General features: G+C 65.4%; 45 protein-coding genes, 2 tRNA genes and 2 pseudogenes. 25 read left to right on the top strand and 24 right to left on the bottom strand.

Translation table 11 applies throughout. The features are described from left to right. Both GJ630_RS12030 and GJ630_RS12025 read left to right on the top strand, forming a co-directional pair. Positions 1 to 426: enoyl-CoA hydratase/isomerase family protein (locus GJ630_RS12030; RefSeq protein WP_197427649.1), on the top strand; the 426-nt coding region annotated here is incomplete at its 5' end. Between the two features lie 38 nt (positions 427 to 464). Then, a complete protein-coding gene (locus tag GJ630_RS12025; protein WP_191449955.1) occupies positions 465 to 1,235 on the top strand; it encodes a DUF3105 domain-containing protein in 771 nt (256 codons plus the stop codon). Between the two features lie 23 nt (positions 1,236 to 1,258). On the opposite strand, the gene GJ630_RS12020 is transcribed toward GJ630_RS12025, so the two are convergent. Beyond that, entirely contained in the window at positions 1,259 to 2,092 is an 834-nt protein-coding gene (locus GJ630_RS12020; RefSeq protein ID WP_191449954.1) for an NAD+ synthase, read from the bottom strand. Positions 2,093 to 2,366: 274 nt separating this feature from the next. On the opposite strand from GJ630_RS12020, the gene GJ630_RS12015 reads away from it, so the two are divergent. The 10 genes and pseudogenes from GJ630_RS12015 to GJ630_RS11975 all read left to right on the top strand — a co-directional run bounded on the left by GJ630_RS12015 (position 2,367) and on the right by GJ630_RS11975 (position 10,392). Next, positions 2,367 to 2,437: transfer RNA gene (locus tag GJ630_RS12015), tRNA-Gly, on the top strand. 625 nt (positions 2,438 to 3,062) lie between these two features. Beyond that, a complete protein-coding gene (locus tag GJ630_RS12010) occupies positions 3,063 to 4,070 on the top strand; it encodes an AAA family ATPase (RefSeq protein ID WP_191449953.1) in 1,008 nt (335 codons plus the stop codon). Between the two features lie 194 nt (positions 4,071 to 4,264). Then, the gene (locus tag GJ630_RS12005; RefSeq protein WP_004516108.1) at positions 4,265 to 4,573 is read left to right on the top strand and encodes a 30S ribosomal protein S24e; all 309 of its coding nucleotides are present in this window, start codon (positions 4,265 to 4,267) and stop codon (positions 4,571 to 4,573) included. Then, positions 4,574 to 4,708: a 30S ribosomal protein S27ae gene (locus GJ630_RS12000; RefSeq protein WP_004590578.1), complete on the top strand. Its 135-nt coding sequence runs from the start codon at positions 4,574 to 4,576 to the stop codon at positions 4,706 to 4,708. Positions 4,709 to 4,717: 9 nt separating this feature from the next. Further along, positions 4,718 to 6,378, top strand: a pseudogene (locus GJ630_RS11995) (bifunctional N(6)-L-threonylcarbamoyladenine synthase/serine/threonine protein kinase). Positions 6,379 to 6,645: 267 nt separating this feature from the next. Further along, positions 6,646 to 6,921 (top strand): DUF5808 domain-containing protein, encoded by a 276-nt coding sequence (locus GJ630_RS11990; protein WP_004590574.1) that lies wholly within the window; start codon positions 6,646 to 6,648, stop codon positions 6,919 to 6,921. Between the two features lie 65 nt (positions 6,922 to 6,986). Then, positions 6,987 to 7,658 carry a non-canonical purine NTP pyrophosphatase gene (locus tag GJ630_RS11985; protein ID WP_014041541.1) on the top strand — a complete coding sequence of 224 codons (672 nt, stop codon included), beginning with the start codon at positions 6,987 to 6,989 and terminating at the stop codon, positions 7,656 to 7,658. Continuing rightward, a complete protein-coding gene (locus tag GJ630_RS20350) occupies positions 7,648 to 7,770 on the top strand; it encodes a hypothetical protein (RefSeq protein WP_255355555.1) in 123 nt (40 codons plus the stop codon). Before GJ630_RS11985 ends, GJ630_RS20350 begins: the two co-directional genes overlap by 11 nt. Continuing rightward, on the top strand, positions 7,760 to 8,557 hold the full coding sequence (locus GJ630_RS11980; RefSeq protein ID WP_014041542.1) for an SDR family oxidoreductase: 798 nt from the start codon (positions 7,760 to 7,762) through the stop codon (positions 8,555 to 8,557). Before GJ630_RS20350 ends, GJ630_RS11980 begins: the two co-directional genes overlap by 11 nt. Positions 8,558 to 8,688: 131 nt before the next feature. After that, complete coding sequence (locus GJ630_RS11975; protein WP_044952059.1) at positions 8,689 to 10,392, top strand: HAMP domain-containing methyl-accepting chemotaxis protein; 1,704 nt, start codon at positions 8,689 to 8,691, stop codon at positions 10,390 to 10,392. Between the two features lie 16 nt (positions 10,393 to 10,408). Here the strand turns inward: GJ630_RS11975 and GJ630_RS11970 are convergent, their stop codons facing one another. The 3 genes from GJ630_RS11970 to GJ630_RS11960 form a co-directional block, all read right to left on the bottom strand. Next, positions 10,409 to 10,885 carry a hypothetical protein gene (locus tag GJ630_RS11970; protein ID WP_014041544.1) on the bottom strand — a complete coding sequence of 159 codons (477 nt, stop codon included), beginning with the start codon at positions 10,883 to 10,885 and terminating at the stop codon, positions 10,409 to 10,411. 381 nt (positions 10,886 to 11,266) lie between these two features. Continuing rightward, on the bottom strand, positions 11,267 to 11,932 hold the full coding sequence (locus tag GJ630_RS11965; RefSeq protein ID WP_050007497.1) for a TrkA family potassium uptake protein: 666 nt from the start codon (positions 11,930 to 11,932) through the stop codon (positions 11,267 to 11,269). Between the two features lie 57 nt (positions 11,933 to 11,989). Continuing rightward, positions 11,990 to 13,168 (bottom strand): hypothetical protein, encoded by a 1,179-nt coding sequence (locus GJ630_RS11960; RefSeq protein ID WP_191449952.1) that lies wholly within the window; start codon positions 13,166 to 13,168, stop codon positions 11,990 to 11,992. Between the two features lie 369 nt (positions 13,169 to 13,537). On the opposite strand from GJ630_RS11960, the gene rnz reads away from it, so the two are divergent. Together rnz and GJ630_RS11950 are read left to right on the top strand one after the other, a co-directional pair. Beyond that, positions 13,538 to 14,473, top strand: a complete 936-nt coding sequence (rnz, locus tag GJ630_RS11955) for a ribonuclease Z (RefSeq protein WP_191449951.1) — start codon at positions 13,538 to 13,540, stop codon at positions 14,471 to 14,473. A 42-nt stretch (positions 14,474 to 14,515) separates the two neighbouring features. After that, a complete protein-coding gene (locus GJ630_RS11950; RefSeq protein WP_064288609.1) occupies positions 14,516 to 15,589 on the top strand; it encodes a Gfo/Idh/MocA family protein in 1,074 nt (357 codons plus the stop codon). Between the two features lie 9 nt (positions 15,590 to 15,598). On the opposite strand, the gene GJ630_RS11945 is transcribed toward GJ630_RS11950, so the two are convergent. Then, positions 15,599 to 16,327, bottom strand: a complete 729-nt coding sequence (locus tag GJ630_RS11945; RefSeq protein ID WP_014041551.1) for a DJ-1/PfpI family protein — start codon at positions 16,325 to 16,327, stop codon at positions 15,599 to 15,601. Here GJ630_RS11945 and GJ630_RS11940 point away from each other — a divergent pair. After that, positions 16,319 to 17,197 carry a PhzF family phenazine biosynthesis protein gene (locus tag GJ630_RS11940; RefSeq protein WP_191449950.1) on the top strand — a complete coding sequence of 293 codons (879 nt, stop codon included), beginning with the start codon at positions 16,319 to 16,321 and terminating at the stop codon, positions 17,195 to 17,197. The genes GJ630_RS11945 and GJ630_RS11940 overlap by 9 nt on opposite strands. A gap of 59 nt (positions 17,198 to 17,256) precedes the next feature. Further along, complete coding sequence (locus GJ630_RS11935; protein ID WP_129755732.1) at positions 17,257 to 17,628, top strand: VOC family protein; 372 nt, start codon at positions 17,257 to 17,259, stop codon at positions 17,626 to 17,628. A gap of 30 nt (positions 17,629 to 17,658) precedes the next feature. Here GJ630_RS11935 and GJ630_RS11930 read toward each other — a convergent pair whose 3' ends face one another. From GJ630_RS11930 to ilvA, 4 genes are all read right to left on the bottom strand, one after another. Further along, positions 17,659 to 19,137 carry a transporter gene (locus tag GJ630_RS11930; RefSeq protein WP_191449949.1) on the bottom strand — a complete coding sequence of 493 codons (1,479 nt, stop codon included), beginning with the start codon at positions 19,135 to 19,137 and terminating at the stop codon, positions 17,659 to 17,661. 342 nt (positions 19,138 to 19,479) lie between these two features. Further along, positions 19,480 to 19,561 (bottom strand) — tRNA-Ser (locus GJ630_RS11925). A 29-nt stretch (positions 19,562 to 19,590) separates the two neighbouring features. Continuing rightward, positions 19,591 to 19,794 (bottom strand): hypothetical protein, encoded by a 204-nt coding sequence (locus tag GJ630_RS11920; protein ID WP_014041554.1) that lies wholly within the window; start codon positions 19,792 to 19,794, stop codon positions 19,591 to 19,593. A 151-nt stretch (positions 19,795 to 19,945) separates the two neighbouring features. Then, positions 19,946 to 21,157: a threonine ammonia-lyase gene (gene ilvA / locus GJ630_RS11915; protein WP_014041555.1), complete on the bottom strand. Its 1,212-nt coding sequence runs from the start codon at positions 21,155 to 21,157 to the stop codon at positions 19,946 to 19,948. Positions 21,158 to 21,442: 285 nt separating this feature from the next. Here ilvA and GJ630_RS11910 point away from each other — a divergent pair, with 285 nt between their 5' ends. Beyond that, positions 21,443 to 23,077 (top strand): TrkA family potassium uptake protein, encoded by a 1,635-nt coding sequence (locus tag GJ630_RS11910; protein WP_014041556.1) that lies wholly within the window; start codon positions 21,443 to 21,445, stop codon positions 23,075 to 23,077. A 367-nt stretch (positions 23,078 to 23,444) separates the two neighbouring features. Here GJ630_RS11910 and citZ read toward each other — a convergent pair whose 3' ends face one another. Then, positions 23,445 to 24,590 carry a citrate synthase gene (gene citZ / locus GJ630_RS11905; RefSeq protein WP_014041557.1) on the bottom strand — a complete coding sequence of 382 codons (1,146 nt, stop codon included), beginning with the start codon at positions 24,588 to 24,590 and terminating at the stop codon, positions 23,445 to 23,447. Between the two features lie 233 nt (positions 24,591 to 24,823). On the opposite strand from citZ, the gene GJ630_RS11900 reads away from it, so the two are divergent. Further along, positions 24,824 to 26,047 carry a potassium channel family protein gene (locus GJ630_RS11900; RefSeq protein ID WP_044952068.1) on the top strand — a complete coding sequence of 408 codons (1,224 nt, stop codon included), beginning with the start codon at positions 24,824 to 24,826 and terminating at the stop codon, positions 26,045 to 26,047. Positions 26,048 to 26,054: 7 nt separating this feature from the next. Here the strand turns inward: GJ630_RS11900 and GJ630_RS11895 are convergent, their stop codons facing one another. Further along, entirely contained in the window at positions 26,055 to 26,270 is a 216-nt protein-coding gene (locus GJ630_RS11895; protein WP_044952071.1) for a hypothetical protein, read from the bottom strand. A gap of 135 nt (positions 26,271 to 26,405) precedes the next feature. On the opposite strand from GJ630_RS11895, the gene GJ630_RS11890 reads away from it, so the two are divergent. Then, positions 26,406 to 27,362 carry a succinylglutamate desuccinylase/aspartoacylase family protein gene (locus GJ630_RS11890; protein WP_050037195.1) on the top strand — a complete coding sequence of 319 codons (957 nt, stop codon included), beginning with the start codon at positions 26,406 to 26,408 and terminating at the stop codon, positions 27,360 to 27,362. 281 nt (positions 27,363 to 27,643) lie between these two features. Then, the gene (locus tag GJ630_RS11885; protein ID WP_191449948.1) at positions 27,644 to 28,708 is read left to right on the top strand and encodes a pyridoxal-phosphate dependent enzyme; all 1,065 of its coding nucleotides are present in this window, start codon (positions 27,644 to 27,646) and stop codon (positions 28,706 to 28,708) included. Position 28,709: 1 nt separating this feature from the next. Here the strand turns inward: GJ630_RS11885 and GJ630_RS11880 are convergent, their stop codons facing one another. The 3 genes from GJ630_RS11880 to GJ630_RS11870 all read right to left on the bottom strand — a co-directional run bounded on the left by GJ630_RS11880 (position 28,710) and on the right by GJ630_RS11870 (position 30,701). Further along, positions 28,710 to 28,937 (bottom strand): hypothetical protein, encoded by a 228-nt coding sequence (locus GJ630_RS11880; RefSeq protein ID WP_023843450.1) that lies wholly within the window; start codon positions 28,935 to 28,937, stop codon positions 28,710 to 28,712. A gap of 32 nt (positions 28,938 to 28,969) precedes the next feature. Next, positions 28,970 to 29,176, bottom strand: coding sequence for a hypothetical protein (locus GJ630_RS11875; protein WP_014041563.1), 207 nt, complete (start codon positions 29,174 to 29,176; stop codon positions 28,970 to 28,972). A 259-nt stretch (positions 29,177 to 29,435) separates the two neighbouring features. Further along, entirely contained in the window at positions 29,436 to 30,701 is a 1,266-nt protein-coding gene (locus GJ630_RS11870) for a tRNA(Ile)(2)-agmatinylcytidine synthase (RefSeq protein WP_050037198.1), read from the bottom strand. A 128-nt stretch (positions 30,702 to 30,829) separates the two neighbouring features. Between GJ630_RS11870 and GJ630_RS11865 the strand changes: the two genes are divergently transcribed. After that, positions 30,830 to 31,798: a transcriptional regulator gene (locus GJ630_RS11865; RefSeq protein ID WP_014041565.1), complete on the top strand. Its 969-nt coding sequence runs from the start codon at positions 30,830 to 30,832 to the stop codon at positions 31,796 to 31,798. A gap of 58 nt (positions 31,799 to 31,856) precedes the next feature. Here the strand turns inward: GJ630_RS11865 and GJ630_RS11860 are convergent, their stop codons facing one another. Beyond that, entirely contained in the window at positions 31,857 to 32,105 is a 249-nt protein-coding gene (locus tag GJ630_RS11860) for a glutathione S-transferase N-terminal domain-containing protein (RefSeq protein ID WP_014041566.1), read from the bottom strand. An 86-nt stretch (positions 32,106 to 32,191) separates the two neighbouring features. Next, the gene (gene pyrE, locus GJ630_RS11855; RefSeq protein ID WP_014041567.1) at positions 32,192 to 32,743 is read right to left on the bottom strand and encodes an orotate phosphoribosyltransferase; all 552 of its coding nucleotides are present in this window, start codon (positions 32,741 to 32,743) and stop codon (positions 32,192 to 32,194) included. 86 nt (positions 32,744 to 32,829) lie between these two features. Between pyrE and glmM the strand changes: the two genes are divergently transcribed. Then, positions 32,830 to 34,209 (top strand): phosphoglucosamine mutase, encoded by a 1,380-nt coding sequence (gene glmM / locus GJ630_RS11850; protein WP_191449947.1) that lies wholly within the window; start codon positions 32,830 to 32,832, stop codon positions 34,207 to 34,209. On the opposite strand, the gene GJ630_RS11845 is transcribed toward glmM, so the two are convergent. From GJ630_RS11845 to GJ630_RS11820, 6 genes are all read right to left on the bottom strand, one after another. Next, entirely contained in the window at positions 34,194 to 35,345 is a 1,152-nt protein-coding gene (locus GJ630_RS11845; protein WP_191449946.1) for a hypothetical protein, read from the bottom strand. The genes glmM and GJ630_RS11845 overlap by 16 nt on opposite strands. Next, on the bottom strand, positions 35,345 to 35,707 hold the full coding sequence (gene hisI / locus GJ630_RS11840; RefSeq protein ID WP_008307361.1) for a phosphoribosyl-AMP cyclohydrolase: 363 nt from the start codon (positions 35,705 to 35,707) through the stop codon (positions 35,345 to 35,347). The genes GJ630_RS11845 and hisI overlap by 1 nt, the downstream gene beginning before the upstream one ends. A gap of 47 nt (positions 35,708 to 35,754) precedes the next feature. Beyond that, entirely contained in the window at positions 35,755 to 36,780 is a 1,026-nt protein-coding gene (locus tag GJ630_RS11835; RefSeq protein ID WP_371727461.1) for an A24 family peptidase C-terminal domain-containing protein, read from the bottom strand. A 102-nt stretch (positions 36,781 to 36,882) separates the two neighbouring features. Continuing rightward, complete coding sequence (gene fer1, locus GJ630_RS11830) at positions 36,883 to 37,272, bottom strand: ferredoxin Fer1 (protein WP_004590522.1); 390 nt, start codon at positions 37,270 to 37,272, stop codon at positions 36,883 to 36,885. Positions 37,273 to 37,397: 125 nt separating this feature from the next. Further along, complete coding sequence (locus GJ630_RS11825) at positions 37,398 to 38,606, bottom strand: inorganic phosphate transporter (protein WP_014041572.1); 1,209 nt, start codon at positions 38,604 to 38,606, stop codon at positions 37,398 to 37,400. Between the two features lie 69 nt (positions 38,607 to 38,675). Beyond that, complete coding sequence (locus tag GJ630_RS11820) at positions 38,676 to 39,596, bottom strand: hypothetical protein (RefSeq protein ID WP_191449944.1); 921 nt, start codon at positions 39,594 to 39,596, stop codon at positions 38,676 to 38,678. 110 nt (positions 39,597 to 39,706) lie between these two features. On the opposite strand from GJ630_RS11820, the gene hisA reads away from it, so the two are divergent. Further along, on the top strand, positions 39,707 to 40,441 hold the full coding sequence (gene hisA / locus GJ630_RS11815) for a 1-(5-phosphoribosyl)-5-[(5-phosphoribosylamino)methylideneamino]imidazole-4-carboxamide isomerase (protein ID WP_014041574.1): 735 nt from the start codon (positions 39,707 to 39,709) through the stop codon (positions 40,439 to 40,441). Here hisA and GJ630_RS11810 read toward each other — a convergent pair. After that, positions 40,438 to 44,148 carry a glycoside hydrolase family 97 catalytic domain-containing protein gene (locus tag GJ630_RS11810; protein WP_191449943.1) on the bottom strand — a complete coding sequence of 1,237 codons (3,711 nt, stop codon included), beginning with the start codon at positions 44,146 to 44,148 and terminating at the stop codon, positions 40,438 to 40,440. The two genes, hisA and GJ630_RS11810, sit on opposite strands and share 4 nt — an antisense overlap. Before the next feature lie 165 nt (positions 44,149 to 44,313). Between GJ630_RS11810 and GJ630_RS11805 the strand changes: the two genes are divergently transcribed. Continuing rightward, complete coding sequence (locus tag GJ630_RS11805; RefSeq protein WP_191449942.1) at positions 44,314 to 44,904, top strand: class I SAM-dependent methyltransferase; 591 nt, start codon at positions 44,314 to 44,316, stop codon at positions 44,902 to 44,904. A gap of 7 nt (positions 44,905 to 44,911) precedes the next feature. On the opposite strand, the gene GJ630_RS11800 is transcribed toward GJ630_RS11805, so the two are convergent. Further along, positions 44,912 to 45,304, bottom strand: coding sequence for a nuclear transport factor 2 family protein (locus tag GJ630_RS11800; RefSeq protein WP_014041577.1), 393 nt, complete (start codon positions 45,302 to 45,304; stop codon positions 44,912 to 44,914). A gap of 105 nt (positions 45,305 to 45,409) precedes the next feature. Between GJ630_RS11800 and GJ630_RS11795 the strand changes: the two are divergent. Continuing rightward, positions 45,410 to 46,549, top strand: a pseudogene (locus tag GJ630_RS11795) (DNA mismatch repair protein MutS); the annotation flags it as partial.

Genomic DNA, 46,549 nt, shown 5'->3' with positions numbered 1-46,549 from the left:
CTCGAATCCTACGACGGGGCCGTCGTCGCCGGTATCGACGGCGCGGCGCGGGGCGGCGGCGTCGAACTGGCGCTGGCCTGCGATATCCGGGTGGCGACGCCCGGCGCGACCTTCGCGGAAACGGGGGTCAAACTCGGCCTGTTCGGGGCCTGGGGCGGGACAGCGCGGCTCCCCGACATCGTCGGGACCGGCGATGCGCTCGACATCGCGCTCTCTGGCCGAACGCTTGACGCCGAGACGGCGCTGCAGATGGGGCTGGTCTCACGGGTGACTGCGGAGCCTCGGGCTGTCGCTGAAGAGATAGCAGCCGTCGACGCGGACGCGCTTCGAGTGCTGAAAGCACGGATGCGAGACGATGCAGACAGGGAAACACAGGAGCGCCGCGAGCAGCAGGCCTTCGCCGACCTCAACGCGAAGACTGAGTAGGAAAGGGTACAAGACGACGCCTCGCATACGGACCGCCAATGGTCGACTGTGAGTACTGCGGGGAATCGTTCGACGGCGACGACGCCTACCTTGACCATCTCGCCGACGCCCACGACGGCGAACTGGGCGCGATTGATCGACGGCGCGTCGAAGAGCATACCGGTGGCGAAGAGGGGAACGCCCTCCCGGTCGGGCCGATTGTTATCGGCGTCGTCGTCGTGCTCGCTATCGGACTCACAGTGTACGCGACCCAGCTGAGTGGTGGCGACGGCGGCAGCAACGCGGACCTCGTCGGGACGGCGGGCGCACAGCCGCTGTCGGCAGTCGAGGCCTCCGGGGTCGAAGCGTCGTCACTGGACGACACCGGCGACAGCGACCGACTGGCCGGCGTCAAGCAGTTCCCGGACAGAGGGACCACCCACGTCGAAGAAGGCAGTGCTATCGACTACCAGCGGGTCCCGCCACTCTCCGGGACGCACTACGCTTCGACAGTCGATGCAGGCTTCTACGAGGCGACGCCGCTGCTCGGTTCGCTCGTCCACACGCTCGAACACGGCGCGGTCATCGTCTACTACGACCCCGATTCAATTTCCCCAGAAGCCAGAGAGAGCCTTCGGGAGTTCTCCAGCACCCACACCGGCACCTGGCGGAGCGTGATCGCTGTTCCGAACCCCAACGACGACCCGCGGGCGACCTACGTCGTGACGGCGTGGCGGCACGAGCTAACGATGGACAGCTACGACGCCGAGACCGTCCACGCGTTCCTCTCGGAGTATCTGGGCCGCGGACCGGAGAACCCGGTCCGTTAACGACTAAGTCGAAGGAACAGGCCTCAGTACAGCGGGTCCGCACCCGGCGGCATCGCCCGCTTGTGGGCGCTCGATTCGTACATCTCGCGGACAGTCTCGACGACATCGAGCGGGACACCAAGCCGGTCGGCCGTCGCAGCCGCCGGGACGCCGCCGTCGATATGCAGGGCGAGGATAGAGTCGAGCGTGTCGTAGTCCATCCCCATTTCATCGGCGTCGGTCTGGCCGGCCCACATCTCGGCGCTGGCGGTCTTTTCGGCGAGGTCGTCCGGGACGCCGACGTGTTTCGCCAGCTGCCGGACCTGCTGTTTGTACAGCGCCGCGATAGGATGGCAGTCGACCGCGCCGTCGCCGTACTTCGTGTAGTAGCCGACCAGTGCTTCGCTCCGGTTCCCGGTGCCCAGGACCAGCGCCTGCTCGTGGTTACCGACGAGATAGTTCAGCACCGCCCGACAGCGAACCCGGAGATTGCCGACGGCGAGCTGGTCGCCCTCGGCGTCGGGATAGGCGTCGAGGAACGCGTCGACGAGCGGGTTGATTTCGATGACGTCGTACTCGATGCCGAGCAGGTCGTTGGCCACGCGCTCGGCGTCACTCATGTTGTCCGCGCGGTTGACCTCGCTGGGCATCACGAGGCCGTGGACAGCGTCGCGGCCGAGCGCCTCGACAGCCAGGTGTGAGACGAGTGTGCTGTCGATGCCGCCAGAGAGCCCCAGCACCACGGTGTCGACACCGGCAGCTTCGACCTGATCCTCGATGAACGACGTAATATGGTCGCGGTGGGCGTCCAGTTCAGCCTCGGAGAACGTCAGGTCGATCGGGTCGTTGGCCCGTACGACGGAGTCCGCTGTTGCCATATCTACTAGTTGGCCGGGCGGAACTAATACCCATCCATCGGCGCGATATTTTCGGACGACCGTCCAGTCGAAACGCTACGTTCAAGTGCGGTCGCTGTTGACAGTTCGATACGGGGTTCGCAGGTACAGCGGACCTGCAGTCTACCGAAGTGCGCCGGTGGTGAGCAAATCCGACGGATTTGCGAGCCTCGGCGCGCGAGTGACCGTAGTGAACGATGCGCGCCGGTGTAATGCGGTTCCAAGGGAACCGCAATGCTCGGCGCGAGTGCAACGAGCGCCGGTGGTCCAGTGGTAGGACATTGCCTTCCCAAGGCAATAGCCCGGGTTCAATTCCCGGCCGGCGCATTTTGCTGCGAGCAAGTCGCGAGCAGCAAATGCAGTCCACGGGAATTGAATCACGCGAGGCGAACAGAGTGAGTCTCGCCATCGGGTTCAATTCCCGGCCGGCGCACTCCCTGCGGTCGTTTGCCGCCCGATGTTCGCGAACGCGTCGCGTTCGCTCACTCCCGGCCGGCGGGTTTTGCTGCGAGCAATCCATGAACTCCAACCACAGCCGGAGATCGAGCCACGCAAAAAGCGTGCAGTTCGAACTCCGCAGGTAGTAGCGACACGATTCTAGGTACGTAGAATGAACGGTTATATGAGGATAATATGTAGTATGTTAACGTATGCCTCGACCAGCCACTCGGCCCCACAATCCCCTACTGGAATGTAAGAAATGCCACGAGCCGGTAATCAAAACAGCCGACGAGGAGTTCGAGTGCGTGGAATGCGGTTGGCGGCCAACTGCGGACAGTCTGCTCTCGTAAGCCAGATCGGGGGCGACCGGTGCTATTGGGCCAGTCACTGTTGTATTTCGGCCGAGAGAAGAGGCACCGACCGCGCCGTTACTCACTATTGGTACCAGCGGTAGTGTGAGCCCGCGGACCGCGAGATACTTGTCGGGGCCGGGCATACCCAGTGTCAACAGATGGACGCGCCGCTGTGGACGGAGACACACGCCCCGGAGTTGTCGGATATCCGCCAGCCGAAGGCCCGCGAACACCTGCAAGGAGCCATCGAGGAGCCGATGAACCTCCTAGTCCACGGGCCGAAAGGGAGCGGGAAGACGGCCGCTGTCCGAGCCTTTGCCCGGGAGGTCCACGAGAACCCCGACGCGGACTTCACGGAACTCAACATGGCGGACGTGTTCGACATGACGAAAAAGGAGGTCTCGAACGACCCGCGGTTCGCGTCGTTCATCGACAGCAAGCGCCGCCGCGAATCCTCGAAGGCCGACCTCATCAACCACGTCCTCAAGGAGTCCGCCAGCTACTCGCCGGTGTCGGGCAGCTACAAGACCATTCTGCTGGACAACGCCGAGGGGATGCGCGAAGACTTCCAGCAGGCGCTCCGTCGGGTGATGGAGCAGTACTACGAAGCGACGCAGTTCGTCATCGCGACGCGTCAGCCCTCGGCTGTTATCCCGCCGATCCGCTCGCGGTGTTTCCCGGTCGTGATGCGCGAACCGACTCACGAGGAGACGGCGTCCGTGCTGGAGGACATCGTCACCGCGGAGGACGTCGACCACGACGACGACGGCATCGAGTACGTCGCCGGCTACGCTGAGGGGGACCTCCGAACAGCAGTGCTGGCCGCCCAGACGACCGCCGAAGCCGAGGGCGAGGTGACGATGGACGCCGCCTTCGAGACGCTGAACGCCGTCGAAGCCGACGACCAGGTCGAGCAGATGATCGACGCGGCCGAAGACGGGCGCTTTACCGACGCGCGGTCGACGCTCGACGACCTGCTCGTCGACGAGGGGTATGGCGCGTCCGACATCCTCGACGACATACTGGCGGTGGCCCGGTCACGCTACTCCGGCGATCGACTGGCCGAAATTCACACCATGGCCGGGGAGACGGATATGGCGCTCGTCGACGCGGCCAACGAGCGAATTCATCTCTCACACCTCCTCGCACAGCTGGGCGAGCAGTAAGGGTCGGCGTCCAGCCGCTATCGCTTTATCAGGACTGTAACGGTCGGAGCGTGCCGCTACAGCGCGTTCCCGTTCCTCGCCGAATCACGGTACGGCTCGGTGACACGGAATCGCGGACGCTCAGCCGCCGAGGCGGCGTCAACCGCTTCGAAATCCTTTTACGCGCTTCGGCGGGTAGATACGGACAACGAACCATGGATATCGACATCATCGAAGAAGACGAGAATCCCATGTTGCACCGCACGGACGTCCGGTTCGAGGTCGTCCACGACGAAGCCACCCCCTCCCGTCTCTCTGTCCGCGACTCTCTTGCGGCCACGCTGAACAAGGATGCCGAAGAAGTCGTCATCCACAAGCTCGACACCAAGTTCGGCATGCGGAAGACGGTCGGCTACGCGAAGGTCTACGACAACCCCGAGTACGCTCGCGACGTCGAGCAGGACCACATGCTCGAACGCAACAAGATCGTCGCCGACGGCGAAGAGGAAGCGGAGGAAGCATAGATGCCACACAACGAGTACTACAGCGACGACGGCGAACTCGACCGCGAGACCTGTCCCCGGTGCGGTGACACCGTCCTCGCCGAGCACGAGGACCGCCAGCACTGCGGCAAGTGCGGCTACACCGAGTGGAAGTAAGGCCGCCCGATGCGTATTCTGGGTATCGAAGGTACCGCCTGGGCAGCCAGTGCTTCGGTGTTCGAGACGCCGGACCCAGCGCAGGTAACTGACGACGACCACGTTTTCATCGAGACGGACGCATACGCGCCAGACAGCGGCGGCATCCACCCGCGCGAGGCCGCCGAGCACATGGGCGAAGCATCCCGACCGTCGTCGAGACGGTCATCGGACATGCACACGAGCGGGCGGCCGCTGGCGGTACGAACGGGGACGGAGACGACAGCGCGCCGATTGACGCCGTCGCCTTCGCTCGTGGCCCGGGACTCGGCCCCTGTCTTCGCATCGTCGCCACAGCCGCTCGGGCGGTCGCCCAACGGTTCGACGTGCCGCTGGTGGGCGTGAACCACATGGTCGCTCACCTCGAAGTGGGTCGCCATCGCTCGGGCTTCGATTCGCCGGTGTGTCTGAACGCCTCCGGCGCGAACGCCCACATCCTGGGCTACCGCAACGGCCGGTACCGCGTGCTGGGCGAGACGATGGACACCGGCGTCGGCAACGCTATCGACAAGTTCACCCGCCACATCGGCTGGTCCCATCCCGGCGGACCGAAGGTCGAACAGCACGCCCGCGACGGCGAGTACCACGAACTGCCCTACGTCGTCAAGGGGATGGACTTCTCGTTCTCGGGCATCATGAGCGCCGCCAAGCAGGGCGTCGACGACGGCGTTCCGGTCGACGATGTCTGCCGCGGGATGGAGGAGACCATCTTCGCGATGCTAACCGAAGTCGCCGAGCGGGCGCTGTCGCTGACCGGCGCTGACGAGCTGGTGCTTGGCGGCGGCGTCGGCCAGAACGACCGTCTCCAGCGGATGCTCGGCGAGATGTGCGAGCAACGCGGCGCAACGTTTTACGCCCCCGAAAATCGCTTCCTGCGGGACAACGCGGGGATGATAGCCATACTCGGCGCGAAGATGTACGCGGCCGGCGACACCATCGCTATCGAAGACTCACAGATTGACTCGAACTTCCGGCCCGACGAGGTGACCGTCACCTGGCGCGGGACCGAAGAGTCGGTGGACAGCTATCGGGCGGCGGACGACGAAGTCCAGGGCGCGGAGGCGACCGTCCGCTTCGACGGTGATCGCGTCATCAAGGAGCGCGTGCCCCGCAGCTACCGCCATCCGACGCTCGACGAGCGCCTGCGAATCGAACGCACCAGACAGGAGGCCCGACTCACCAGCGAAGCCCGGCGCAACGGCGTCCCGACGCCGCTTGTCCGTGACGTGGACCCGCAGGAATCTCGTATCGTTTTCCAGCGCGTGGGCGATGCTGACCTGCGCGAGGGGCTGTCCGAGTCACGCGTTACAGACGTGGGCCGATGGCTCGCTCGCATCCACGACGCCGGCTTCGTCCACGGAGACCCGACGACGCGAAACGTCCGGGTCGGCAGCTGGGACGGACAGGGGGACCAGACGTTCCTGATCGACTTCGGCCTCGGCTACTACACGCAGGAGGCCGAGGACCACGCGATGGACCTCCACGTCCTCGCCCAGTCGCTCGCCGGGACCGCGGACGATCCCGAGACGCTGCTGTCGGCTGCCGAGGACGCCTACCGGACCGAGAGCGACCACGCCGACACGGTGTTCGCCAGCCTCGACGACATCGAGGGTCGGGGCCGGTATCAGTAGGATAGGAACCAAGGGCGGTGCTGAGTTGCGGTCGGCGGAGCAAGCATACCGCGGCCTTCGGCCGCGGTTTCACGCGAATCGCTCCGCGATTCGCGCCTTTTTCGCCCACGTTCACAAGAGCGAAGCTCTTGTGCAGCCCATCAGAAGTCTCCGACTTCTGAGGACGTTTTTGGACGGGGGTTGAGCGCTCGCCGGGAGCGAGCGCGATGCCCCCGTCGAAAAAGGTGGTGGACAAATGGTTTAACCTCGGCCCGAATAGGAATCGGTATGGCAGAAAAACCCCAGTCGGGAACGTTGTTCGGCGTGCCGTACAACTTCGAACGACCGAGCCTCAAGCGGTTGGTGTCGGCCTATTGGAAGCCGGGCGATGACATGCTGGTGGAGAAGCCGTTCGGCATCGGCTACACGCTGAACCTGGCGAACTGGCGCTCGTGGGTCGTGCTGGCGGTCGCCGGCGTGATGCTGTATCTCGAACGCGGCGGCAGCAGCGAGGAGTTCGAATCCGAGAGCGAGGACGAACCTGTCGAAGTCGTCGTCGACTGAGACGGATTGGTTGGGCGGTTGCGGAGTTTCGACGGCTCTTTTATCGCCGGTCGCTGTGTGCCGGTATGCTCAATTTTGTCACGACCAACCCCGGGAAGGTCCGGGAGGCGACCGAGTATCTCGACGACGAGGTCGAACAGTTCGACTTCGATTACCCGGAAGTCCAGGCAGACGACCTGAAAACGGTCGCGGCCGAGGGGGCGCGGGCGGCCTACCGAGCGGCTGACGGACCGGTCATCGTCGACGACGCAGGACTGTTCATCGACGCCTTCGACGGGTTCCCCGGGCCGTACTCCTCCTACGTCGAGGACACCGTCGGCGTAGAGCGCGTCTGGCGCATGACCGAGCCGGAGGACGACCGCGGCGCGGCGTTCAAGACGGTCATCGCCTACTGCGACGGCGAAGGGTTCGAGGCGACGCCTGATCCGGGCGGGATCGACCGCGAGGACCGGCGCGGACAGGACCTAGCGGCCGACGACCGCGGCGCGGCGACGACGGACGAACAGGTCCACGACGGGAGCGCGGGGAGGAGCAGCGAGACAGTCCCGGTAAAGCTGTTCGAGGGGCGCGTGAACGGTGAAATCGTCGCGCCGCGCGGCGAGGGCGGGTTCGGCTTCGACCCGATCTTCGAGCACGACGGAACGACGTTCGCGGAGATGAGCACCGAGCAGAAGAACGCGATCTCCCACCGCGGGCGGGCGTTGTCGAAGTTCGCGGAGTGGTACGGTGAGCGGTAGCGAACCGTCCGTCGAGGGATGGGGCCCATCCCTCGGAAGTTCCAGCGACGAGGGACCGACGGCGCTGGAACCCGAAGCGACACCGGTCGCGGAGTGGTACGGTGAGCGGTAGCGACGTGCCGGTCGTCGGGACCGGCGGCACCGCCCTGATAACCGGTGCGTCGGCGGGCATCGGCAAATCGCTGGCACAGGAGTTCGCCGCACGCGGGCACGACGTGGTGCTGGTCGCCCGGAGCGAGCGGAAACTGGAGCGGCTGGCCGCGGCCCTCGAAACGAGGGGCGTCACGGCGACACCGATTGTAATGGACCTCGACCACGCGGCGGCCGCCGAAGCCCTGTACGAGGAGGTGCTGGACCGCGAGCTGGACATCGGTGTCCTCGTCAACAACGTCGGCGTGGGGACCTACGGCCCGTTCGCGGAAAGCGATCTCGACGCCGAGCGGACGCAGTTGCGGCTGAACGTCATGCTCCCGGTCGAACTGACGCGGCTATTCCTCGACGAGTTCGACGACGGCGGCGCGGTTATCAACGTGGGTTCAGTCGCCGGGTTCCAGCCGGGACCGAATCTCGCTGGCTACTACGCGAGCAAAGCGTACATCAACAGCTTCAGCGAGGCGTTGGCCGAGGAACTCCGTGAGACTCCGGTCGATGTGACGGTCGTCTGTCCCGGCCCGGTCGACACAGAGTTTCAGGAACGAGCCGGGATGGCGGACTCGATGGTTGGGTCTGTCGCCTCGAATACGCCCGAAGCAGTCGCGACGGCGGCCTACGAAGGAGCCGCCGCTGGCGAGACTGTCGTCATTCCGCGGCGGTCGATGCGGCTTATCGACCGGCTGGTCAGGGTGACGCCGCGCTGTGTCGTCCGGCGCGTTGCAGCGCTGGTCAATCGAGGCCGGTAGAGAATCAAGTACGAGAACGCTATCGGCCCTGGGCTTGTGTCGCTTATTACCGGGCCTACGTCCACTGATTTCTTTTCAATATCCGAGAATTAGACTGGAACATTATTAAACACTGTAAGAAAAGGGTGCGTATGCTCACAGACCCCGTCGGACAGTACAAAGCGGTGATACGCGAATCACTGGACCTCTTCGGCGTCTCCGGCTCCGTCGAGCGGAAGGTGCTCGCGGCCGTCGGTCTACAGTTTGCCGCCTCGGTCGCGCTGGCAGTCGTCTCTCTCGTCGCCAGCGGGACCGTCCGGTTCGTCGTCACCGGTGTATTGCTCGCTGGCGCTATCGTCGCGTTCGCCAACACGGTGTTCATCACCCGCGAGGACTTCGTCGAGCCAATCACAGCCATGGCCGCGGGTGCGGACCACATCGCGTCCGGCGAGCTCGACGTGGAACTGCCCGAGAGCGAGCGGGACGACGAGGTCGCCGAACTGCTCTCGTCGTTTCGGTCGATGCAATCCTACCTTCTGACGGTGTCCCGACAGGCCGACGCGCTCTCCCGACAGGAGTTCGACGCCGACGTCCTCGACGAGGATGTCCCCGGAGCTTTCGGAGAGTCGTTGGAGAAGATGGCCGCCAGTATGGACGACTACACCACCGAACTCAAGACGATGACCAGCGACCTCGAACGGCGCTCCCAGGCGTTGAACGACCTCGTCGTCGCCTTCGGTGACGCCGCCGAACGGGCGAAAGACGGGGACCTGACGGCCACTATCGACGAGGACTTCGAGGCCGACGACGAGCAGTTCGACGCCGTTGTCCAGAACTACAACGACCTCGTGACGACGCTGGGGGAGACGGTTGCCACCGTCGCCGCGTTCGCAGAGGACGTCGACGAGACGAGCGATCACGTCACCCGGAGCGTCGAAGAGATCGACGATGCGAGCGACGAGATTTCCCGGTCGGTTCAGGAGATCTCGGCGGGAGCCAGTCAGCAGGCGTCGCGCCACGACGACGTCGCCTCGGAGATGAACAGGCTGTCTGCCACCGTCGAAGAGATCGCCGCGACCGCCGAAAGCGCCGCCGGGACCGCCGAGCAGGCGACACAGCGAGGCCGAGAGGGGCGCGCGGACGCCGAGCAAGCTATCGATGAACTCGACGAAATGGAGGCCCGTATCGACGACATCGCCGTTGCGGTCGAGAGTCTGGTCGACCAGATCAGCGAGATTGACGACATCGTCGAGGTCATCACGGACATCGCCGAGCAGACCAATATGCTCGCGCTGAACGCCTCCATCGAGGCGGCCCGCGCGGACGGAAGCGGTGACGGGTTCGCCGTCGTCGCCGACGAGGTGAAGACGCTCGCCGAAGAGACCCGTGACGCTGCAACGGACGTATCGGACCGCATCGAGGCGGTCCAGCACGAGGCCAGCGAAACCGTCAGCGACGTGGAAGCGACGAACCAGCAGGTGACCGACAGCGCCGCAACCATCGAGTCGGCGCTCCGGGACTTCGAGGACATCGTCGACGTGCTCGGCGAGGTCAACGATTCGATTCAGGAGATATCGGGAGCTACCTCCGAACAGGCAGAGACCACGCAGGAGGTCGTCGATATGGTCGACGAAGTCGCGACAGTGAGCGAGCAGACCAACGAGGAGTCCGAGGCTGTCGCCGCCGCGACCGAGGAACAGACCGCGACGATTACCGAAGTGACCACCGAGGTACAGGAGATGGCAGCCCAGACCGACGAGTTGCGTGAGGTGCTTGCAGAATTCGACGTTGCCGAGGACGCAGCCGGGCCGTCGGGAGCAGGCGCCACAACCACCGTAACGACGGCTGACGACTAAGCAGCGAGATTACCGGCTACGCGCGTGGGTCACGGTCCGGACCGGGATACTCGCCGTCCTCGACGACTGGGTATAGTGACTCCGGGTCGAACAGGCGCGCGAAGGCGTCCGGTGGTCTGACACTCAGGGACAGATGACGGTTGAGCGACGCGCTGGTCCGGGCGCTCCGCAGGTCGTCATCGTAGGAGAGGAGGTGCTGTGCGCCGCCCCGATAGGCCGATGCCAGCGCGGGCTGGTCGCCGACCGGGTGCTCGACGATGTCACAGTCGGGTTCGATCCGCGCCCGCCAATCGGCCGCCAGGTCGTCGTCGGCGAGGTCGGCGATAACGGCAGCGGCATCGTCTAGCAGGTGGTCACTCGCGACGAGCGTGACCCACGAGTGCCGGCGGATGTGGTCGATAGCGGCACGGGCATCGCTGTCTGGTCCACACAGCAGATCGGCGGCGAGGACGTCGGCGTCGGCGACGACACGCGCCGGCGACGGCTCACGCATCGTCGTCCTCCGCCCGGTGCTCGTCGAGGGCCACACGGACAGCGTCGACCGTGGTCTGGTGGTCCGCCGCACGTTCGAACAACGTCGCCCAGGTCATAGCAGGAAGCAGTAGCTGAACGGGCAAAAAGCCGTGCCGTCTGTCGTCCGTCGGCCGCCTGTCTGACGGGCATTTATGTCTACCGGTAGCATTCCACCCGGTACGGGCGCGCTTCCACGGCTCCAGTGGATGTCGGTGCCACTGTGTGCCATCCTATCCTCCCCAGGCGCGCCCGGACACCGCGATCCTCCCTTTCATATTCTACTCCCCCCGGCTTTCGCCGCAGACAGCAAGCGCTATCGTCCTGAAAAAGAGACGACAACGCGGGATGCGGTCCCGGAATCTCAGGCTGACGCGTCGCCCCGGAGCGTCGCCCGAATATCGTCCAGTCCACCGGGGTCGGCCATGATCGCGACACTGTCGCCGGGTTCGATTTCCGTCTGTGGGAGCGGAATCGTCATCGGTTCGTGGTCTTTGCCGTGTGCGTAGATGTGTGCGTCTCCTGGTAGTTCCACCTCGACGACCCGTTTCCCGACGAACGGCGAGTCGTCGGGAATGCGGATACTCGCGACCGAGAGCTGTTCGGTCAGGTCTGCGAGGACGTTGAAGTCACCGCCCAGCAGTGCCGTCTTCGCGCCGGCCGCGCCCAGCCGCTCGGGATAGATGATCTCGTCCACGTCGGCGGCGTACTTCTCGTATATCTCCTCGCGGTAGTCGGCGTCGATCCGCAGAACGGTCCGACAGCCGAACTCCTTGCCGATCATACAGGCGGTGAAGTTCGTGTTCAGGTCGCCCGTGAGGCCGCCGATAGCGTCCGCGGTTTCGATGCCGGCGTCGATGAGGACGCTCTCCTCGTTGCCGTCACCCTGGATAGTCTCGAACCCGGTCTCGATGGCCCGTTCGACCTTTACGGGGTCGTTGTCGACGATAACAACCTCGTGACCCTCGCTCTGCAGAATCCGTGCGGTCCGGATGCCGACGCGGCCATAGCCAACGATAACGAACTTCATGGACGACGGTACGACGGCCACCATTAAAAATGTGAACGGATGACAGGGTGGCGCGCGTTAGCCTTCTGTCGTCGCGGCTTCTTCGGTCGCGTTGTCCGTTTCGTCAGTCTCGTCGCTTTCGTCAGTCTCCTCGGTTCCGTCTTCGGTCTCGTCTGCTGGCGGCTCTTCAGTCTCGTCTACTGGCGGCTCCTCCGTTTCGCCTTCGGTCGGCTCCTCAGTCTCGTTCGCGGGCGGCTCTTCCGTTTCGCCTTCGGTCGGTTCTTCAGTTTCGTCCGCTGGTGGTTCTTCGGTTTCGTTCGCGGGCGGCTCCTCGGTTTCGTCCGCTGGTGGTTCTTCGGTTTCGTTCTCAGCCGGTTCTTCAGTTTCGTCCGCTGGTGGTTCTTCAGTTTCGTTCGCTGGCGGCTCTTCGGTTTCGTTCGCGGGCGGCTCCTCGGTTTCGTTCGCCGGCGGTTCTTCGGTCTCGTTTTCGGTCGGCTCCTCGGTCTCGTCCGCTGGCGGCTCCTCGGTCTCGTTTTCGGTCGGCTCTTCAGGCGCGTCGATAGCAGACTCGATGGTGATCTCGGCGAACGCACCGTCGTCGCGCGTGAAGACGCTGTGGGTGTACGTATCCGGCTCGATATCAGTTGTGTCGACGGTGAACGTCACGTCCGTAGATTCGTTCGCGTCGAGGGTCACGGACTCGGAGGCCAGCGGCTGGCCACCCAGTCGGAACTCGACGGCCTGTGTCGTGTTGAAGTCGTTCGGGTTGGCGACGGACGCGTCGACAGTGATGTTGTCACCGGCGGTAGCGTTCGTCGGTGCGTCGAGGCTCTCCAGGGTGAACGATTCAGAGACGGTAACTGGAGCGACCTGCCCGTCGTCGCTGGTGAAGACACCGTGGCGGTAGTCACCGGGCGCGACGCCGGTCGTGTCCGCTGAGAACTGGACTGTGGTGGTCTCGTTGGGCTCAAGCGTGACGAGCGTCCGGTCGACGACAGCCCCGTCGAACCGGAACGCCACGGATTCAGTCACTGTAGTGTTCTCGTTGTTCGTGACCGTCGCGGCCACGTCAGCAGTCGAGTTCGGTGCGACGCTCTCCGGGGCGGTCAGGGAATCGACTGCGACGCCTGTGTTCCCGGCTTGTTCTGACGGCGATTCCTGTTGCGCTGTCACGCCCGGTACAGCCCCGACCTGTGCGGTGAGGCCGCCGACGACGAGTAGCGCAGCGAAAACGGCGAGTGTGCGTGTGCGTATCATGATGCGGTTCTGCGGTGATCGGAAGGCAATGCGAACGATGCAACGGGTGAGGGACACATAAACTGGCGAGACAGTTCAATAGGACATAATAACCTGCTAAGCCGTCATCTGTTACTGCCGGCTCGGGAAAGTGAGACTGAGCGACACTTACTCAGTGTTAAATTGTTTTGCTGGTGGTTAAGGTCTCGACGGAGAAGCGCGCGAGACAGTGTGTGACGCCGGAAAGCAGCCGCTATTACCGGTCAGTAGAAACAGCCATGTCACATCCCGACACACAAACGAGCGGCGCAGTGACAAGATGAAGAGTGCTACCGCTCCTGTGACGACACCCTTTCGACACCGGTTTACCCGTCGACAGTAGAGGATTCGATGACTATGCGCGTGACGTTTCTCGGGACGAGTGGGGCCGTGCCGACGACCCAGCGCAACACGAGCAGCATCTTCGTCAATCGCGACGGCGACTACCTGCTCTTCGACTGCGGCGAGGGCACACAGCGGCAGATGATGCGCTACGGCACCGGCTTCGCTATCGACCACCTGTTCGTCACGCATCTCCACGGCGACCACGTCCTCGGGATTCCGGGGCTGCTCCAGACGTGGGATTTCAACGAACGGGAGCGCGCCATCGCCATCCACACGCCGGCGGGCACGCGCGGGAACATCAAACAGCTCATCCAGGCCAACGGGACGACACCCTCGTTTCCCGTCCGCATCAACGAGGTGTCGGCCGGAGACGTAGTCCTCGACCGGTCGGAGTACGAGATCCGCGCCATCGAAACCGAACACCGGTGTGCTAGCGTCGGCTACGTCCTCGATGAGGACGACCGGAAGGGGAAGTTCGACCGGGAGAAAGCCGAAGCGGAGTTCGGTATCCCGCCAGGGCCGAAGTACTCCAAGCTCCACCGCGGTGAGGCCGTCGAACACGAGGGTGAGACTATCCAGCCGGAGGCCGTCGTCGGTCCAGCCCGTCCCGGCCGGCGATTCGTCTACACCGGCGACACGCTGCCGACAGAGAGCGTCATCGAAGCGAGCGAGGACGCAGACCTCCTCGTCCACGACGCTACCTTCGCCGAGGACCGGAAAGAGCGAGCGAAGGCGACGGCGCACTCAACCGCCCGGGAAGCCGCCGACGTGGCGCGGCAGGCCGGCGCGTCGACGCTGGCACTGACCCATATTTCGACCCGCTACGCCGCGAGCGCCGACGAGCTAGTCGACGAAGCCCGGGACGCGTTCGACGGCGAGGTCGTGCTCGCCGAAGACGGGATGGAGCGCCGTGTCGAGTTCCCGGACGCAGACGAGTACTGATGAGATAGTGCAGCATTTATTCCTCGAAGCGATAACGAAGCCATGACACACAGATTAGTCCACGTCGGTCTGGGGGGCCAGGGGTCCACCTGGGCGACAGACGCGATTCCGCCAAACGTTCACGACGACCGAATCGAGGTCGTCGCCGCGGTCGACACCGACCCGGAACGACACGAGCTGGCAGAGCAAGAACTCGGACTGTCGCCCGAGGAGTGCTACACCGACCTCGAAACCGCGCTCTCGGAGCGGCCGGCCGACATCTGTTCTATCGTGACACCGCCGTCGACCCACGAGGCCGTGGTGGAGACGGCACTCGCCCACGACCTGCATATCATCTCGGAGAAGCCGATTGCCGACACACTGGAGGCGTCGGTCCGGGTGGCCGAGAAGGTGGAGAAGGCCGGCAAGAAGATGGGGATCACGATGAGCCACCGGTTCGACCGGGACAAGACGACGTTCCGCCGGGCCGTTGAGGAGGCCGGCGACATCGATTATCTGACGGCTCGGTACACGGGCAACGTCCGCGAGCGAGGTTTCTACGCCGACTACGTCTACGAAATGGAGAACATGCTCCTGCTCGACGGCGCAATCCACCACCTCGACATCCTCGCGTCGCTGGCCGATTCGCCCTGCGAGCGGGTGTACGCCGAGACGTGGACGCCCGAGGAGGCCGACTACGACGGTGACTGCAGCGGCCTCGTGACGCTGCATTTCGCCGATGGCACCCGCGCCCAGTACGAGGGCAGTTACGCCAACGCAACGACACTGAACGGCTGGGGCCACGAGCAGTTCCGCGCCGAGTGCTCGGACCAGACGGTCCTCCTCGACCGCCGCGATGTCGAGCGGTTCCACGCCGACGCGTACGACACCGGGAACTTCGAGAGCATCGGCAAGGGCGACGGCGAGACGGTGCCGCTGGCAGAGCGGCCCCACTGGAAAAACGCCTGGCTCATCGAGCAGTTCTGCGACTGGATCGACGGCGGCGATCCGATGCCGACGAATGTCGACAGCGTCCTCCAGTCGATGGCCATCGTCTTCGCCGCCATTGAGAGCAGTGAAACCGGCGAGGCCGTCGACGTGCAGGCGCTGCTCGACGACGCCCGCGCGAACGCCTGATTCCGCGTTTTACGCCGATTCGCCGCGGAAGACCTCGCCGCAGGGCTCGTATTCCATCTCCTCACAGACAGCGGCGGCCACGTCCGCGCCCCACTCGCGTTCGACGAGGTGGACGGCGAGGTCCAGCCCGGACGTGACGCCGCCACAGGTCAGAACGTCATCGTCGTCGACGACCCGGGCGTCGACAACCGTCGCGTCGGTCGCCCGCAGGTCCTCGATTGCGCCGCCATGTGTCACCGCTGGCCGGCCATCGAGCAGGCCGGCCCGAGAGAGCACCATCCCGCCGGTACAGACGCCGGCAACAGTCGCACCGCGGTCGTGTGCCGCCGCGACGGCGTCGGGCAGGTCGCCGCGTTCGGTCTCCGTCCAGACGCCGGCCTCGCTTCGGTCGTTCCACCCGCCGCCAGCGACGACGAGCAGGTCCGGGGTCACGTCGGCGAGCAATCCGTCCGGTTCGACTCGAAGCCCGTGGCTCGCAGTGACCGTGTCCGAGTCGCGCACCGAGCGAAGCGTCACGTCCCACGACGCGCCAGAGCGCGCCGCGTTCTCGAACACCTCGTAGGGCCCGATGGCGTCCAGTTCGTCGAACCCGTCGAAGCAGGCGATTGCAACAGTGTCCATGCCCTCGATACGGCTGACGGCGAGAAATAGCCCGGTGGCTTCAAGCGACTCGGTACCATCCGACAGGCATCCGGAGTGTTCTTTGGGAGCGACGCCGAGCGAACAGGTATGTCCCATCCGTTTCACATCGTCGACGTGTTCGCCCGGGAGCGATACGCCGGGAACCAACTCGCCGTCGTGACCGATGCCGGCGACCTCCACGAGGACGAAATGCAGGCCATCGCCGCCGAGATGAACTACTCCGAAACGACGTTTGTTACCGGCGAGCCGACCGACGGTGCGTGGCCGGTCCGCATCTTCACTCCGGCGGCCGAGATACCCTTCGCTGGCCACCCGACGCTTGGGACGGTCCAGGTCATCCGGGATCATCTGGCCGACGGAAATCCCGAAACGGTGACGCTGGACTTGCCTGTCGGCGAGGTCCCGGTCGAAGTGCGAGAGCGCGACGGCCGCGAGATCCTGTGGATGACACAGCAGGCCCCCGAGTTCGGCGAGCAGTTGACCCACGAGGACCTCGCCGCCGTTCTCGGCCTGCCGGCTGACCGACTGGACCACGACTGGCCGGTCGAAATCGTCTCCACGGGGCTGGCGACGATTGTCGTCCCGGTGGCCGACCGCGACGCGCTAGAAGCCATCGACCTGGACCGCGACGCCTACGACGCCGTGACCGGCGACCGGGACGCGAAGAACGTCCTGGCGGTCTGTCGAGAGCCGCGAAGCGCCGATAACGACCTCGCCGTCCGCGTGTTCGCGCCGTTCTACAACGTGCCGGAGGACCCCGCGACCGGCTCCTCGAACGGCTGCCTGGCCGCGTATCTCGCCCGCCACGAGATGCTCGGGAGCCCTGCCGTCGAGGCCCGTGTCGAGCAGGGCTACGAGATGGGGCGACCGTCGCTGTTGCATCTCTCAACTGACGGCAGCGGCGAGGACATCAGCGTCCGAGTCGGCGGCAGCGTCGTCGCCGTCGCTCGCGGCGACCTGCTCTAAGTGGCCGTGACAGCCGGGTTTCCGGCACACTCATTTCGCCCCGTCCACAACGCCGCGGCATGGACCTCGCACACACCGCTATCTGCGTCTCAGACCTCGACCGCACGATGGATTTCTACGAGGCGCTGGGCTTCGAGGAGACGAATCGGTTCACGCTAGACGGCGTGGAGAACGTCTATCTCGGCCGAGACGGCGACGGCGACCTGCAACTGCGCTACGATCCCGACCGCACCACCCCGGTCGCGCCGAACCGCGCCGACGTGGACCACATCGCGTTCACCGTCGACGATGTCGAGGGGACCTTCGAGACGGCCATCGACGCCGGCGCTGCGCCGGTGCTGGAACCGACTGAAGTCGACGCTGCAGAGGCCTTCGCCGCCTTCGTCGAGGACCCCGAAGGGTACACACTGGAGTTCTACCGCTGGCTCTGAGCGGCGACGTCCGCAGCGAACGAGCAGTGCTCACCCAAGCAGGGAGCGAACCCGACCGCGCCATAGCGCTGCCGTCCGGGTGGCGACGAGTCGAGCCGGTTCGGACACCGCAGCGAGGAAGCCGCCGAAGCCGACGAGGCACGTCACAGCGGCCGCGCTGGCAACGATTACCGGGGAGAGGCCAGCGCGCGTGAGGCCGGCGACCGCACCGGTCGTGAGTGCGAACGAGACTCCGAGGCCGACAGCGAGGTACGCCGCAACCCTGGAATCCAGCGGAATCCGGCCGAAGACAGCCCGAGAATAGTAGATGACGTACCCGAAGACGACCAGATTCATGACGCCGTACCCGGCGGCCCCGGCGACCGCCCCGAACTCCGCCCCGAAGATCGTGGGCACTGGAACGCTGAACGCCAGTCCGTAGAGCTTCGTGCGGAAGCTCACGCTCGGTTTCCCGATACCCTCCATGGCGTGTGACGTGAGCGTCCAGAAGCCACGGAGGATGTTCACGCCGCCGACGAGCAGGACGGTCGTCGAGAAGACACCCTCCGAGCCGGCGAAAGCGATCCGCGCAACCACGTCGTGTGCGGCCAACAGGTAGCCGAAAACGACGAAGGTGACGCCCGTCCCGCCGGTGACCGCCCCGTCGAGGTACGCGAGTTGCGTGTCACCGGCGGAGGAGTCCCCGCTGACCTTCGTGAGCAGCGGGGAGGAGAGCCGCCAGGAGATCGTCGCCCCGAAGTCGGCGAACCGGTCGGCGGCCTCGTAGATCCCGACAGCCGCCGGCGTCGCGACGACGCCCAGCACGTACACCGGCATATTGTACGACAGACGGTCCAGCACCTGGTCCGGGACGCTCCACCTGGCAAAGTTCCAGGCGCGCTCGACGGCGTGTCGGTCCGGCAGCGTCGGGACGACGCCCAGCGCGACGGTCACGGGAACGAGCACCGCCAGCCGAACCCCGGCCACGACGAGCAGCAGGTCGCCGGCGGTCGTCAGTGTCGGGGCCAGCGCCAGCAGGATGATGAGCTGGATAGCGCTCTGGACGCCGTTAAGCCACGTCTGCACGCTCGGGTAGCCGATGGCACCGACCAGACTCGTCGCGACCATCGACAGTGCAACCGCAAGGGCGTACAGACCGACAGGCGCGAGCAGTCCCGGAGACACCACGGTATTGCGGACGATGACGCCGGCCAGCGCGGCCACAGCCACACCGGCGACGAGGAGATAGCCGAGGGCGAATAGCACTGCCAGGCCGAAATACGGGCCGACAGCTTCGCCCCGTTCGCTGCCGACTTTCTGCAGCGTCTGGCTGATGCCCCGGATCGGACGAAGGACGAGCGAGACCGAGATACTGACGAAGAAATACGTCCCAGTCGCTCCAGGCGATGTGACGAACGCGTAGACGATACCGCTGAGAACGAACAGCGTCGTCGAGAACAGCGCCCCGCTGGTCGTCCGAATAGAGGAGTCCAGCAGGTCTATCTCGTCGCCGTCACGCTGTTCGACCATCGACCGAGTATCAGGGCTGTGGGCGGGAAAACGGTGCGGTGGTTGCACTGGCAGGCGGAACAGCAATGTGACAGGCGCTGTCGCTCCTCACTCGCAGTCAGTCACAGAAATCCCCGCTCACGGCTCACTTTGTTCGCCGTTCGCGTTTCTGGAGGTTCTCACTTCGTTCGAACCTCACTACGCCAGGACTGGATTTGAACCGATGGCGAGACGTTCCGGGGTGCTCGCTTCGCTGTGCTCCCGGGGCTGCGACTCGCGTGCTCAAATTCCAGTCAGTGTACGTTTCGTGACTGCTGGCTCGCTCGTCGCTGTCGCTCCTCACTCGCAGTCAGTCACAGAAAACGCCAGGACTGGGATTTGAACCCAGAATCCCGAAAGGGAACACGCTTTCCAGGCGTGCGCCTTACCGTTCGGCCATCCTGGCACGTATTTCGAGAGTGCGAGGGCGGGCGATTAAGGGCTTTCGTTTCCGAACAGCCGGGGCTGCATGCGGTAAGAGGCCAGCGTCGCCCCGATACCGACGGCTACGGCGACGCCGGCTTTGGCTGATATCGACACCGGCGTCCCGGCCAGCAGTTCGTAACCCTGAACGAGAACCAGAAACGCGAGGCCCCCGACGACGCCCCACAGGAGGCTGGCCTTCGTTCGCGGGTCCATCAGCGCCCTCCGTTCCGTGCTGTTGTATCGGCAGGTACTGTCCGTGCGAGCCGTCGCATACACGAAGCGGTGGCCGCCGCGGCTAAAACCCCGCCGAAATCAGTCGAGAACAGTTCTCTCGGCGCGCTCTGGCTCGGGGGGCGAGACCCAGTCAGACGAGCACGTCGACCTCGTACCCCTCGTCGGTGAGCGCGTCGATGAGTTCGTCAACGTGGTCGTGGCCGCGGGTCTCCAGATCCAGTTCGACCTCGGCCGAACTCATCGCCACGTCGCGACTGGTCCGGTCGTGCTCGATGCCATAGATGTTGACCTGCTCGCGCGAGAGGACCTCGACGAGTTCCTCTAGCGCGCCGGGGCGGTCCTGAAGGACAGTCCGGATCTTGAGATAGCGGCCGGTCTCGACGAGGCCGCGCATGATGACGTTAGTCAACATGTTCAGGTCGATGTTCCCGCCACACAGCGCGGGGACAATCGTCTCGTCGTCCTCGAAATCGAACTTCTCCTCCATGACGGCGGCCAGCGCGACGGCACCCGCGCCCTCGGCGAGTGTTTTTGAGCGCTCTAACAGCGTCGTCAGGGCGACAGCGATTTCGGAGTCCGACACCGTCACGACCTCGTCGACGCGTTCGCTGATGACCTCGAACGTCTTTTCGCCGGTGGTACGAGTGGCAATGCCGTCGGCAATGGTCTCGACGCTGTCACGTTCGATACGGTGCCCCTTCTCCAGGGATTCGGCCACGCTGGACGCTCCCTCGGCCTGGACGCCGATGACGCGGATGCTTTCGTCCTTACCTTTGAGCGCCGTGGCGATGCCGCTGATGAGCCCGCCGCCGCCGATTGGAACGACGACCGTGTCCACACCGGGGAGGTCCTCGTAGATTTCCAGTCCGATGGTCCCCTGCCCCGCCATCACTTTCTCGTCGTCGAAAGCGTGGACGTAGGTCCGGCCCTCCTCGCGCTCGAGTTCGTGGGCGTGTTCGGCGGCCGCGTCGTAGTCCCGGCCGTGGAGGACCACGTTGCCGCCGTAGCTCCGGGTCGCCTTCACCTTCGAGACTGGTGCTCGTTCCGGCATCACGATTTTCGAGTCGACGCCGATTCGCGTGGCGGCCAGTGCAACTCCCTGAGCGTGGTTGCCGGCGCTCGCCGTGACGACACCGGCTTCCCGTTCAGCGTCCGAGAGCGACGCGATGCGGTTGGTCGCACCCCGTATCTTGAACGACCCCGTGCGCTGGAACAGTTCGAGCTTGAGATGGATATCCGCGCCTGTCATCGCCGAAAACGTGTGCGAGTAATCGAGCGGTGTGTGCCTGGCCGTTTCAGAGACGGTGTCCTGTGCCGCGAGGACGTCCTCAAATGAGAGCATGGGAGTGGCTATTCACCGGACCATGTTATACTGTCGGCCGACCATGCGGCATCGACGGCCGCCATAGCCACGACTGCTCGGGTAGTGTCCTGAAACGGAAAGGGGGAGCGTGTGACTGCACGCGGGAGAAGGAACGCGATTAACTTAAATCCCGTCGTAGCGCGGTGAAAGTGAAAGTGCGGGACAACGGCCGGGTGAGAAACTCTCCCTGGCGCTCGTTTCCTGAGAGGGCCGTCGACTAGCCGGACAGAACTGTTTTACACTCGGTATCCCAGAACGTAGTAGATGGATACCTGGCAGCGACGAACAGCGCTGTACGTTCTCGGCCTCGTTGGCATCATCCTAGCCTATGCGCTGGCCTACGACTACGGGATGTCGGCCTTCGAGAACGAGCCGCGCACGTTCCTGAAATCGCTGCAAATCGTCGTAGAGACGTTTACTACGACTGGCTACGGCTCGGATGGGGACTGGCAGAGCACGGAGATGTTACTACTCATCATCGTGATGGACATCACCGGCGTCGTGCTCATCTTCCTCGCATTACCGGTGTTGCTGTTTCCGCTGTTCGAGGAGGCAATGGAGACGAAAGCCCCGAATACGGTCGAAAACGGACTCAGCGACCACGTCGTCATCTGTCAGTTCTCTCCCCGCGGTGAGACACTCGTCACCGAACTCGACACCTGGGACGTCGACTACGTCATCGTCGAGCCGGACCGGAACCGGGCCAACGACCTCTACGAAGACGGGTACTACGTCATCCACGCCGACCCGCAGTCCGTCGACGGGCTCGAGCGAGCCCATCTGTCGTCCGCCCGCGCGGTCGTGGCCGACGCGTCCGACCAGGTGAACACCAGTATCATCCTCACCGCCCGTGAAGTCGACGAGTCCGTCCAGACCGTCAGTGTCGTCAAGGAGCCCGACCGGGCGAAGTACCACGACCTCGCCGGCGCCGACGCCGTCCTGTCGCCGCGTGGACTGCTCGGTGAGAGCCTCGCGAGCAAGGTCACGACCGGCGTCTCGACGACGCTCGGGGACTCAATAGAAATCGGTGAGGACTTCGACATCGCCGAACTGCCGATCCACCGTGGGAGCGACCTCGTCGGAACGACGCTGGCCGACAGCGGCATCCGCGAGGAGACCGGCGTCAACGTCATCGGCGCGTGGTTCCGTGGCCAGTTCGTGAGTCCGCCCGACCCCGACGCCGAACTCGACGGCAGTACTGTCCTGCTGGTCTCGGGGACCGAACGTCAGCTGGAACAGCTCAAGGAGATGACGCTTTCTAGCGTACACGGCTTCCGCCGCGGGGAGACTGTCATCATCGGTGCCGGCGAGGTCGGCCAGACGATCACGGCGGCGCTCACGAACGCCGGGGTGCCGCACACAGTGCTCGATCAGACCGACGAGCCCGGCGTCGATGTCGTCGGCGACGCCACGGAGCCAGACGACCTGCGACACGCTGGCGTCGGCGCAGCCAGAACGGTTATTCTCGCCCTATCGGAGGACACCGACACCGAGTTCGCGACGCTGGTCATCCGTGACCTCAACCCGGACGTCGAAATCATTGCCCGCGCCGAGGAAAGCGAGAACGTCCAGAAGATGTACCGGGCGGGCGCTGACTACGTCCTCGCGCTGTCGACGGTCAGCGGCCGGATGCTCGCCTCCACGATCCTCGAAGACGAGGACGTCATCTCGATGGACCAGCAAGTCGAGGTCATCCGCGTCGCCGCTAACGGTCTCGGGAATACGACGATCGGCGAGGCCGATGTCCGCTCACGGACGGGCTGTACGGTCGTCGCCATCGAACGCGACGGTGCAGTCATCACTGACCTCGGTCCTGGCGTGACTATCGAACCGACTGACAAGCTCGTCATCGCCGGCACCGACGACGGCGTGACGCGGTTCAAATCGACGTTTGGCTAACCACCTTTTTCCGCCTCGGGTGCGCTTCACGCACCGCTCGGCGCAAAAACGTGGTCTTGCTGAGCGGAGCAAAGCAAGGCTCGAAAGACGAGCCTCGCGAGTCTTTCGGTGGCGAAAAAGGCCGAACGCTCGCTATGCTCGCGTTCGGTGAACCGCTCACTTCGTTCGCGGACAGTCGCTACGCGTCCGTTACCGCAGAGTTCGATATTGGAGAGACTCGACAGGAGATGCATCTTGGGCCGATTCCGAGAACCGGCGGCGTCGCCGCTGGACGCTGGCCGCCCTGCCCTTCCCCGGTTCGCGCGATGAAACGCGCTCACGGCCACGCGGTAGTGACAGGCTACGGACGACTGACAGCGGGAGCGCCTTACCGCTCGTCCAGCGGCACGAACTCCGTCTCGTCGGGGTTCTTGCCGACGTAGCGGGCACGCGGTCGGATCAGACGGTTATCCTCGATGTACTCGAAGACGTGGGCGACCCAGCCGCCGACGCGGGACATCGCGAAGATGGGGGTGTAGATGTCGATGGGGATGCCCATCTGGTAGTACGTCGACGCCGAGTAGAAGTCGACGTTCGGGGCCAGCCCCTTCTCTTCCATGAGGTAGTCCTCGATAGTGGTGGACATCTCGTACCACTTGAGCGTCCCGGCGGCCTCGCCGAGTTCCTTCGAGCGCTCGCCGAGAATCTTCGCGCGCGGGTCCTTGACGTTGTAGACGCGGTGGCCGAAGCCGGAGACGCGGCGGCCCTCGTCGAGGGCGTTCTTGACCCAGTCCAGCGGGTCGGATTCGGCGTCGTCGACCTCCTTTAGCATCTCCATAACGTCCTGATTGGCCCCACCGTGGAGCGGCCCCTTCAGGGTCCCGATGGCGGAAGTGACCGCGCTGTGAACGTCCGACAGCGTCGACGCCGTCGTGATAGCCGAGAACGTCGAGGCGTTGAGGCCGTGGTCGGCGTGGAGGACGAGCGCCTGGTCGAACACGTCGGCGAGCACGTCGTCGGGCTCCTCGCCGTTGAGCATGTACAGGAAGTTCGCGGCGTGGTCGAGGTCGTCGCGAGGTGCGACGGGTTCCTTGCCGTCGCGGATACGGGTGAACGCCGCGATGATGGTCGGGATCTTGGCCGTGATTCGCCGTCCAGTTTCAAGATTGACCGTCTCGTCGGTCGGTTCGGCGTCCTCGGGCGCAGGGTCGAACGCCGAGAGCATCGACACCGCAGTCCGGAGCGCTGCCATCGGGTTCTCGTCCGCTTCGGCGAGTTGTCGCACGGTCGAGATGACGTCGTCGTCCACGCCGCGCGCGTCCACCATCGCCTGCTTGAACTCGGAGAGTTCGTCCCGGTTCGGCAGGTGGCCGTGCCAGAGCAGGTACAGCACCTCTTCGTAGCTGGCACCCTTCGCAAGGTCCTCGATGGTGTACCCCCGATACACGAGTTTGCCAGCGTCGCCGTCGATAACGCTGAGTTCGGACTCGGCGACGATGACACCCTCGAGTCCCTTCTTGAGGTCGTCGGACATACGCAATCAGTTCCCTACCTTCCGGGAAAAACATTTTCTTTCCGAGCGTGTGTGGCACAATGTCAGGAACAGTTATTGGACGACTGTCCATCTGATTACCGGTCTATTTGGGTCGATACCCCAACGTAGCACCCACACTGGTATGCAAACGGCCAGTCGTGGCTGACAGCGGGGCGCGCTATCTCTCCACACAGTGAGGAACGTTTTTGCTCGGGGCCATCGAATCGACGGCCATGGACCCGACAGGGACGGTCGAGTACGAACCGGTCAGCGTCAAGCAGGTGCTGGCCGAGATGAAAGACACCGCCGAGTTGCTCATCGACCTCTCGTACTCGGCTGTCCTGCTGGGTAGCGACGACGTGGCCGCGGAGGTGCTGGAGTTAGAGGAAAAGATGGACGTGCTCCAGTTGCGCGCACGCATGAGCCTCCTGATGGCCTGCCGGTCGACGGCGGACGCGGAGTCGCTGGCCCCCGTCCTGGGGATGGTCGGGGCCGCCGAGAAGATCAGCGACGCGGCCGGCGACATCGCCAAAATAGTGCTAGAGGATATCGGCCTGCCAGACACGATGCGGGCGGCCCTGCCCGAAGCCGTCGAGACGCTCGTGCGGGCGACAATCGGTTCGGACTCTCGGCTAGCCAATGAGACGCTGGGGAGCCTGAACCTCGAAACCGAGACCGGCGTCCGCGCGCTGGCGATCCGCCGGCAGGGGAACTGGCTGCTCAACCCCGACCGGGAGACGCGCCTCGAAGCGGACGACGTGGTGCTGTTCCGGGGGCCAGAGGCCGGCATCGCCGAGGTGTATCAGGACGCGACCGGCGACGTGTACGAGCCGCCGGAACCGCCGGAGGGAGGCGTCCGGGACCTCGAACGCGCCGTCGACTCCATCGTCCTGATGAAAGACATGGGCGAGCTGGCCGTCGATCTGGCCTACGGCGCGGTGCTGTTCGACAGTACGGAAGTCGCCGAGGAAGTCGTCGAACTCGAAGCCGAGGTCGACGCGCTGCAGTCCCGGTTCGAGGCCTGGACGCTCCGGGCCGCCGCCGACATCGACGACCCCGTGTCGCTGCGAGGCCTCGTCCACCTGGCCCGTTCGACGGAGGTTATCTCCGACGCCGCGCTGGAGATGAGCGAGGGGGTTCTGCGGGGACTGTCGACCCATCCGGTCGTCGCCGAGGCCGTGCAGGAGTCCGACGAGGTCATCGTCCGGACGGCGGTGTACCCCGACAGCGACCTCGCTGGGACGACCATCGGCGACGCGGCGGTCAAGACGGCGACGGGTATGCGGATCATCGCGATACGTCGCGGGGCCGGGGAGAGTGAACGGACCGGGCGCGAGGGCGGCGACTGGGTCGTTTCGCCGGGCCCGGAAACGCAGATTCAGACGGGCGACGTGCTCATCGCGAAGGGGACTCGAACCGGCGGCGGTCGGCTTACAGAACTGGCCGAGGGAAAATAGCGTTCTGCTACTGTCTTGCGAGTCGCACAGCAGACACGGCCGTAAACAGCGCCGTCAGCAGACCGCCCAGCGACGTCGCGAGAACGAACCCCAGCGCCACGTAGAACCCCATCGGGCGCTGGGTCCCCGGCAGGACGAACAGGGCGAACAGCCCCGCCGTGAACAGGCCGGCGAGTACGAAGCCGATTTTCGCGTTCCGTGGCACGTTCAGCGCCGCGACCATCGCCGCTTTCCCGCTCTGTGGCTCGGACTGGGACACACCTGTCGATAGGGGTGGCGGCCCCAAGATGCCGTCGGTCCGGCGCAACTGCTGGCGAAATCCGAACCAGTAAAGGCTCCCAAGGCAAACGTGGGAACAATGGTTACTTTCGGTACGGCGACCGCCGCCCCCGGTGAGAAAGACACGGGGCGGCTGGAGGTCGGTGAGACCCGCGACGGGTCGACGTTCGGGCTACCGGTCGCCGTCGTCAACGGTGTCGACGACGGGCGGACCCTCTACATACAGGCGGCCAGCGACGGCGACGAGTTGAACGGCGTCGGCGTCATCCAGCGAACACTCCCGCAGCTCGACCCAGCAGAGCTGTCCGGAACGATTCTAGTCTGTGGCGTCGTCAACTACCACGCGTTCCAGGTCGCCGAGCACCGCAACCCGATCGACGACACGAAGATGAATCGGGCGTATCCGGGCGACAAAACGGGGACGTCGAGCGAGCGCATCGCCGCGGCGACGTTCAACGCCGCCATCAGCGCCGACTACGTGCTCGACCTACACCAGGGGTCGACCTCGCGGATGATCGACGAGGTACGGGTCCGGTGTGGCACCCGCCACCGCCTCCACGAGGAGTGTCTCGAACTCGCGAAAGTGTTCGGCTGTGGCTACATCCTCGACCAGAAAGGCCCCGACGGGCAGTTGGCTCGCGCCGCCCCCGACGAGGGCGTGCCGACAATCGACCCCGAACTCGGCGGCTGTGTCGGCTGGGATGAACAGTCCATCCAGCGGGGCGTCGACGGTGTCTTCAACGTCCTGCACTACTACGGCTTCCTCGATGGCCACCATGACACGCGCCCCCAGACCCGCGCCTCCGGATTCGAACAGTACGGCTCCCCCGTCGGCGGCCTGATCGACCTCAAGCCCGACCTCGGCGACCGCGTCGCCCGCGGCGAGACGCTGTTCGAGGTGACCGACGTGTTCGGCGAGCCGAAGGCCGAAATCACCGCCGACTCCAGCGGCGTGTTCTGGCGCGCCCGCCGGCTCCCGCAGGTCGCGACCGGCGAGTACGTCTGCTCGGTCGGGACGAACGTCGACACCTACTGACAACCACTTTTTACTTCGGAGAGTGTCCTCGGCCGCGGTGCGGCCTGTGGGCACCCCCTCGCAAAACGTGGGAAAAAACGCGGGACCTCGCTACGCTCGGTCCCGTGAAACGCGGCGCTTCGCGCCGCGTATGCTCGCTTGCTGACCTGCCTTTCCCCGGGGCGGCCGACGGAGCGGCCGCCCGGCCATCGCTCCGTGCGCTCCGCCAGCCCAGCCACAGGCACCGACTACCGCGCCACAGACGCCGCCAGCTTTTGGACCGTCCGCATCCGAGTGGGACCATGCGCACCTGTAGCGTCTGCGACCGGGAGTACCCCCGTGAGGAACCCTGGCGGTGTTCCTGCGGGGCTCCGCTTGATTACGCCAGCCAGCCCCTGCCCGACAGCCGACCGGCGCAGTTCTCGCGAACCAGCGGCGTCTGGGACTTCGCTGACTTCCTCCCCATGGACGAACGGGTCAGTTTAGGCGAGGGCTGGACGCCGCTGGTCGACGCGCCCGGGTGGGACGCCACGTTCAAACTGGAGTATCTCCACCCGACGGGGAGTTTCAAGGACCGCGGCGCGGCGACGGTCATCGCCGAAGCGCTCGGAGTCGGAGCCGACCGCGTGCTCGAAGACTCCTCGGGCAACGCCGGGCTGGCAGTCGCGTCCTACGCGGCACGGGCGGGCCTGGACGCGGAGATATACGTCCCGGCGAGCGCGAAGGAAGCGAAGGTTCGCCGCATCGAACGGACCGGAGCCGACGTGGTCCCGGTCGAGGGGAGTAGAGAGTCCGTAACCGCGGCCTGTATCGACGCCGTCGAGAGTGGGGCGGGCTGGTACGCCAGTCACGCCTGGAACCCCGCGTTCTTCGCCGGGACGGCGACGGCCGCCTACGAAATCGCCGCCCAGAGAAACTGGAGCGTGCCGGACGCCGTCGTCACACCGCTCGGTCACGGGACGCTGTTTCTCGGCCTCTACCGCGGGTTCCGGGCACTGGAGCAAGCTGGATGGACGGACGCTATCCCGCGTATACTGGGGACGCAAGCAGTCGGGTACAGTCCCATCGCCGACGAGGAGGGCAGTACACCGGACGACGCTGCTGCCAACGACCTCGCTGACGGGATCCACATCCGCGACCCGCCGCGTGCCCAGCAAGTACGACACGCCATCGACGAAACCGGCGGTGCCGCCGTCGCCGTCTCCGCGGCGGCAACCGAGCGAGAGCGCGACCGACTCAGTGGGGCAGGGTTTCACGTCGAGCCGACGTGTGCGACGGCGACGGCTGCGCTCCTTCAGTTCAGAGAGCGGGGAGAACTCCAGGACGGTGACGACGTGGTTGTTGCGTTGACCGGACGGAACGACTAACCTACCGCATCAGCAGTGTCGAGACCGGAAAGTCGGCATCGACGGAGAGCCACTGGTCCTCTACGTCTGTCGTGTCGACATCCGGCGCGTAGCAGATGAGTCGCTCACTGCCGTCGGGACGGGAGCGTACCACGGCAGGTAGCGTTCCCTCGTCAACGTCAGCCGCTGCCGTCACCGCACTCGTCGACCGGGTATCGGAGTCCATGTCTCGATTCACGACAGGTATCATTATTGTTACCTGTCGGTTATCGGGCGTAAGGGCTACTGAACGTCGTCAAGCGGAACGAGAAGGTCCGACGAAACGGCCAGCCAGTTCGCTTCCAGTTCGGAGGGCGTGCTGCCGGGCGGATACAGGATTGAGCGCTGGCCGCCGCCCGCAGCCGGCTCGTGTTCGACAGTCAATAGCTTCTCGGCGGCCTCGCCGTCCGTCGTATTTCGCCGGTGGGTGTCTGCCCCTTCGGTGCTCATGGCCGCACATAACGGTATATCAATATTGTTATCCGTAGTCTAAATCGAGGTATATCCCCGTATTACCGGAATATTCGTGGTGCTTACTCGACGGTAGCCGGTTCGAACCAGATAGAAGACAGGACCAGGGCCACGATTGATTGTCGGGTGGGATGTTTACGCGACGATGTCACACCGCATTCGAATTGTCGGATCTGATTTCCGGATAATGTCGTCCCCGAGGTCGAGAGAGACCGGTACACCGCGACGCTAATCGGTCTCAGCGGGACGGGTGAGTGGGCGCGTCGAACCCGCCACGGACCAGCGGCTTCGCGATGTGGCGGCGTGCAACCGGCGGCACTTCGTACCAGCCGCGTTCCAGTCCCCGCTCGATTGACTGCTCGACCTTGCCGTCGGCGCTGGTCCCGCAGTCCCGACACCGATAGCCCTGGTTCCGGCCGGCGGATTTCATCGACCGCCCACAGTCCGGGCAGTCCGGCGTGACGGGTTCCGTCCGAACGAGTTCCCGGACCGCGAACTTCTCCAGTTTGAGCGTGCCGTCAGTCACTTCGCCACAGGCGGTGATTCGGTCGCCCACCCTGAGCGAGCGGACCCGGTCGCGAAAGCCCTTTGTCGGCTCGAAGGCCGCACAGTCGAGGGTCGTATCGTCGCCCTCGAGCGTAACGAACACATGCCCGCCCTCCCGCGTTTCGGGGGCGTCGACCACGTCGCCGGTGACGCGGTAGGCGCTGTCAGCCGTGACCGCGTCGACAGCGGCGTCCTGTAGATGGACGTCCGTCCCCTGGTTCGTCACGAACGTCGCTCGCCGGGCGATGGGTTCGCTGTCGATCGCGTCGGCAACGGCGCGGCAGGCGTCGGGGTCGTCGCCGCGGATCCCGTAGAGAATCGGACACGGCGTCCGGGGAACGCAGACAGGATAGCCCGATGCACGGTCGACAGTGTCCCACACGTCGGGGTAGTACTCGGCCGCTACGTCGCGGACGCTCTCGCCGTCGACCGCCCGCTCAGTTCCCCACCGGTCTCGCTCCCGGTAGGCGATGTGTTCGTAGGTCCAGTCCGACAGCGCGGCCCAGGCCCCGACCGCCGCGAGCGCGCCGACGAGCCCGCGGCCGTTGCCCCGCTGACAGCGGGCGAACCCGACCACGTCAGCTAGCGTCGTCGCGGCCATCGGGTCCTGTATCGACTGGATTGTCTCGCAGGCGAACGTTGCGACCTGCGGTGGGACGTCTTCGGGGTCGCAGTCCGCGACGATAGCGCCGGGGTTGGTCCGGGGGTCGTCGGTCTCGGCCATGTCGAGCACGTCCCCGGCCAGTTCAAGCGCCGTGTCGGCGTCGAGGTCCGTATGCACTGCCAGCGCCGCGTTCCCGCGGGTCTTGTGCTCAACGGCGGGGTTCAGTCGGACGAGGAGCAGTCGCTCGACGGTCCCCCCGGCGTCGTGTATCGACTCCGCGAGGCTGGCGGCGGCGTAGGTCGTACACATCCCCCGCTCGCGCGAGTCCGTATCATCGAGGCCGACGACAGTCACAAGCGCCTGTAGCCCCGAAACGGTCAAACCCCTTTCGTCACGCTGTCGGTAGGAGCCTGAGAGGTCAACGAACGGCGCAATGCATATAATGGGTGAGCGGGCTAGACTCAGTAGAGGTACAGAGTACTATGTCACGGTCGGCGCTGGTGGAAAACGTCATGGCGATGCTCGAAGACGCTGGCTTCCTCGTCAGCGACCGCTGTGCGATTCGTCCGAAGAGTTTCGACATCGCTGCCCGTCGCGGTGAGGACGTGTTGCTCCTGAAGATACTGGGCAACATCGACGCCTTCGACGCACAGACCGGGGGCGAGATGCGGCGACTGGGCACGTACCTGAATGCTACACCGATCGTAGTCGGACTCCGGACCCGTGACGAGGAACTGAAACCCGGCGTCGTCTACTTCCGGCACGGCGTCCCCGTGCTGTCGCCCGACACCGCGATGGACCTGTTCGTCGAGGAGGTCCCACCGCTCATCTACGCCGCGCCGGGCGGACTCTACGTCAACATCGACTCCGAGATTCTCGCTGACGTGCGCGAGAACCGCGACTGGTCGCTCGGCCGACTGGCAAAGGAACTTGGCGTCTCCCGACGGACGGTCTCGAAATACGAGGACGGAATGGACGCTTCCGTCGAGGTGGCCGCCGAACTGGAGGACCTGTTCGACGCGCCGCTGACCTCGCCGGTGAGCGTCCTCGACGGCGCCGAGGAAGTCCGTGACGACGAGCCGACACCGGACGACCCCGCCGTCGCACCGGAAGACGAGCCGATTGTGACGGTATTCACTCGTATCGGCTTCGAGGTCCACCCGACGGACCGCGCGCCGTTCAAGAGCGTCAACGAGAGCGACGACGAGCACGGGCAAGTCCTTGCCGGTCACTCGGCGTTCACCGAGACGGCCGAGAAGCGAGCCCGCATCATGTCCTCGGTCGGCGAGGTAACCCGGACTCGGTCGGTGTACGTCGTCGACGAACTCCGACGGGAGTCCGTCGAGGGGACCGCGCTCATCGAGAAAGAGGAGATGGAAAACATCGAGGACGCCATCGACCTGCGCGACCTCATTATGGAGCGCGGCGAGGAACCCGAGGAAGTGGCCTGAGCGGGCGCTCTCAGTCTTCGCTGTCACGTAAAAACGAGAACTACCGTAAGCGCCGAGTCTACTGCCCGTACGTTTCTTCGAGGTACTCGACGATGTCGTCGGATTCAGGCATCCCGTCGACGCCGTTGTCCTCGTCGACGAGGACGGGAACGCCCGTCTGGCCCGAAACCTCCTTCACTTCGGTCCGATCGCCGTGGGACCGCGGGACCATGTGGGATTCGTAGTCGAGGCCCAGCTCGTCGAGTTTCTTGATTACCTTCGCACAGTACGGACAGCCTTCGAGTTCGTAGAGTTCGAGATTAGCCATTTGCACTCGTGGGTAGGCGAGCCAGCGTCAAGAACACATCGGTGGTGTGCTCGTCTCGTGCAGGGCCGAGAGCGTTCCGACCAGCGCTATACGTCGATATCGTCGGGTGCGTCGGCGAGCAGGTCAGAGGCAGTCACGAGCGAGGACAGTTCGAGGTCGTGGTCGGCGAGGTTCTCGCTGGCCCCCTCCTCGCGGTCGACGACGACGAGCACGCGGTTGACGATAGCGCCGGCCTCGCGGAGCGCCTCGGCGGCGTCGACCGCACTCTGGCCGGTCGTCGCGATGTCTTCGAGGATGATGACCTCCTCGCCGTCGGCCAGATCCCCTTCGATTCGGTTGCCCGTGCCGTACTCCTTTGCCTGCTTGCGGGCGATGACGTAGGGAATGCCCGTCTCGACACTGGTGACCGCGACCAGCGGGACTGCGCCGAGGGCGACGCCGGCGAGCGTGGCGTCCGTGTCCCACTCGGCGATGCGCTCGGCGAAGGCCTCGGCGATGCGGTCCAGACAGTCGGGGTTGGTCTCGAAGACGTACTTGTCGACGTAGTAGTTCGACGTGCCGCCGTGGGAGAGCTCGAACTCCCCGAACTTGACGGCGTCGGCGTCCCGCAGCGCCGCGATGAGGTCGTCGTTTGCCATACGCTCACTGCACGGTCACGGGGCTAATGACTGTTGAATTCGGACAGCGACATTCCTAAGCCCCTCCGCATCAGACACTCGCTCGAATGCAAGTGTTCGGGTCGAGTGGCGTCCGAGGTGTCGCGGGCGATGAGCTGACACCGCGGTACGTCCTTCGGGTTGCACAGGCCGCCGGGGACGTCTGGCGTGACGACCACGACCGCGTCGCGATCGCCCGGGATACGCGGACGACCGGGCGGACGTTTATCAACGCCGCGACAAGCGGGCTGACGGCCGTCGGGTTCGACGTCGACCGCCTCGGCGTCGTGCCGACACCGGGGTTGCAGGCCTACTGCGAGCGTGAGTCGGTCCCGGGCGTGATGATTACCGCGAGTCACAATCCGGCCGCGTACAACGGCGTGAAGCTCATCGGCGCGGACGGCGTCGAACTGACGCGGGAGACGCTCGACCACGTCGAGCAGTCCCTCCGGGACGACACCCCGACCTACGCGGACTGGGAGACAGTCGGGTCCGACACCGCCATCGACAGTGCTCGCCGCCGCTACCGCGAGCAGGTGCTGTCTGCCGTCGACCGCGACCGCATCGCCGACGCCGACCTCACTGTCGTCGTCGACCCCGGCCACGGCGCTGGCTCGCTGACGAGCCCCGACCTGTTCCGCGAACTCGGCTGTGAGGTCCACACTGTCAACACCCAGCCCGACGGCCACTTCCCCGGCCGCGACCCCGAACCCGTCGCCGAGAACCTCGGAGACCTCCGGGCGTTCGTCCGCGCGACCGACGCCGACCTCGGATTCGCCCACGACGGCGACGCCGACCGCGGGATGTTCGTCGACGAGACCGGAACCCATATCGAAGGTGACGCCGCACTGGCCGCGCTCGCGGCGGCGAAAATCGAGTCGGGCGACGGCGTCGTCTCGGCGGTCAACGCCTCCCAGCGGCTGGTCGACGTCGTCGAGGACGCCGGCGCGACCCTCTCGCTCACCCCCATCGGCTCGACGTACATCGTCAGCCGCATCCGCAAACTGCAGGACGAGGGGACCCACGTCGCGATTGCCGGCGAAGGCAACGGCGGCATCCTCTTCCCCGACTACCGCATCGCCAGAGACGGGGCGTTCACCGCCGCGAAGTTCCTCGAACTCGTCGCCGAGCGGCCCGCGAGCGAGGTGGCCGCGGACTACGACGACTACTACAACGTCCGGCGAAACCTCGAATACGAGACCGAAGACGAGCGCGAAGCGATGCTCGAAGGCATCGAGGCCCACGCGAACGACGCGACGGCCGACCTCGACACGACGGACGGCTATCGCCTCGACTACGGCGACGGTTGGGTGCTCGCCCGACCGTCCGGCACGGAGCCCGTCGTCCGGGTCTACGCCGAAGCGCGCACGCTCGACCGCGCCGAAGAGCTGGCCGAAACGATGGTGAGGCGAGCAACCCAGCAGGCTGACACTTACAGCGGCCGATAAATCTCCAGCGCGTCGTCGATAGCTGCCCTGGCCTCGCGGGCGGTCGATAGTTCCTGCTCGACAGCACCGCTTGCCAGCCGTTCACGCTCGGATTCTGTGAGGTCTGCCCGAGCGACAGCGCTCTCGCGAAGCCGCTCGTAGTCATCCCGCTCCGCGAGTCCACGTACCTCCCGTAGCGCCGCGACGACTGACTCGTCGGCGAACCGGGCGACGACCGAGCGGTACTCTCGGCAATACCACGGCAGGGCGTCGGCCGACGGCGGCGGCCAGTCGATCCGCACCGGCTCGGCGTCGAGTCGCCGGAGATACGTCTGCCGGGTGGCGACGGCGCTCCGTAGCGCCGCGGCGTCGTCGACGTAGTGGTCCAGCTTCGAGGCGGAGTAGTCGGCGTACTCCAGTAGTTTCGGAATCGGCTCCCGGCCGGCGTCGTGCTCGCGGACGTAGGTCAGCAGTTCCGCGGGTGGGGACCGGAACTCGACCAGCGGGTACGCGTCCGACCGATCGATAACTGCCAGCGCGTCCTTAGCCGGCGTATTGCGGCGAAACTCGGTGAACGCCTCTGAGACGGCGTCGTTGTAGCGCTCGATGGGGTCACGGAGATGCTCGACCGGGGCATCGAGATCGGCGTCGCCGAGACGCTGGAGGCGTTCCAGGTCGTCGATGCGGTCGCTCAGTTCGTCGCGTCGACGGTTCGCCTCGGTCCGGGCTTTCTTGTACTGCTCGCGTGCGTCGTCGAGTTCGTCGAGTCGCCCGACGAGGTCGCCGATGGGCGACAGCATCTCGCGGGCCTGCTCGAAATCGCCCTCGGTGAGTCGCCGCTGCTGGAGGAAATCGTCGATTTCTTCGAAGGTATCGCGCTCGGGCAGATCCTCGGGGAGATCGTCGGTCAGCGTCCCGACCCGGCCCTGAAACTCCATGAACGCCTCGAAGTCGCCGCCGCCGGTCGCCCGGCCGTCGTAGCTGTCTAGCAGGTTCCACAGCTCGCTGTAGATGTCACGGCAGTCACGCAACGCGTCGGCACCGACCTCCTCGACACACGTCTGCGCTCGGTCGTGCGCATCGGCGGCCTGTTCGAGGTTCTCGACGGCGTCGGGGGTTCCTGCACTGCTTTCGATCTCAGTATCGGATCGCGCCATCAGTAGACGTCGTCCGGGTCAAACACTTGCTCACCGACCGTCTCGCCGTCGACAGTCCGGTGGAAACAGGACTCGTAGCCGGTGTGGCACGCCCCGCCGGTCTGGTCGACGACGTACAGCAGCGCGTCCCCGTCGCAGTCGACCCGCACCTCTTCGACGGCCTGCGTGTGGCCACTCGTCCCGCCCTTGTGCCAGAGTTCGTCCCGGCTCCGCGAGTAGTAGTGGGCCTCCCCCGTCTCTCGGGTCTTCCGCAGCGCTTCTTCGGTGACGTAGGCGAGCATGAGTACCTCGCCGGTGTCGGCGTCCTGTGCGACAGCGGGGATGTACTCCTGCTCGTCGAACGCGAGGTCGACCTCGGTCATACTCGGGCGGAGGCGTGTCCGAAAAATAGGTCTTCTGCTACCGGGGGTCACGCGAGCCCAACAGCCTGCAACAGCGAGAACAGCACGTCGCCGTAGGTGAGCGAGACGACAAGCCCGGCGAACATCGGGACGAGGAACGGAATCCCGGGCGAAATCCACACCTCGTCCTGTTCGGCGAGCACGTCCAGTCCGTCACGGAGCTGGGCCGGCGACGTGCCGTAGGCGGAGTGGTCGATGTCGTCTAAGAACTGCTCTGCACCCCACGGATCGTCGATGTGGTCGGGACGGTCGGTCTCATCGGCCCCGGCGTCACGGTTTGCCGGCTCGTCAACGTCGTCGGCCACCGGGTCGCCGCCGTCGGTCGCCAGGGAACCGTCGCCGGGGTCGTTCGGAACCGCCGGGAGGGAAGTCGGACGCCGATGGTGGTCGGGGTCTGCGCGGATGTCGGCAAGTGAGCAGTCGCGCCAGCGCAGGTACATCCGGAGGGCGTCGAGGTCAAGGCCGCCGCGGTCGAAGCCGTCGGGGGATTCGAGCAGGCGGCCGTACTCCTCGGTGACGTTGGCGGCGGCGACGGGCCGCCCGATGAACATCGCCAGCGAAAAACGACCACGGGCGAGGTTCCCGGCAGCGACGGCAAGCGGGTAGACGATGCCAGCAAGCACGGTGTTCGAGAGGATCGTCAGCGAGAACACGCCGATAGCGCTCTGCTGGAGCGGGAGCGCGACGCTTGGCATTGGCAGGTAGTACACCGGATAGACGGGAAAGAGGACGGCGACGAGCATGAACGCCTTCGCGTCGGCCCCGCCGAACCCGCCGATGAGCCAGAAACCGTACGACAGCGGAACGACGAAGCCGAGACTGATCGCGACTCTGATGAAGAACAGCCGCTGGCCGACCGCTGTCGGGCCGGCCCAGACGGTGTAGGCGTCCCACAGCAGGAGCACGACCGCCAGCACGGCAAGCGGGGTCCAGGTCCGGTTGGGCACCCGGCGGGTTTTCACGTCGCGGTAGGCCGCCCACCCGAACACCGGGACGGCGACCAGCCGAAGCAGGTCCGGTATCGACCCGAGCACGGCTATACGCAATACAGGGGTGCCCCTAATGGTTCCGATACGACGGCTGTCGAAGGCAGTCGCTGCTGGAAGAAGAAAGTGTAGTGCGCTGCAGGAGCCGCGTTAGATGACGCGGTTCTGCAGGTAGTCGAGGTGCTTGGCGTTGTAGACGATCTTGACCTCGTCGGCGTCCGGGCTGCCGATACAGGTCAGGCGAACGTTTTTGTCTTCGACTTCCTCGTCGCTGAGGATCTGCTGCATGTCCATGTCGATGTCGCCTTCGAGAACGATGGCGGCACAGTTCGCACAGGCACCGGCGCGACACGAGAAGGGCCAGTCGTAGCCCTGCGCCTCGGCGGCTTCCAGGATGTACTCGCCTTCGTTCACCTCGAGGGACCCGTAGTCCTCACCGTCGAGGTCCATATCTGACGCCTCTGCGAAGACGTCGTCGTCGTACATGTCCCAGCCGTTATCGTCCACTACTTCGTAGTTAAGGTACTCTACCGTGGGCATCACCTGATTGGTTCGAACCCCGCCCTGTTAGACTTTGCCCTTCGGTTTTAGGCCGTGCAAAATAATGAGGGACAACGCGGGGATTCGTCGGAAACCGACGACAGCTGTTCGGGACCGATCACCGCTCAGGCAATCGGCAAAAACTTGAATACCAGATACGCCGCGAGCGTCGCGATCGAGGGGACGATGTTCTGAAGGAAAATCACTCTGGCGGTGGTCCCGGGTTCGAACAGGTCCGACGCCGACGGGATGTCCTCCCGCGATTCCTCGCCGATGGGTTCGGTCTCGGCCGGCTTCGGCGTCCCCTTTTTCCCGCCGACAGTCGGCGCATCCGCGGCTTCCGCGTCGGTGGTCAGCGCACCGACAGACGCGACGGGCGTCTCGCCCTGCACAGTGTCGGAGAGGCTCGTCGTTCGCGTTGCACGGCCCCAGCCGAGCCCGACGATGCTCATCGTGGCGATGATGACGAAACTCGCCGGAATACCCAGCGCGGAGAGGAAGGTGACGATGGTGGAGGCAACTGCCGCAACCACGATGGCGGCGACCAGCGGGAGGTCGGTCAGGTCGTTGCCGACCGTGTCCATCGTTCGACGGGCGATGGTAAAGGCACCGAGGCCGATAGCGCCACCGCCGAGCAGGATAGCCGGGTACATATCTAGCGAGCCGTTCCCCACGAGGGGGGCGACGGCGTTGGCGACGTTCGACGCGCCCGCCGAGAAGGCCATGTAACAGCCGATACCGATGACGACGACGGTCCCGACGAACTCACGCGGTGTCGTGTTCTCCCCAAGTGACGGCCGTGGAATCGAACCGGACCGGTCGAAATCCAGTAGCGACCCCTCGCTCTGGGAGACAGCGAACCACTCGACGAGGCGCGGGTAGAAGTACCGGCCGATGACCCCGCTGACCCAGAAGGCGATGATCGGGGAGACGAGCCACCACGAGACGATTTCGAGCATCAGGGCGGCGTTTAGCGTCCCGCGAGCGAGGCCGAGACCGGCGATAGCGCCGACAGCCGTCATCGAGGTCGACGCCGGGACGCCGACCACGTTCGAGAGAAACAGCGCGACACCGATGAAAAACAGCACGACGATGCTGATGAGCGGGGAGAAGGCGGTCTCGACGAGGTCACTCCCGAGGCTTTCGACGACTTCCGGGCCGACGATGAGTCCCCCAGCCAGCGCGAAGATGGTCATCAGGGCCGCCGCGGACAGTTTCGAAAGCGTATCTGACCCGACTGCAGGCCCGAACGCGACACCCGTCGAAGAGCCCCCGATATTGAACCCGACGAAGATAGCCACCAGAACACCGAGGGCAAAGAGAACTTCGACCATACAGGTGCCAGTCCCTCACTGGGTTAAAACGTACCGAACGGGTAATGTGCCAAGCGACGGCGACCGCCGCTACGACGACCGCTCGTCCGAGCCACCGTCGTCGGTGTCAGACTTGCCACCCTCGTCAGCGAGGTGCTCGTCGTCGGCCGGCATCGTCTCCTCGACCTCCGCCGCGGTCTCCTCGACTTCGTTCGCCGTTTCCTTGGCCGCTTCGACCTCGTCGGTGACCGATTCGGCGGTCTGCTTCGCATCGCTGGTCTTGTCTTTGACCTCCGTGGCCTTGTCTTTCACTTCGGTCGTCCTGTCTTTCGCTTCCGTCGCCTTGTCCTTGACTTGGGTCGTCTTGTCTTTCACTTCGGTCGTCTTGTCCTTGACTTGGGTCGTCTTGTCCTTGACCTCGGTCACCTTCTCGGCGGCGTCCTCGTCGCCGGTCTCGGTCGCAGTCTGTTCGACTTCGTCGGCCGTCCGCTCGACTTCGTCCGCGGTCTCCTCGACCTCGTCGACGGTCTCCTCCACTTCGTCCGCTGTCTGCTCGACCTCGCCGGCCGTCTGCTCGACTTCGTCCGCGGTCTGTTCGACATCTTCGGCGGCCTCGTCGACAGTCTCGGCCGCGTTTTCGACCTCGTCGGCGGTCGTCTCCAGTTCCTCGGCTGTCGTTTCCAGTTGCTCGGCGGCCTCTTCGAGTTCAGCGGCCTTCGTGGCGACGTCCTCGTTCGTCCGTTCGAGGACGTTCGCGAGGACGAGGAACTGTAGCAAGCCGACGACGACGAACGCCGAGATGGCGACACTGGCGGCGGTCGCAAGCACCGACACCGTGCCGGCACCGAGCGGGAGAACACCGAACGCGGCCAGCCCCCAGGCCAGCGCCAGGCCGACGGCGACGACCATCACGGCCTGTTCGAAGAGCTGGTACTCGCGTTCGTACGGCCCGAACATGATCGCTTCGAGCCGACGGGCGAGCGGTGTGAGGACGAGTGTAGCAGTAACCATGTCGGACCTTTCCCATCACGGCGTAAAAGGATGGGGGTGGATTTGTGCAGACAGCCGTCCGTACACGGTGGACCGACACGCTTTCGACGGCCGCCGCCGGACCACCGGCCATGTACCCCGAATTCGAGGTCGTCCCCGCGGTCGACATGCAGGACGGACAGGTGGTCCAGCTGGTCGGCGGCGAACGCGGCACCGAAAAAACCTACGGCGATCCGGTCGAGGCCGCACAGCGGTGGGTCGACGCCGGCGCGCGGACGCTCCATCTCGTCGACCTCGACGGCGCGTTCGAGGGCGAGCGACGGAACGCGGCGGCCATCGACGCCGTCCTCGACGCGGTGGGAGCCGACGTGGACGTGCAACTCGGCGGCGGCATCCGAACCGCCGAGGACGCCGTCTCGCTGCTCGACCGCGGGCTTGACCGCGTCATCCTCGGCACGGCGGCCGTCGAAACGCCGGAGATCGTCCGCGAAATCAGCGACGAACACCCCGGTAGTGTGCTCGTGAGCCTCGACGCGAAGGACGGCGAGGTGGTCGTCTCCGGATGGACCGAAGGCACTGGTCTGGACCCCGCCGACGCCGCCGAGCGGTACGCCGACCTCGGGGCCGGCGGCATCCTCTTCACCGACGTGGATGTCGAGGGGCAGCTCGAGGGGGTTCGGACCGACCCGGTTCGCCGACTGGTCGACAGCGTCGACATCCCCGTCGTCGCCAGCGGCGGCGTGGCAACCATCGACGACGTGCTCGCGCTTCGGTCGGCCGGGGCCGCCGCCGTCGTCGTCGGGAGCGCGCTCTACGAGGGGCAGTTCACGCTCGACGCGGCGATTGACGCGCTCGCCGAGGATTAATCGAGCGGGACGAACGGCAGCGTCGCCCGCGAGTCGGCACTGTAGGCCAGCGCGTCGGCCTGACTGACGCTCTCCGGTGTCGTCAGGTCCATAATTCGCGGTGCGTTCTCGACTGCACCGGGCTTGGCACCGCCGAAGACGTAGCCCCCGGCTTCTTCGGCGACTGGCCGGAGCGACCCGCGGTCCTCCGACTGCACCATCGCGACGACTTCGAGGTCCGCCGCGTCCGCGCCGCCGACGGCCTCGCGGTCGAGGCTGAGCGTGACTGTCCCCGCGTCCACGTCGACGGTCTCGCCGAGGGAGACCGCGTCCCCGTCGGCGTCGGTCAGCGTCGCACCGCTGGCGTCGACCGCGCTCTTTGAGAAGCCGCTGATTTCGATGCGGTACTGCCACGGGGCCTCGAAGTCGACGGTCGCGCCGAGGTCGTCGAGGCTGGTCGTCGACCCGCTGTCAGCGCTCGGGTCGCGCAGCCAGAGGACGAACCACTGCGGCGAGAAGCCGCGGCTACTGCCGAAAGCGTTGTAGAGAGTCGCCACCTTGAAGGTGAAGCGATGGAGGCTCGGTGTCTGTTCGACCGTCAGCGACTCCAGGTCGAACGCGCCGTCCTCGAAGTCACCGCTGGTCGGATACGTGTACGCACCTGGGCCGGTGTCGTCGCCGGACGGGTCGGCGAGTTCGGCCACCGTCGCCGGCGGCTTGACCGTCACCGTTCCGCTGGCGAGCGTCGTGCCGTCCGGGAGCGCGACTGACACGTCGTAGTCGCCGGCCGCGTCGATGCTGTAGCCGAACTCGTAGGTGGCGTCGCTTGTGTTGGGCGGGAAGCGGACGTTCTCCGTCCCGACGGCCTCGCCGTCGACGCGGAGCGTCACCGTGGTCCCGCCGATGAACGCCCCGTCGTTGCGCCCAGTGGCCCGGATGAACGGTTCTTGGATGAACACCTCGTCGCCGATGGTGACGTCGAAGTCCTGTGCTGGCCGCTCGTACGCCGGCAGGTCGTTGATATCCTGACCTGTTGCGCACCGGAAGCGGACAGCCGTCCCGCCGCTGCCGACCATCGACGCGAGCAGGGTCGTCCCCGGTGTGACGACGGCCTCGTCGACGCGAACGTCGGTCAGGTTCTCGTCGTAGGCCGCGTCGATGCCGTCGGAATAGATTTCGGCGACGTACTTCGGGCCGTTAGGGCCGGTACCGTTGCCGCTGGCTTCGTTCGTCCCGTTCTTCTCGCCGTTGTCGTTCCCCGGCCCCTGTCCGTTGCTATCCGAAGCGGGCGAGAGGAACGACAGGGGTACGTCGATGGCGCGGCCGCCCCCGTCAGTCATCGCGCCGAGATACCATTCCTCGCCTTTCTGCCGTGCCGTGACCATGTAATCGCCGATCTCGGCGTCGATGACGCGCGTGTCGTCCCAGCCCGCGGCGGGCACGTCCTCGATAAACTGGAACGCCTCGACGGTCTCGCCGCGGATGGGAGCTGTCTCGGGGTCGGGCATCGGCGCGCCGGTGTCGGTGACGGCGACGGCGTCGAGGTTGAGGCCCCCGGTGTCCTCGGCGGTCAGCGAGAGGGCGATTTCGTCCTCGTCGCCGGACAGCGAGACGGTCGTCGAGACGCTCTCCCAGACGTCCCAGTACTCCGTGGGCGGGAACGTGACCTGGCCGGCCGCGGAGCCGTTGACAAGCACCGACGCAGTCCGGTCGGTGTCCGCGCCGATGGCGTTCTCCTCGGCGTCGCTGGCGTACCGGAAGTGAACGTCGTACTCGCCCTCGTCGGCGTCCTCGACGGTCCAGGAGACGGTCGCACCGGGCGCGGCGCTGTTGGGGTCGATGGCGACGTACTGCTCGCCCTGAGCGTTGGCCCAGCGGGCGGCCGTCGAGAAGCCCTCGATGTCGCCCCACTCGGCCTGGGCGACTTCGCCGACGGCGGCCGTCGGCGGCTGGTCGGCCAGATAGGAACTGGGTAGGTCGGCGGCCATCTGGAGGCCGCTGAAGTATGTCGGGTACATCGCCAGTTGCTTGGCGCGCGTGGTCTCGATGCCGCCCGACCCCGAGTCCATGTCGAAGATGCCCGGCGTGTACTCGACCGGCCCGCCCAGCATCCGCGTAAAGGGGAACGTGACGTGGTGTTCGGGGCTCACGTCGCCGAAGGAATCGTACTCCTGACCTTTGACCCCCTCGCGGGTCATCAGGTTCGGGTAGGTCCGCCGGCGGCCGGTCGGGTGAATCGGCTCGTGTATATCGAGCATCTGTCGATTGGCCGCCGCCGTCTCGGCGACCAGCGTGTGGTGGTTGACCAGTATCTGGTTGTGGTGGCTGTAACGCTCGCCCGCAAGGTCACCGCTGTCGGAGACGTAGCCGTTCTTGATGGTCCGGATTCCGAGGTCATCGTACAACGAAAATGCCTCGTCGAGCTGTGATTCGTAGTTCCGGAAGTCCCCGGCCGTCTCGTTGTGCATCGTCATCTGGGTCGGCGGGTCGAGGCTCGCGCCGTAGTCGGTCACTTCCGCCAGATCGAAGTCCGGATACGGTGTGGAGAAATCGAAACTGCTGCCATCGCCCGGATAGCTCGACCAGCCCTCGTTCCAGCCCTCGACGAGGACGCCAGGGATGTCGTGCTCGCTGGCGAAGTCCATGTACTGCGTGGCGCGGCCGGTCTGTGCGCCGTGGTTGCCGGAGGTCTCCCCGGTGTACTCCCAGTCGGCGCGGCCGGTTATCATCAGCCACCAGACGCCGATGAACTTCTGGGGCTCTATCCAGTCGACGCCCTGCGTGAACACCTCCTCATCGTAGTCTTCGTTGAGGTTCACCACCAGATTCGACTCGACGAGGTCGCCGGCGCTGGTCCCCACCTGAACTGTTCGCCATGGGGTGACGTGCGGGGCCGACGCCGACACCTTGGTCCCGTCGGGCAGCGGCGCGAGCGTCGATTGGAAGGTCGTGTCACCGGCGTCCGGCGGTGTGAGCGCGAGCGAGGCGTAGTCCGTGAGGTCGGCCTCGTGGACGGCGAGGTGACGGCCGTCGTCGGTTCGCATCGTCATCGGCGTGTGGACGCCGTCGAAGCCAGTGCCGTCGAGTTCGCCGGCCACCTCGCTCAGCGGCGTCTCCTCGTACTCCACCTCGAAGTTGTTGTAGTCGTTGGGAATCCACCACGAGGTGTAGTCCCCGGCGAAATTGTACTCGGTCCGCTCGGATGTGACGACGAACTGGTCGCCGAAGGGCTCCCCGAAGATGAATCGGAAGCCGACGCCGTCGTCGAACACCCGGAAGACGAGCGTCCCGAACCGCTCCGCCCCGGTCGACTCCGCGACCCCCAGCCGGAGTTCCGTGTACCGCTCGGTGATTTCGTCGTAACGGTCCCATACTGGTGTCCAGGACGTATCGACCTCGGTTCGCTCGCTCCCGGTGACGGCCAGACCCGAACGGAACGGGTCCTGATTCCGGAACTCGAAGCCCAGTTCCGACTCCCCAATGAGCGTCGTCCCGTCGTGTGCGACCTCGTATGTTGCCACACCGTCGCTGACATCGACAGTGAGTGTTACTGCCCCGTTAGGTGACGAGATAGTCTGTGTGGCCGAGTCGTCGCCCGCTGTCACCTGTGCGGCAGCGTCGTCGGAGACGGAGACCGAGAACGCCGACGCGGCCAGCAGCGAACCGACCCCACCGAGGAACTGTCTTCGGCTCGGGTTAGATTTGGGCTGTGATTCTTCTTCAAACATCGAGTCGTTCCTCCCGCGGATAAGTAATAAAAGTTCACCTAGATTGCATACCAGTTGGTCAATGAATCAGTGAACACCATCGGAATATCGCGTTGGAGTCGAAATAGGGAGGTGACTGTGGAGAGGTAGCTGAACGCCTATCCGGCTTGCACACATAGTGTAGACATGGACCGCAACGAGGTGCGCCACGCGTGGGACAGTGTCTCCGAGACCTACGCCGAGCGGCGCGACCCGACCGGGTCGGACGCAGCCCTGCTCGAACGGCTCCCCGGAGCGCCGACAGTTCTCGACGTAGGCTGTGGTGACGGCGCGCGGACGCTTGCGAACCTCCCGCCGAACAGCGTCGGGCTCGATTTCTCCCGTGCGGGACTGGATCTCGCAGCAGAGACAGTACCGGACAGCCGTCTCGTTCAGGGGGATATGACGGCGCTCCCGGTTGCGACCGACGGCGTTGACGCAGTCACGGCCTACCACGCCGTCTTCCACGTCCCGCAGGACCAGCACCCGACGGTCTACCGTGAGTTCGCTCGCGTGCTCCGACCGGGCGGTACCGTGTTGATGACACTGCCGAGCGGCCAGTTCGAAACCGTCCGGCGCGGCTGGATGGGCGGGTCGATGTTCTTCTCGGCACCGGGTCGGCGGGCGACGCTCGACCAGTTGGCCGACGCTGGTTTCACCGAGACGGAGACGGTCACCGCGACGGACCCCCTCGGGAGCGATAGCGAGTTCGTCTTCGCCACGCTTGACGGCGATTAGCGACCGCCTACTCCCCTAGGTCGTCGGCCGTGCTGACGTGCATGCCGACGAACTGCCACTCGCGCGCCTCGCCGGTAGCTTCGAGGGTCCCGCTCCAGCGCGTGTCGTACTCGTGGCGGACCGTGCCCTCGGTGTCGGTCCAGCACAGGTCGACGGCGTCGCTGAACCACGCGTAGCCCTCGCGTTCTGTCACCCGGAGCGCATGGCTCTCGACAGTCCAGTCGGCCGTCGTCTCGGTCTGTTCCCGTAGTCCTGTTCCGATAGCGCCGGTTCCGACCAGTTGTTCAGAGATGCCGAACTTGACCACCGAGCGGTCTGCGTCATCGGCGAAAAAGGGGCCGAGCGGCTCGCCGGCCCGGAGCGCGGCGTAGTAGGCCGCGATAGTCTCTGCTGCGTTCATACTCGGCCCTACGGCCTGTGGCCCCTTCACTGGCCACGCCCGGCGGCCGCGAACACGCTCTCCCGACCCGCAATCCTTACGCCCGGGACGGCCACACGGACGTGTATGACAGAGGCGACGGGAATCGTCGGGGAGTTCCTCACGCTCAAGGAGGGGACCGACGCGGACCTGCTGGCGATGCAGTGTGGCGACTTCTACGAGTTTTTCGACGAGGACGCCGAAATCGTCGCCGACGAACTCGACCTGAAGGTGAGCCAGAAGTCCTCGCATGGCTCGTCGTACCCGATGGCGGGGGTTCCAGTCGACGACCTGACGCCGTACGTCTCCGCGCTGGTCGAGCGGGGCTATCGGGTCGCCATCGCCGACCAGCACGAGACCGAGAACGGCCACGCTCGCGAAATAACGCGGGTCGTTACGCCCGGAACGCATCTAGAGACCGGCGACGAGTCGGCGCAGTACCTCGCCGCGGTGGTTCGGGAGGCCAGCCGGGACGGCGGTGACACCTACGGTATCGCGGCGACGGACGTGACCACGGGCCAGTTCCAGGTCACGCAACTGGACGACGCCGACGCGGGCGAGGCGCTGACGGAACTGTACACGTTCGGGCCGGCCGAGATTCTCCCCGGCCCGGAGCTCCGGAACGACGACGGATTTCTTGACCGCCTGCGCGAGCGGACGGACGCGGCGCTGACGCTCCACGATTCAGCATCGTTCGAGCCGGGGCGGGCGAGCCACACTGTCCGCGAGCAGTTCGGGAGCGAGACGGTCGACAGCGTCGGCATCGGTGACCAGAACGTAGCAGTCCGGGCCGCCGGCGCGGTGCTGTCCTACGTCGAGGACACCGGGGTCGGCACGCTGGCGGCCGTCACGCGGCTGCAGGCCTACGGCGAGCGCGACCACGTCGACCTCGACGCGACGACCCAGCGGAACCTCGAACTCACCGAAACGATGCAGGGCGACAGTTCGGGGTCGCTGTTCGACACTATCGACCACACGGTCACGGCCGCCGGCGGGCGGCTGCTCCAGCAGTGGCTCCAGCGGCCCCGACGAAACCGGACCGAACTCCAGCGCCGGCAGTCCTGCGTGGCGGCGCTGTCGGAAGCGGCGATGGCCCGTGAGCGGATTCGAGAGACGCTGTCGGACGCCTACGACCTCGAACGGCTGGCGGCGCGGGCCACGTCGGGGAGCGCCGACGCGCGGGACCGTGCGAGCAGTCAGGAAACGCTGGCGCTGCTCGGACGGGTC

Origin of the sequence: Haloarcula sp. CBA1122 (assembly GCF_009741785.1) — an archaeon.
Lineage (GTDB): Archaea > Halobacteriota > Halobacteria > Halobacteriales > Haloarculaceae > Haloarcula > Haloarcula hispanica.
The sequence above is the reverse complement of the archived record's forward strand: the minus strand, read 5'-3'. Positions and strand labels throughout refer to the sequence as shown.

Coding starts and splice junctions, on each gene's coding strand:
- GJ630_RS12025 (WP_191449955.1), top strand. CDS start 465: ATGGTCGACTGTGAGTACTGCGGGGAATCGTTCGACGGCGACGACGCC.
- GJ630_RS12020 (WP_191449954.1), bottom strand. CDS start 2,092: ATGGCAACAGCGGACTCCGTCGTACGGGCCAACGACCCGATCGACCTG.
- GJ630_RS12010 (WP_191449953.1), top strand. CDS start 3,063: ATGGACGCGCCGCTGTGGACGGAGACACACGCCCCGGAGTTGTCGGAT.
- GJ630_RS12005 (WP_004516108.1), top strand. CDS start 4,265: ATGGATATCGACATCATCGAAGAAGACGAGAATCCCATGTTGCACCGC.
- GJ630_RS12000 (WP_004590578.1), top strand. CDS start 4,574: ATGCCACACAACGAGTACTACAGCGACGACGGCGAACTCGACCGCGAG.
- GJ630_RS11990 (WP_004590574.1), top strand. CDS start 6,646: ATGGCAGAAAAACCCCAGTCGGGAACGTTGTTCGGCGTGCCGTACAAC.
- GJ630_RS11985 (WP_014041541.1), top strand. CDS start 6,987: ATGCTCAATTTTGTCACGACCAACCCCGGGAAGGTCCGGGAGGCGACC.
- GJ630_RS11975 (WP_044952059.1), top strand. CDS start 8,689: ATGCTCACAGACCCCGTCGGACAGTACAAAGCGGTGATACGCGAATCA.
- GJ630_RS11970 (WP_014041544.1), bottom strand. CDS start 10,885: ATGCGTGAGCCGTCGCCGGCGCGTGTCGTCGCCGACGCCGACGTCCTC.
- GJ630_RS11965 (WP_050007497.1), bottom strand. CDS start 11,932: ATGAAGTTCGTTATCGTTGGCTATGGCCGCGTCGGCATCCGGACCGCA.
- GJ630_RS11960 (WP_191449952.1), bottom strand. CDS start 13,168: ATGATACGCACACGCACACTCGCCGTTTTCGCTGCGCTACTCGTCGTC.
- rnz (WP_191449951.1), top strand. CDS start 13,538: ATGACTATGCGCGTGACGTTTCTCGGGACGAGTGGGGCCGTGCCGACG.
- GJ630_RS11950 (WP_064288609.1), top strand. CDS start 14,516: ATGACACACAGATTAGTCCACGTCGGTCTGGGGGGCCAGGGGTCCACC.
- GJ630_RS11940 (WP_191449950.1), top strand. CDS start 16,319: ATGTCCCATCCGTTTCACATCGTCGACGTGTTCGCCCGGGAGCGATAC.
- GJ630_RS11945 (WP_014041551.1), bottom strand. CDS start 16,327: ATGGGACATACCTGTTCGCTCGGCGTCGCTCCCAAAGAACACTCCGGA.
- GJ630_RS11935 (WP_129755732.1), top strand. CDS start 17,257: ATGGACCTCGCACACACCGCTATCTGCGTCTCAGACCTCGACCGCACG.
- GJ630_RS11930 (WP_191449949.1), bottom strand. CDS start 19,137: ATGGTCGAACAGCGTGACGGCGACGAGATAGACCTGCTGGACTCCTCT.
- GJ630_RS11920 (WP_014041554.1), bottom strand. CDS start 19,794: ATGGACCCGCGAACGAAGGCCAGCCTCCTGTGGGGCGTCGTCGGGGGC.
- ilvA (WP_014041555.1), bottom strand. CDS start 21,157: ATGCTCTCATTTGAGGACGTCCTCGCGGCACAGGACACCGTCTCTGAA.
- GJ630_RS11910 (WP_014041556.1), top strand. CDS start 21,443: ATGGATACCTGGCAGCGACGAACAGCGCTGTACGTTCTCGGCCTCGTT.
- citZ (WP_014041557.1), bottom strand. CDS start 24,590: ATGTCCGACGACCTCAAGAAGGGACTCGAGGGTGTCATCGTCGCCGAG.
- GJ630_RS11900 (WP_044952068.1), top strand. CDS start 24,824: ATGGACCCGACAGGGACGGTCGAGTACGAACCGGTCAGCGTCAAGCAG.
- GJ630_RS11895 (WP_044952071.1), bottom strand. CDS start 26,270: ATGGTCGCGGCGCTGAACGTGCCACGGAACGCGAAAATCGGCTTCGTA.
- GJ630_RS11890 (WP_050037195.1), top strand. CDS start 26,406: ATGGTTACTTTCGGTACGGCGACCGCCGCCCCCGGTGAGAAAGACACG.
- GJ630_RS11885 (WP_191449948.1), top strand. CDS start 27,644: ATGCGCACCTGTAGCGTCTGCGACCGGGAGTACCCCCGTGAGGAACCC.
- GJ630_RS11880 (WP_023843450.1), bottom strand. CDS start 28,937: ATGATACCTGTCGTGAATCGAGACATGGACTCCGATACCCGGTCGACG.
- GJ630_RS11875 (WP_014041563.1), bottom strand. CDS start 29,176: ATGAGCACCGAAGGGGCAGACACCCACCGGCGAAATACGACGGACGGC.
- GJ630_RS11865 (WP_014041565.1), top strand. CDS start 30,830: ATGTCACGGTCGGCGCTGGTGGAAAACGTCATGGCGATGCTCGAAGAC.
- GJ630_RS11860 (WP_014041566.1), bottom strand. CDS start 32,105: ATGGCTAATCTCGAACTCTACGAACTCGAAGGCTGTCCGTACTGTGCG.
- pyrE (WP_014041567.1), bottom strand. CDS start 32,743: ATGGCAAACGACGACCTCATCGCGGCGCTGCGGGACGCCGACGCCGTC.
- glmM (WP_191449947.1), top strand. CDS start 32,830: ATGCAAGTGTTCGGGTCGAGTGGCGTCCGAGGTGTCGCGGGCGATGAG.
- GJ630_RS11845 (WP_191449946.1), bottom strand. CDS start 35,345: ATGGCGCGATCCGATACTGAGATCGAAAGCAGTGCAGGAACCCCCGAC.
- hisI (WP_008307361.1), bottom strand. CDS start 35,707: ATGACCGAGGTCGACCTCGCGTTCGACGAGCAGGAGTACATCCCCGCT.
- fer1 (WP_004590522.1), bottom strand. CDS start 37,272: ATGCCCACGGTAGAGTACCTTAACTACGAAGTAGTGGACGATAACGGC.
- GJ630_RS11825 (WP_014041572.1), bottom strand. CDS start 38,606: ATGGTCGAAGTTCTCTTTGCCCTCGGTGTTCTGGTGGCTATCTTCGTC.
- GJ630_RS11820 (WP_191449944.1), bottom strand. CDS start 39,596: ATGGTTACTGCTACACTCGTCCTCACACCGCTCGCCCGTCGGCTCGAA.
- hisA (WP_014041574.1), top strand. CDS start 39,707: ATGTACCCCGAATTCGAGGTCGTCCCCGCGGTCGACATGCAGGACGGA.
- GJ630_RS11810 (WP_191449943.1), bottom strand. CDS start 44,148: ATGTTTGAAGAAGAATCACAGCCCAAATCTAACCCGAGCCGAAGACAG.
- GJ630_RS11805 (WP_191449942.1), top strand. CDS start 44,314: ATGGACCGCAACGAGGTGCGCCACGCGTGGGACAGTGTCTCCGAGACC.
- GJ630_RS11800 (WP_014041577.1), bottom strand. CDS start 45,304: ATGAACGCAGCAGAGACTATCGCGGCCTACTACGCCGCGCTCCGGGCC.